Origin of the sequence: Terriglobus roseus, assembly GCF_900105625.1 — a bacterium.
In the GTDB taxonomy this organism is placed as follows: Bacteria; Acidobacteriota; Terriglobia; order Terriglobales; family Acidobacteriaceae; genus Terriglobus; species Terriglobus roseus_B.
In genome coordinates, this window is sequence record NZ_FNSD01000001.1 from 2,534,648 (window position 1) to 2,592,318 (window position 57,671).

Genomic DNA, 57,671 nt, shown 5'->3' on the forward strand with positions numbered 1-57,671 from the left:
CCTGAAAGATGAGCGGGAGAATGCCATCGGCACCCGCGGCGCCCACCAGGAAGGCTCGCTGTTCGACCGCCGTGGGGTTGACGTGATTCAGCAGGTTGAAGGCTTCGGCAGACAGGCGCAGGCTTGTACGATCGGACGCGGCGAGGGTCCGGGCCAGTCGCAGATCCACCGTGGCAGACCATGGCAGGCGAAGCGTGTTGCGGCCGACGCTGGGTAGGTAGGTCGCGCCGCCGGAGCCGTTGAGCGTCTCACGGCCACCGGCAAGTTCCGTGCCGCCGCTGAGGTTGTAGCTGTAAGGTCGGCCACTTTGCGCGACGAAGACCGGCGCCAGCGACCAGCCGTTGATCACGGCGCGCGCGATGTCAGATTGCGCATGCAGCAGCGGCTGCCACACCGCCGTGCTGACGACACGATGCGTGTGATTGAAGTTGGAGGCGGCGCGATCGTAGAGCGGTTGGACGGGATCGAACTGCGCGTCTTCATCGGGCGCGGCAGAGGTACTACGAAGGTTGTCGAGCGCTTTCGAATAGGTCCAGGAAGCGCGCAGGGTGACTCCCGCAGATGCGCGGCGGTCAAACTGCAGCGCCAGTGCGTTATAGCTGCCGTTGCCGTTGGAAAGCAGCGCCGTAACAGGACCGAAGGCATCTGTGACGCGTGCCGTATATCGAGGCACATTGAAGACATCGCCGTTGCGTGCACCGGGTTCTGCGCTGCCGGCACGCAGGATGCGGAAGGCAATTTTTGCAGTGGATGGGGCGATATTCAGGTCGGTGGTATTCGGCAGTTGCCGGCTGAACGACACGACATAGGTAGCGCTGATCGTTGTGCGTGCTGCCAGCTCACGTGTGATCGATAACTCGCCTCTCTGGATCGCGGGCAGCTGAAAGGTGCGGGAGATCATCATGGCTGCGCCCGCCGAAGCCAGCGGCCCAAAGGGCGAGCAGGTGAAGGTGGCGGGATAGCCGAAGTTGGTGCCGGCGCTGGCGCAGGCTGGATCGATGATGGTCCGTGGCGTCAGGCGCAACGAGGCCTGGCTGCCGGCCTGCGCGGTGTCTTCAAGCAGCCGCTGCAGCGTGCGGCCGGGCAGCGAACCGAAGTGAATCCCGTAGCTCACCCGCATCATCGTGCGCGTGCTGGCCGCGTAGGCGATGCCGAGATGGGGCGCGAGATCATTGGTGTCGGACGGCATGGTGGATGTTGTGGCGGCAACCCCAAATGCCGCGTCCAAAGCGGCATTCGGATGTTGTGCGGGAGGCAGGCGCAGGTACTCGTAGCGGACGCCTGCATCGATGCGCAGATGCGGGGTGACGCGCCAGCCGTCACCTGCAAAGACGCTCAGGGACGCGGTGTGGAAACGCGTCTCCGCAACCGCCCCGAAGGTCTGCGTGAAGCTGCGGAAGCAGAAGAGATGCACGGCTGCGTAGATCGACGGGCAGCCGCCGTTGGGGTAGCTGGTGGCCGAGTAGGTGTAGTCCGTGATGAAGTCCACAAGACCGCCCGCACGTCCGTTGGTAACTCCGCTGGTGTAGTCGTAAGCTCCACTACTGGCCTCGCGCGCGCCGATGCGTTCGTCGACGTCCTTGATGTTCGCGCCCAGTGTGATGGTTTGGGCGCGGCCGTTGAAGGTGCTGTGCGCGGCGAACTCGGTTGCACGCTCGTCCGGCAGGCGACGCGCGCCCAACGCGGCAGAACTACCGAAGGTGAATGCGTCCGCAATCGAGATTTGAGGAGCCGCATCACCGGGGCCGGTTCGCGGTTCGGCTGCGAGAGGCGGCGGCAGCTGCGCAAAGCTGGCGTCGCGGCTGTAGGCGGCATGCGCCTCCATGAGCCAACGTGTCGAAAGCGCCCATGTGGCGCGTAAGAGACCAGAGTCCGTATGGATAAGAACGTCGCCGGTGCTGGCTCGGCCACGGTCCAGTACCGGCTCCGATCGTTGTCCGGAAGGCGATCGAAAGCGGACGTGTGAGAAGTGCGCAGTCAGGGTGCTCCTTGAGCCCTGTTGCCAATCGAGCCGGGGCAGCAAAGCGAACTCGTCGGCGTGGCGAGGAACCGTGCCGGTCAGGCTGTCGAGGAAGGTGAGGGCACGGGCGGTTGCGGTAGCTCCGACACCGCGGTTTGCCAGCAGCGCCGTCTGGACTGCGCTGAGGCTGTAGAAGGCAGGATCGCTAGGCGATGCGATGGCTGGGAAGCTTCGTCGCTGCCCCTCCGCCGCGACGAAGCCGAACAGATGCCGTGGCAGGAGTGGGCCACCAACGGAGCCTCCAAACTGTTCTCGCTGGTCCCGTGGCTTGACCGCCGTGGTCGTCGGCTGGCCGCCGTTATAGCGCGTTGCCACTGCGAAGGGGTTCGCCGCACCTGTGCCGCTGTTTCGCAGCAGGAAGAAGATGGAGCCATGCGGGTCCGCCTCGCCACGGCGCGTGACCGTCGTGACCGAGCCTCCCGCGTCACGACCGAGCGTCGTACCCGTAACGGACGCGCGCACCTGAAACTCCTGCACAGCGTCCAGCGGCACGGTGAAGGGTAAGACGCGGCCGCCCCGTGGCTCGCCATCGAAGGCCCGGGTCAGGTCTTCGCCGTCCAGCACGTAGAGGTTCTGCGATGGTGCGATGCCACGAAAGCTGAGGCGAGCATTGTCGGCGTCGGCGGCGATGCCGCTAACGTCTGCGTCATCGGGAGTTGCGTCCTCGCTGCTGACCAGCGGTGTCAGCGAAGCGAACTGCTGAAAGCGCCGGCCATCGAGCGGCAGCAGTTGCAGATCAGCGGGGGATAGGCTCGCATCCACGGGTGAATCAAAGCCTGGAAGATCCTTGCCGTAGAAGACCTCAACGGTTTCGCTTACGATGCCGTTGGTCAATTCGGGATCGATCCGCAATGCCTGGCCAACCGCAATGTCAGCGCGGTCGATCTGCAGTAAGCCAAAGCCGTTCGCCGTGATCCGGATGCGGTAATGCCCCGGCGGAAGGGCGGGGAGGAAGAACTCCCCGAGGCGATCGCTGGTGGCATAACGCATGGTGCCGCTGCTGTCGGCCAGCGCGAGCGAGGCACCAACGATGACGGCACCCGAAGCGTCATGCACCACGCCACTCAAAGCACCCGTGACGGCGTCCTGCGGGCACGCTGCGCGTGCCCCAAGCGCTATCAGACTCAGCAGCATTACGGCGTGATAGCGAAACGGGCGCAAGTGCGCTCTCCTGATGGCCTGTACGGAGTAATCCACAGGAGGGTCTAGGAACAGGGAAATGAAGTCGAGCAGTACGTCCGCGCATGGGCGCTGGCTGGGCGAAGTCGTTTGTGTGGAGGCAGCGTACCAGAACGTTGCTTGCCAGTCCGTCCGGCGAAGAACCCAACCGCCTCTGTTCAACACACCATGCCCAATACGGGAGAGGCGGCAAAGAAAGGGCGGCAGCCGAAGCCACCGCCCTTCCTGTGTTGCAAGCGTAGCGCGTTAGAAGTGGAAGCGAGCTCCCACCTGTACCTGGCGCGGGCTATAGGACAGGTTGCTGTTGACCGACGTGCGTGTTCCAAAGGAAGGGCCGTAGGTCAACGTGTTGGCCGTCGCGCTGGTGGCCAGCGTGTACCCAGTGGTCGTGACAGCCGTGGTGTTGTAGTGGTTGGCAATGTTGAAGCTTTCGATCAGCAACTCGAAGTTCATGTTGTCGCGAAGATCGAAGCGCTTGGAGACACGCAGGTCCGCCACCATGGTGCGGGGCAGCTTGTACGTGTTGCGGCCGATGTTTGCGATGCGGAAGGCGCCGTTAGAGCCGTTGATGCCGCCGCCAATGGCGCTGAGGGTTGCGCCGTTGTCACCGAGCGCCGTGGTCGGCGTGCCGCTGGAGGCCAGCGAGTACGGCAGACCGCTCTGACCGGCAAAGCTGGGCGAGATCTCCCACGAGTTCAACGCATAACCCACGGGGCCATGGAAGTACTTGGGCGTCTGGTAGACAGCGTAGGCAACGATACGGTGCGGCACGTTGTTATCCGAGTTGCCGTAGTCAGCAGCCGGGTTCAACGGGTCCGTGTAGGCATTGGCGCTGGTGAACGTGGTGGCGTTCACACCGTTATCCAGTGCGTGAGCGTAGGTATAGTTCACGTTGAAGGACAGGCCGCTGGTGAACTGGTGCTTTGCTTCCACGATCACTGCGTTATAGCTGGAGCTGGCGTTGCTGACGATGGCTGTCACCGCACCAAAGACCGGGTTGGGTCGCTGGCTGGAGGCGTACGCGTTGGGTCCGTTGACGCCCGCAGCCACGGTCGCCGCAGCGCCTTTGGCGTAGAAGCGCGTCGTGACCTTGCTGCCGTTTGCGAGTGGTCCCTTCCCCGTTGAGTCCGCAACGGTGTAGGTCACGGTCGTGGAGGGTGTGGGGAGGTTCGCGTCGACAAAGTTCGGCATCTCGCGGCCAAGCGCGCCGATATAGCTGGCGCCCAGGGTCGTGTGCCAGCCGAGATCGCGCTGGATCGAGAGATCAAACTGCTGGCTGTAAGGGTTCTGGAAGCCAGGGTTGAAGTACGTCGAAGCTGGTGCGGCGCCTGCCGTTCCAACGCTGCCGATGACCGCCGGGAAGGACGGTGCGCCAGCCTGCGTGGAGGTGTAGTTGAACGTCAACTGCGACAGCGGAATGCCGGCGGCGTTCTGCACAGCGTTGCCCGTGCTGGTGAGCGCGCTGTAGATGGTGGAGTTGCTGGTGCGGCCGAAGAAGATGCCGTAACCACCACGAACCGACGTACGGCCATTGCCGAACGGATCCCAGGCAAACCCGACACGCGGTGCGATGTTGTTCTTATCCGAGGGCATCACGCCGGTTGCCGCAATGGCATTCGCGCCAAAGTTGCCGCCTGTAACCGGCAGACCGGGATACGTCGGCGGGAAGAGCTGCAACTCGTAACGCAGTCCATAGGTGATGCTGAGGTTGCGGGTCGCCTTCCACTCATCCTGCGCGAAGATGCCGATATCGTGCGTGACGAAGTCGAATGCCAGCGGACCGAAAGCCTGCTGGTAAGACGAGTAGTTCTTCGCCTTAGCGACCAGCGCGGGGTTTGCGCTGGAGCCGTTCAACAGATCGCCCAGGTATGCGCCGACGGTGGTGTAGCTGTAGCTGCCGTACTGGCTGCGCAGGTTCTGGCTCAGGTCGTAGGTATGGATGTAATCCATACCGAACTTCACGTTGTGCGAACCATGCGTCCAGTTCGCCGTTTCCGCTACCTGCCAGCGACGTTCATCGGGATACCTGGGACGCTGCAGGAACGTCTGCGTGCCGAAGTTAAAGCCGTTGGTGATGAAGACGTTGGGCGGCAGTCCGAACGGGTTGGTATACGTGCCGCCACGCGAGGTGAGGATGTTGCTCTGCTCGTATGGTGTGGCAGGTGTCTGGGCGAACTCGTACTCGAAGTCGTGACCGTACTGGTAACGGATCTGGTTGACGAGGTTGTTCGTGATGACGGTGTCGAGTTTGGCGATGCCGAAGGTCAGCTTGACGAAGTCGTCTCCGAACGAACGCGTGCCGTAGGTGTTGGTGGCCTGCGTCTGGATGCCGGCAGGCGATGCCCAGTTGAGGCGATTGACCTCGAACGCAACGTGGTTGCGACCGTTGATCTGCCAGTCGATCTTCGGGAACAGGATGTTCTGGTCACCCGTACGGGGCACGGCGCCCAGCATGCTGTTCAGACCGGTAAGGCCGCTGTTGTACAGGGGAACTGCCGCAGCGTATTGGCTGTAGCTCCCCAGGTAGTTAAACGCCAGGGTGCAATTGCTGGCGTCCACTGCGGATGGCGCTGCTGCGCCGGTGGATACGCCGCAGGTCTTGCCGGCGGGCAGTGCCGCGTCGGGCGTGGCGAAGAACGTTGCTGGACTGGACGCAACTCCGGTGCCCGGGAAGTTGCGCTTGAACTTATCGATGGCCAGGAAGAAGAACAGCTTGTCCTTGATGATGGGACCGCCAACGCCGCCGCCGTACTGCTTACGCCAATCCTTGGGCTTGATGACCTGTGTCGTCGGGCCTGCTGCGGTGATGGTGGTGAGCTGTGTGGTCGGGCTCTTGCTGCCCCATTCCGCGTCACGGTCACGGAAGTACAGGTCGCCGTGGAAGGCGTTGGTGCCGCTCTTCGTGATGGAGTTCACGACACCGCCGACTGCGCGGCCATATTCCACCGTGTAGTTCGAGGTGTTGACCTGGAATTCCTGGATGGAGCTCTGCGCGGTGGAGTAACCGGCGCGCGTACGTCCGCGCTCTTCCGAGAAGAAAGCCTGATTATCGTCAGCACCGTCGATGGTGATGTTGTTCTGCAGAACGCTCTGGCCGCGGAAGCTCAACAGGCCAAAGCCGTCCGAGTTCGCGACCACGCCGGGGGTAAGCGCGGCATAGCTGGACCAGCGGTAGTTGTTCACTGGCAGGTTGCCGAGAATCTGACTGTCGATAACCGTGTTGAAGTCCGGTGAGGTAGTGTTAATCGCCGGGATTTCGCTGGTGACCGTGACTTCCGTAGTCGTACCGGCAGCGGACAGGCTCGGGTCGACGTTAGTCAGCAAGCCGACCTGAACGACAACTGCCGTGGACTTGTAGGCGCCAAAACCGGGTGCACTGGTTTCAATGGTGTAGCTGCCCGGCTGCAGGTGCAGCGCGCGGAAATAGCCCTGGTCGTCGGTCTTGACCGTCTGGGAGGCGTTGGTGCCATTGTTGGTGACGGTGATCTGCGCGTTTGGCACGATGGCGCCGGTTGCGTCGTGAACCGTACCGCCGACTGCACCGTCTACGGCGCTCTGCGCCAGAGCGACTGTCGAAGCAGCACTGGCCAGGACGGCTGCCAGGGCGAGGCTTCGCATCATTTTGTTCTGCATCATGTAGGTCTCCTGAAGTTTCACTGCTCGTGCTCTGCGGCACTTCGAACTTTGCTTTGTATCCGGGGTATAGGGTGGTGCGCGATGCCTGCCGGTGCACTTCCAGCTTGGCATCCTTCCGTCAACGTCGCGTGAACGGAATCGGAACGGCTTACCAGCCTTTTGTAGGTATTGGCCGGATTATCTCAGGGCTCGACCACCCTTTGCAGGAAAGTTGCAGTTTTGCGAGCCATGAAGCAGTTGAAAACCTCAATTTGACCCTGCGACACCCCTTGCGGCGCTAAACTAGAGAAAGGGCCAAAATGTTCATCGACGAAGCACGAATCCGGATCAAGGCAGGCGACGGCGGCAACGGCTGCATGGCGTTCCGCCGCGAAAAGTTTGTCCCAAGGGGCGGACCGTCAGGCGGTGACGGCGGCCACGGCGGCGACATCCTGATGCGTTCGTCCGAAAAGCACAACACGCTGGTGCACTTCCGCTTTAACCCGGAGCATAAGGCGCAGCGCGGCATTCACGGCGAAGGCAGCAACATGAGCGGCGCCAGTGGCGAGCACACTATTCTGAGTGTGCCGCTGGGTACCGTCGTCTACGACGAAGACACCGGCGACATCGTCCATGACTTTCAGTACCCCGATGAGCAGATCGTGGTGGCACGCGGCGGCCGTGGCGGACGCGGCAACCAGCACTTTGCCACACCAACCCATCAGGCTCCGCGTGAGCATGAGCTGGGCCGGCCCGGCGAGGCACGCAACCTGCGCCTGGAGCTGAAGCTGCTCGCCGACGTGGGTCTGCTTGGCTACCCGAATGTGGGCAAATCCACGCTGATCTCTCGCCTGAGTGCGGCCAAGCCAAAGATTGCGAACTACGCGTTCACCACGCTGGAACCGAATCTTGGCGTTGTGAAAGTTGGCGACTTCCCGCACGAGCAGTCTTTCGTGATCGCGGACATGCCGGGACTCATCGAAGGCGCAAGCCAGGGCGCTGGCCTCGGTATCCAGTTTCTGCGGCACATTGAACGCACGTCAGTCCTCGCGCACCTTGTGGACGTCTCCGACGGCAGCGGTCGCGAAGATCCGGTGGAAGATTTCAAAATCATCGCGGGTGAACTGAAGGAATTTGGCCACGGGCTGGACAAGAAGCCTGTGCTGGTCGTCGCGGCAAAGATGGACGCGGTGAATCCGGACAAGCTGAAGAAGCTGCAGGCATTCGCAAAGCGTCGCAAGCTACCCTTCTTCGCGCTTTCCTCCGTAACCGGCGAAGGCATTGAAGCGCTGAAGTTTGCGCTGGGAAAGGCCGTGCAGGATTATCGCAGCGGCATCCCGGTCGCACCGCCACCGCCGCCACCCGCCAAGAAGCACAAGAGTCCCTATCCGGCACCGCTGGCCAGCAAGAAATCCTCGCGCTAGCTGCCGCGTCACCAGCAGGTCGCAGCGATTGAGAGAACCTCGGTTTCCCTCTTGCTGCGACAAAGCTGCACCAAACAAGGCAAGCGTGGTCCGACCTCTGGTACAAAGGTTGCCGTGATTCTTTTGGCTCCCAAATTGTTGTGGGTGGGGTTGGTCGCGACATGCCTGCCTGTTGCCATGCTGGCTCAGGAGAGTGCGCGAGCGACGCCTGCTGCTCTGCAAAAAGAGAACGTGGTGCGTGGGCAGGCGGTATTTGTGCAGAACTGCGCGGCCTGTCACGGTACCGGCGCCAATGGCGGCGTGGGCCCGAACCTGCTGACATCGGTCGTGGTGCGGCATGACACCGCCGGCGAAGAGATCGGCAAAGTGGTTCACGAGGGCCGTATGGATAAGGGCATGCCCGCCTTCCCGAAGATCACCGACGCCCAGGTGAGCGACATTGCTGCATTCCTGCACGCGAAGATACTGCTTGCGTCGCGCGGCTCTGCGCTGAGCGGGGCCACCATGAATGCCAGCGGCCTGATGGGCGGCAACGCTGCGGCGGGCAAACAATTTTTTGGGGCGAAATGCGCTGCATGCCATAGCGCAACGGGCGATCTTTCCGGAGTAGCGAAGAAGCACGATCCGGCCGAGCTGCAGACCGCAATGCTGATGCCGAAGGCCGGTCCGTTGACCGGATCTGTGACGGCAGAGGGCAAGACCTTCAACGGCACCTTTGTTCATCGGGACGAGTTCACCGTGACCCTGCGTACTGCCGACGGCACACCCCACACCTGGATGACGCACCGCGTCACCATCAAGGCAGACGATCCGCTCAAGGGCCACCGTGACCTGCTGCCGACTTACACCGACAAGGACATGCATGACGTCTTCGCGTACCTGGAAACGCTGCGCTAGCGTGGCGGCTGGAGTCTCCACCTTGGCTGGAAGAAGGCACGAAGCCGGGTTCCCCGCCTTCTCGAAGCTAAGGTGGGTTTGCGGCCTTATCGTTGTCGGGACGTCGGTTGCCCTCTCCGCACAGACAAAGGCCGCTACGCCGCAGAGCATTCCCAGCGTTGGCGATCAGTGGACGACCTACAACGGTGACGCGAGTGGCCGGCGCTTCAGTACGTTGTCGCAGATCAACAGCACGAACGTGAAGAATCTGGCGCTGGCTTGGGCCTTTCCTACGCGCGGACTTGTCATCAAGGGCACGCCACTGGTCATCGACGGGGTGATGTACCTGACCTCACCGGATAAGGCGTGGGCGATTGACGCGGCTACCGGTGTGCAGCTTTGGGCATGGAACCGGCCCAGCGAGGGAAATCACATTGCAAACCGCGGTGTGGCATATCTAAACGGCAAGGTGTACCTGGGCACACCGGACGCGCACCTGATCTGCCTGGATGCGAAGACGGGCAAACAGTTGTGGGATGTGGTCGTCGCCGATTCGAAATTCAGTTACTACACTGCCGTAGCGCCGCTTGCCGTGAACGGCAAGATCATCGTTGGCACCAGCGGCGACCAGGCCGATATTCCCCATTTCCTTGAGGCATTTGATCCGGACAACGGCAAAGTTGTGTGGCGGCTGGACACGATCCCCAAGGCAGGCGAACCCGGCGCAGAAACGTGGCCGGATGAGGCTTCGCGCAAGCAGGGCGGCGGTCCTCTGTGGGTGACGGGCACATACGATCCGGCGTTGAACCTGATGTACTGGGGCACGGGCAATCCGCACCCCGTGCTTGCGGGCGATGTGCGCAAAGGCGCTAACCTTTACACCTGCTCGATCCTTGCGATCGATCCGGACACCGGCAAGATCAAGTGGTTCTATCAGCCGAGTCCGCATGACACGCACGACTGGGATGCGGTGGAGACTCCGGTGCTCTTTGACGGAGTCTTCAACGGCAAACCGCGCAAGATGCTTGCGCACGCCAGCCGCAACGGCTATTTCTTCGTGCTGGACCGGGAGACGGGGGAGCATCTGCTCACCTCGCAGTTTGTTGCCACCGATTGGGCGAAGGGCCTGGATGCAAAGGGTCAGCCGATCAGCGATCCAGCGAAGGAGTCGCGACCATCCGGATCACTGGTGCACAGCGTGGGTAACGGCAGCACCAACTGGATGCCGCCAAGCTTCGATCCCCAGACAAGCCTGTTCTACGTGAACGGCGAAGAGGGTTGGAGCTTCTGGTACTCCGACCTGGACGCGCAGGGCAAGCCGGAGGATCACCAGGGTGGCGGTGCGACGTCTCTGCTGGAAAACACCGTTCTGCTGGCGATGGATTACAAGACGGGCAAGGAAGTCTGGCGCAGGCCCGCGGGCGATTCGCGAGTGCTGGCCGGCATCCTGACCACGGCCGGGCACTTGCTGTTCAGCGGTGACGCACTGGGGAATCTCTTCGCGCTGGATCCCGCGACAGGCAAGACACTTTGGCACACGCGGCCCGGAGCAAACCTGGGCAATGGGCCCATCACCTACTCGGTGGATGGCAAGCAGTATGTTGCGATGAGCGCTGCGGATACGCTGTATGTCTTCGCCCTGCCCGAGTGACCGCACTAGACTGAAGGCATGACGCCGGAGCCAAGATGGGTGCCGATCTACGATGCTGCCGCGCGACCTTCATCGTGGAACGAGCGCATGTCTGAGGGCGAGTATGCCGTTCACTTTTCGCAGTCTTTTGGTGACGTCGACGCTCGAAGCTGTGCCGTCCTACCGTCGCTGACAGAGGCAGAGAGCTTCGCGCGAAAGCAGGTGGCGTCTCATCCCACATTGTTGTCCCGGGTCTTTGATCATCAGGGGTTCATCGGCGCTCCGGCAGCGGAGTTTGCCGGCAAAGGATACAGGGGACACAACGACATCACGCCGCGCTTCCGCCGATGGGTCGGATCACTGCTCTTCTTTGGCGGATCGATCCTCTTCGTGACGGACTGGGTCGCGAACTTCCGCTTTGACTGGCCGTCCGTGCTGGGCAGCCGTCTGATGATTCCGGGCCTGATTCTTCTGGTGACCGAGGCGCTGGTGATGCTGCACAACCGGCGCAAGCTCGCCGGTCTGCAGTACGGCAGTACTGCGGCGGCGAAGCGCTAAATGCTGCTCGCAATGGCCATCGTTTTAGTTGTCACGCTGCTGTGCGGTCGCGTCGCGCAGCGGCTTGGACAAGCACGCGTCATTGGCGAGATGGCCGGTGGCATCCTGCTGGGCCCCTCGCTGCTGGGACGTCTTGCACCAGCGGTTGCGGCGTGCATCTTCACACCGTCAGTGCTGTCTTCCTTCGAAGTGCTGAGCAGCGTTGGACTGGTGCTGTACCTCTTCCTTATCGGCACGGAGATGGATCTGGGCCACCTGAGAAAGCAGCGCGCGACCGCGAGCATGACCAGCCTGTGCAGCATTGCGCTGCCGTTCGCGCTGGCGTTGCTGCTGGCCGCTCCGCTGCGCGTGCGTTTCCCTGCGGCCGATGTCAGCGGACTGGCGTTTGCACTGTTTCTTGGGGTCGCAATGAGCATCACGGCGTTCCCGGTGCTTGCGCGGATACTGGAAGAAAGGCGTCTGACCCGAACGCCGCTGGGTGCGACAGCGTTGCTCTCAGCCGCAGTGGACGATGTCGCCGCATGGACGCTGCTGGCCGTTGCGCTTGCACTTTTGCCCCATGCGTCCGCAGGGCTGGGCGTGGGCACCCGGCTGCTGTGGCTTGGCGCTTACTTGCTCGTGATGGCCTGCGGTGCCACGCTGACCCGTCGTCTGACAGGTGGGCGCGCCGCCCTCTCACTCTCCGTCACGGGACTGGGCATGGCCGTCGCAGTCGCACTGCTGTCCGCGTATGTCACGGACGCAATCGGCGTTCATCCACTCTTTGGAGCGTTCCTGGCGGGTGTCTGTTTCCCGAGAGTGGCACAGTGGCAGCAGGATCTGCGTGAACGGCTGGACATGACGGTCTCCACCGTTCTGCTGCCGTTCTTCTTCGCGCTGACTGGCATGCGGACACGGCTTGATCTGTTGAACTCTCCGCGTGTCTGGCTTTGGACTGCGGTGATTCTTGGCATTGCCGTTGCAGGAAAAGTGGGTGGCGCGGTGCTGGGTGCTCGCATCGGCGGCGGGCCGTGGCGCGCATCGCTGGCGCTGGGCGCGCTGCTGAACACGCGTGGGCTGGTGGAGCTGATTGTGCTGAATATCGCGCGGAACGCCGGTGTCTTCTCGCCTACGCTGTTCACGATGCTTGTTGTAATGGCGCTGGCGACGACGGCGATGACGACGCCGTTGCTCAATGCGCTCCGCGTGCGCGGAAAATAGCAGCGCCGGGCACGCCCCATTCATGCGCAAGGACGCGCATGAATGGGGTACCCGTCATTCGATAGAGAGGACTACTGTGGCGCGGGGCCACGTACGACCTGCACCAGGTCGTCAACGCGTAGCTGGCGATTGAAGGCCGCCTTCACGTCGTCGGCGGTCAACCGCAGATAGGTCTTGGCGGCGTTGTCCTGTTCATTCAGGGGCAGACCGAGCTGGGCCCGCGCGAGCAGCGCTCCAGCAACCGCCTCTTCACTGGACTCCTGCAGTTGCAGGCCGCGCAGGAGTAGCGACTTGGCCAGCGCCAGTTCAGCGGGTGTGACGTTGTCAGTGCGCATGCTGTTCAGGTCCCGTTCCACAAGCTGGCGCGCCTTGGAGACGTTAGCCGGCTCGGAGCCATAGTCCACGGTGTAGGTAGACCGCGTCTTGGTCGCGCGAAGGTTCACATCCACCGTGTAGACATAGCCCGCGACCTGGCGCAGGTCGTGGTAGAGCCGGCTCGCGTAGAAGCCACCACCCAGCACGTAGGTACCAAGCTGCATTGGGTAGTAGTCCGGGCTGAACCGGTTGATCTGCAACTCCTCCGAGAGCGTGACAGAGTCCTGCACGGCCTGCGGGTCGCCGACGTTGGCGGCGGTTGCCTTATTCGGCGGTACGGGCGGCAGGTCGACCGCCGGCTTCGGTCCAGAAGAAGTCCATCCGGCAAAAGCCTTTTCGATCTGGGCACGTGCTTCGGCAGGCGTGATGTCGCCCACGATGACGATGGTTGTCAGGTCAGGCCGGAAGGCTGCGGCGCGATAGGCCTTCACATCGTCCAGCGTTAGCCCCATGATGGTGGCGGGGGTCTGGTCGCGCAGCGATGGATCGTCCTTTGGCAGCAAAGCCTCGCTGAGAGCGCGATGTGTGCGATAGGCGGGCGACTTGAGCTGCCCCGCGGTCAGGTCGGCGGTCTGCTTCTGAACAACCGGGAAGGCATCTGCCGGCAGGCCGGGGTGAAGCTGGTTGTCCGCAAGCAACTCAATGCCACGTGCAAAGTGGTCTTTCAGTACTTTGAGGCTGAAGGTCAGTCCCGAACCTTCGGTGGCGCCGATGTCATCGAGCGCCTTCTGGAAGGCGACGCGATCCAGCGTGGTGGAACCGTAGCCGTAGAGCTCTTCAAGCACATCCGCCACACCTTCCTTCCCCTTCGGCGTATCGAGGTCCTCGTTGTGCTGAACGGAGCCGGTGAGCGTGACGGTGGGGCTGGTTCGGTCGGTTCTGACAATCAGTCGCAGGCCGTTGGGGAGCGTCTCATCGCTTGGCAACGTTGCGGGGCGGGGCAGGCGAAGCGCTTCCAGCGGCTTCGCGGCCCACTCGGGCAGCTCGACTGCCTTGGTGGGCGATGCGGTCAGCTTCTCACCGCCACCGAAGCCTTCTGCGGCTACCGCAGCGCCGCTGGGTACGGGCTTCAGCGTTGCCGTGATCGTGTTCACGCCGAGCAGATACTGTTTTGCAACGCGATTCACGTCCGCAACGGTGACCTTCTTGATCGCCTCGGAATCCTCGTCGGGCGACGTGCGTCCCTCCGCCGCGAGCGACTGCGACCATGCCGTTGCAAGCCCTGGAATTGAGTTACGACGGAAGGCGGCGTCGGTTAGTTCGCTGCGTTTGGAAGCCTCGACCAGGTCGGCAGGAATGCCCTTGTGCGCGTAGTTTTCGATGATGCCACGCAGTTCGTTCAAGGCCGGAGCGGCGTCTCCTTCGCTTGGCACCGCAACGAGACCGAAGCCGAGGCTGGCTTTTGCGTAACTGCCGGCCATGCCGAATTGTGCTCCCAGCGCCTTGCCTGCAGGCACCATCGCGTAGATGTCGCCGCGCTGGCTGCTGAGCACATCCGCAAGCACCTGCGATGCCGCGTAGTCCTTCGATTCAGTCCCCGGAAGGCGATAGCCAATGACCGCCAGCGTGTAAGGGAGATTGCTGTCAAGTGTGAAGGTATCGTTCTTTACCGGCCCTAGTTTGATTGCCGGACGAGCAGGCACGGGCCGCTTTGCAATGCTGCCGAAGTGTTGGCGTACCTGGGCCAGTGTGGCGGCAGGGTCCACGTCTCCAACAATGACAAGGATGCTATTCGCAGGCGAGTACCACTGGTCGTAAAACTTGCGGAGATCGGCGCCGGTGGTTTTATCAAAGCTGGGCTTGGATCCAAGCGCATCGTGCGCGTAGGGCGTACCGGCAAACATGCCCTCGTTAAGGCGCGTGATGAGCTTGTAAGTTGGCGAGGAGAGATCGCGCTGCACCTCCTGCTCGATGGCGCCGCGTTCCTGGTTCCACTCCGCATCGGAGTTGTCGATGCCCTGCATGCACGCAGCCTCGGCGCGCAACGCTACTTCAACATCGGTCGACGGCACCGTTGCATAGAACTGCGTCACATTGCCCTGTGTATCGGCATTGTTGTCGCCGCCCAACCGTGCATAGATGGCCGCGGTCTGATCAGCGGTCATGCCGGTGCAGCCGCGGAAGGCCATGTGTTCCAGCGCGTGCGCTGTGCCGGGGAAGCCCACAGGTGTCTCGTTGCCACCTGCCAGGATGTTGAGCTCGACTGTAGCGACAGGAGCCAGCGTGTTGCGGACGACCACGACCTTCAGGCCGTTGGGCAGTGTCTCACGCGTGACGTTGGCATCGGCAGCAGCAGATCCGCGCACAGGCGAGGGCTTCTGCGCGACGGCGTATGGGGCGGTGAACACAAGACTGGCGACAACGGCAGCAGAGGCAAGCGAACGCAACATGTGGCGAAGACTCCTGAAACTTAGACTGTAATCAATTGCGAATGCAGTTGACGGCCCACTCGAAGTTTTCCGCCGAATCTGGAGCTTCGCTTTGTATCCGGCGCAAAAAGGCCGACTGTTATAGTTTCCGCATGTCCACACCACGCATAGCCTTCCTTATCCTTGCGCATCAGGATCCGGAGCACCTGGAAAGGCTGTGCGGCAGGCTGGGCGGTCATGGCATTTTTGTCCACGTCGATGGCCGGGCAACGCAGTTTCCGTTAAAACGCATTGCGGCGTGTGCCAGGGTAACAATCGTGCCGCGCAGTAACGTGCACTGGGGCGATTTTTCCATGGTTGAAGCGACGCTGACGCTGCTGCATTCCGCGCGTGCGCAGGGTCCTTTCGATCGTTACGTCCTGCTTTCGGGTGCCTGCTATCCCATGCAACCCATCGAACGACTGGAAGCTGCACTCACAACGGACCCCCACAAAGAATGGATCTCACTGACTCCGATCGCGATTGGCTCCCATCTGCAGACGATGATCGGCCGACGCTGGCGCATGGCGCCGCTTCTGGCGAACAAGTCGCTGGACAAGAAGCTTCGCGCCGTATGGAACAAGTTGAGCAAGATGGCGGGCCGAAATCTCTCCTCAGAGTTGAACGCGAAACCGTACTTCGGCAACCAGTTCTGGGGGCTGAGCGACGCCTGCGTGCAGCACATACTCTCCGTGGCGGATAGTGACCCCGCATACCGTCGCGCCTATGCCAGCGTGTACGCGCCGGACGAACACTTCTTCCATACCATTGTCGGCAACTCCAAGTTTGCGGAAAACGGCATTGCCGTGCCGGACCAGGGAGCAGCAACCAATCTGCAGACGCCTTTGCACATCGTGGCGACTACTGGCGAACGGTACTTTGCTGCGGCTGACAACACCGCCGTCTCCGTTGCCGCCAGCGGAAAGTTTTTTCTCCGCAAGGTTTCAACGGAGCGAAGCGCTGCACTCTTAGACCGCATTGATTCTGAACTTCTGATGGTCTCTGCAACCCGATGAAACTCAAGAGACTCTTTCAAATTCTGCTCGCCACGTTCCTCAGCCAGGGCGTTACTGTAATTTCGCAGTTGCTGGTGCCACCGTTCTTTTTGCGCTATTACGGCGGCGTCTCCGTCTATGGCGAATGGCTTGCCCTGAGCGCCTCTGTGAACTACCTGGGGATGCTGAATTACGGCATCCAGACCTACGCGAATAATGAGATGACGATCCTGCACAGCGCCGGAGATACCAGCGGTGCGAAGGCTGTGCAGGCAAACGCTCTGCGGCTGTTGCTGGGAATCATCGCGTGTTTTGGAACGGTTGGTGCGCTGGTCTTTCTGATTCCCGTCACAAGCTGGCTGAAACTGCATCACGTGACGCCGGCTGGCGCACAGCTCGCGCTGTATCTGCTAATTCTGCAGATCGCGGTGAATATGCTGTTCTCGCTGCTGACGAACGGCTACATGATGGTGGGCCTGCCGCACGTGGGCAACCACATGGCCAGCGGGCAACGGCTGCTTTCCACCTTTGCCACGGCGTTTGCGATCTATCAACACGCGTCCTTCGCGGTACTCGCAGGCGTGCAGCTTGGTTCACTGCTGATCTTCTCGCTGGTGGTGCTGATCCATGTGAGAGTTGTTGTGCCTGTACTGATGCCGAACCTTCGCTATGGCAACTGGAAAGGCGTGACAGCTATCCTGCGGCCCAGCGGCCACTTTGGCCTCATCTCCATTGGTGGCTTCCTCACGTGGTCGATGCCTGTGCTGCTCATTCAGCGCACGCTCGGTGCAGAAGTGACGGGTATCTTCGGACTTGTCCGCACAGTCTTCCAGATGTCCCGGCAGATCCTGATGATCGCCAGTGGCACCATCTCCCAGGACATCACCGAGATGTGGGGACGCAAGGAATGGGTACAGTTGCGCAGACTCTACGACCTGTCGGAGCGCGTTGTCCTGTTTCTTATCCCGGTTGTTACGGTAGGCACACTGCTTCTGTCGCCGCTGCTGTTCACCGTGTGGCTGCATAAGCGCAGCATGTATCAGCCGGAGCTGTGCTTTCTGATGGCAGTCATCTCTGGTGTGCTTGGCATCAAGGAACACAAGACACAGTTCCAAAGCTCCTCAAACGAGCACGACAAGCTGAGCTGGATCATCGTGATTGGCTATTCTGTGATGCTGCTCGCAGCACTCGCTCCGATTCACTACTTCGGACTGGTTGGTTACCTGGTCACTTGGCTGATATGGGAGATCATTCAGACGGGCCTGGTCCTGCGACTCAACGAACGCCTGTTCCCGGAAGAGTACCGCGTGGAGACAAGGCCGCTGATCAAGCTGGCGATCTTCACCTTGGTAGCGTTTGCAGCGGCTGCTTATCCCGCCGTTCTGGAACAGCGGTTGTCACTGCCTGCTGGCATTGGACTGGCCGCCGCAGTGATGCTGGTGCTGGGCGCGGCGGCGTACAAAGTCTTTGGTTTGGACGATGTTGCGAACCTGCTGCGATCACGTATGAAGCCGCGCGCAGTCGCCGCTTAGATTTTTCCACTCGCAAGCGAGAAGGAGTTATCAGTTTGTAGACTAACGCTGCTCCCGCTGCCGTTGGCGCATCTTTCGCTCTTCCTGCTCTCGCTGGCGCTTCTTTTGTTCTTCTTCTCGCTGTTCTTGTTCTCGATCTTGCGGCACGCGTAGGTCCACGCGCAGCTGCTCTGGTTCTTTTCTTTGTTCCCGCGCTCTTGCCTGATCAGTCATCTCGGCAGTCTGATCCGACTTTTCTTCCGTCAGGGTATGAGGTCTCTTCTGTTCTTCCTGCGGCTGCTGTTGCCCATGTGCCACTACGGACATTCCACAGACAGCAGCACTGAGGGCAAACATTCTGATTAGGTGCATCATCTCTCTCCGCGTTTCAGGAAGTGCCTCAAGCGCTTCTTCGTGCGCCGCTTCAATCATCTCAAAACTTTGCTGCGCAAAGCGTCTTATTCCGGCGATAAAGGTTACACATTTGTTGGTGCTGACGAATTCTTTCGTCCTATTACCTGCAGCCGCTGAAAGCCATTGCGTTGTGCCAAACCGGCCAGCCTCTGCCCCGAAGTTGTAGGATGGTGCGGTTGGAGAGATACGTATGATCACACGCCGTAAGTTTCTTGAGAGTGCCGCAGCGACTGCGGCTGTTGCGAATTTACCCGCGAAAACACTGCTCGCGATGGCAGCGCCCGTGGCGAAGGACGATGTCCTGCAGTGGGCCGATCCGAAGATCGGCACGGGCGGCCACGGTCACACCTTCCCCGGCGCCAGCGTGCCATTCGGCGCCATGCAGCTAAGTCCTGACACCTTCAACGAAGGCTGGGACTGGTGCAGCGGCTACCACGTCAGCGATTCCTCCATCATGGGTTTCAGCCACACACACCTGAGCGGCACGGGCGCCAGCGATCTGCTGGACTTCCTGGTGATGCCGGGCGTGGGCGTGGCGAAACTGCAGCCCGGCACACGTGAGAATCCCGAGAGCGGCTATCGCTCGCGCTTCAGCCATGCGAATGAGGTCGCGACACCCGGTTATTACTCCGTCATGCTGGATACCTCGAAGGTGAAGGCAGAGTTGACGGCTACGGAGCGCGTCGGTGTACACCGTTACACCTTCCCCGCGAGTGACAGCGCCTACCTTATCGTCGATCTGCAGCACGCGCAGGCAAACAAGGGCAAGAGCCTGGTTGTCTCTGCGGAACTTGGGCAGACTGCGCCTGACAGCATCGCAGGCGGCCACGTCACCAACGCATGGGGCAGAGGCCGCCACGCGTTCTTCGCGCTAACTGTTTCCAAGAAGCCGAAGAAGGTCGTCTTCTTTAAGGATGATGCTGAGGTTCCGGTTGGTAAGTTGACCGGAGCAAATCTGAAGGCCGTCCTCTACTTCGATACGAAGGCGAACGAGACCATCCTGGTGAAGACCGGCATCAGTGCCGTTGGCCCTGATGGCGCCGCGAACAACATCAAGGCGGAGGTTCCGGCATGGGACTTCGACGCAGTCCGTCGTAGCGCTGAGGTCAAGTGGCGGCAGCAGCTAGGCAAGATCCATGCTGATTTTGCCGATGTGAATCACAAGAAGATCTTCTACTCCGCGCTGTACCACATGAGCCTTGGACCGACGCGCTTTGACGATGCGGACGGTCGCTACCGCGGTATGGACAACGAAGTCCACAAGCTGCCTGCCGGAGCGGAAAACTACACGACCTTCTCTCTGTGGGACACCTTCCGCGCGGCGCACCCTGCTTACACACTGCTGGAGCCGGAGCGTGTGCCACAGTTCATGAACACGCTGATCCGCATGGGCGAAGAGAGTCCAGCGGGCGCACCCGTGTGGCCGCTGCATGGTCGCGAGACAGAGTGCATGACCGGCTTTCACTCAGCTTCCGTCATTGCAGAGGCGTGTAACAAGGGCGTCACAGGCGTGGACTATGCGAAGGCATACGCCATGCTTGAGCGCGGTCGCAACGATGACAAGCTGGGCGAGCAGCAGCATCGCGATAAGGGCTACATCGCAGCGGATCAAGTCGAGGAGTCCGTCTCGAAGCACTTTGAGTATTGCTATAACGACTGGGCAATGGCGAACCTCGCCTCGAAGCTGAAGAACGACGCCGGATGCAAGCAGCACCTGGCGCTGGCGAAGGGCTACAAGAACAACTGGGATGCCAGTGTTGGCTTCATGCGACCGAAGCTGGCCGATGGCACGTGGGCTTCGCCATTCAGCCCGATTGAGATGGGCCACACGAAGAAATGGCGCGACTACACAGAGAGCAACGCATGGCAGACGACCTTTGCCGTGCAGTGCGATCCTGCGGGCCTGATCGATACGCTGGGCGGACAGAAGGCGTTTCTGGACAAGCTGAACCTCCTGTTCAACCAGCCCAGCACGCTGCCGGATGACGCTCCCCCGGATATCGCCGGCATGGTGGGTCAGTACGCGCACGGCAATGAGCCTTCGCATCACATCGCTTATCTGTACGTCTACGCAGGAGCGCCGCATCACACGCAGTCGCGCGTGCGTAGCCTGATGGAGACGATGTATAAGGCAGAGCCGGATGGCATGCAGGGTAATGAGGACGTCGGCCAGATGTCCGCATGGTTCCTGCTGAGTGCGCTGGGCTTCTATCCGGTTGATCCGGTCAGCACCATCTACGTCATCGGTTCGCCGCTGACGAACGGAGCCACGCTCAACATGGGCAAGGGTCGCGTGCTGAAGGTGGAAGTGGCCCGTAAGAATGCGAGCGATGCCTACGTGAGCGAGTTCTGGCTGAACGGCAAGAAGCAGGATCGTGCATGGTTCCATCACGCCGATATTGCGAACGGTGGCACCTTGAAGTTCGTGATGAGCGACAAGCCCAACATGACACTCGGAGCCGATGCCAAGTCGATCCCACCATCCCTGCAGATCGTGTAGCCGTTCTGCACCTCGTTCGAAAGGGCCCCGTCCATGAGGACGCGGCCCTTGTTTTTTGCCTTCAGACTTACGACTGCTTGCCGATGGTGCTTGAACTCTTTTTCGCTGCGGATGTTCTTACGAAGGCGGCCGCAGACAATGCCCCGACGAGGCACAGGCCGGATGCCGTCAGCATCACGCGGCGGAATCCTGAGACGAAGGCCTCAGCAATCACTCGCTGTGCTGTAGCGTCCGGCGTATTGATAGCCGCCTGATTGTTCCGCTGCGACAGGACTTGCTGGCGAATCTTCTCCGGGATGCGTGTGGACCCGTTCGTAAGTGCGGTGACGAAGCTGGCATGCAGGATGACGCCAAAGACCGCAAGTGCCAGCAGTGTTGCCGCGCGTGAGACAGCGTTGTTCACGCCAGAGGCTGCGCCTGCCCTTGGCTCTTCGACGGAGTTCATCACGACCGTCGTCAGCGGTGCCACACTGACGGCCATGCCAAAGCCAAGCACCATTCCCGGGATGAAGAAGGTCTTCCAGTACGACCCACCGATGCCGGGAATGGCCAGCATGGCGAAGCCAAGCGCCACGATGACAGGCCCGACGACCAGCGGCAGCACCGATCCATAGCGCGCGACAAGACCACCCGACCATTTCGATAGCGCAAAGATCAGCAGCACCACCGGCAGCAGCACAGCGCCGGCCTGGGTCGGCGTGTAGTGCTGCACCTGCATCAGGTTCAGCGGCAGGTAGTACATCAGGCCACTCAAGGCGCCGTAGAGGAAGAGCGTCATCAGGTTCGCGCCGAGAAAATTGCGCGAGCGGAAGAGATCCATAGGCGCCATCGCCTTTGGAGAGCGCGCCTCCACTACGCCAAAGAGTGCAAGCATAACGAGGCCCGCCGCACCGATCCACAGGACGCGTGCACCCGATGTTGAAAACTGCATCAGCGAGTAAGTGGTAGCGCCCAGTCCGCCAGACGCAAGAAGAGCCCCTAACCAGTCGAGACCCTGGTTGTCGTGAAGCTTTGTTTCCGGATAACCCTTCCAGGAGATCGCGATGATCGCAACCGCGATTGGAACGTTGATGAGAAAGATCCATCGCCACGTTGCGTGTTGAATCAGCCAGCCGCCCATGACGGGTCCCAGAGCGGAGGTAATGGCTGTGACGCCGGACCATATGCCGATCGCCTTGCCACGCTCGTCTTCGGGAAAGGCAGCCGTGATGAGGGAGAGGCTTCCGGGCACCACCATCGCAGCGCCGACGCCCTGCACAGCACGTGCGGCGAGCATGGCATGGATCGTCGTTGCCGCACCGCATCCGATCGAGGCTGCGGCAAAGGACCCGACGCCGATCAGGTAGACGCGCTTGCGGCCGTAACGATCCCCGATGGAACCGCCGACCAGGATGAGCGATGCGAGCGTGAGGGCAAACGCCTCCACAATCCACTGCAACTGTACGGCGCTGGCATGAAATGCCCCTTGCAACGCGGGCAGCGCGACGTTGACGACGGTGCTGTCAAGGAACGCCATGGCCGAGCCAAGGATGGAGCAAATGAGCACCCATCGCGCGGCCGCGGGAGCCATCGCAGAGGAGTTAACAGGTCTTTTGTCTGGTTGTGCTACGGTCACGCATCCTCAATGGCCTTAAGCTGGCATTCATTCGATGCACGATGTTCCCGAAATGCGGCGACGTGGCGTGTTGTAATTCCAGCGTGACAGGTTGCCGCAGTCTTTCCGCTGTGATGCGGCACAGCTTTCGTCGAGGTGAGTGTGATGCCGCAGTACATTCTTGCGCTGGATCAGGGTACGACCAGTTCCCGCGCCATTTTGTTCGATCGCGCCGGCGCCATGGTGGGTACGGCGCAGCATGAGTTCACGCAGATCTTTCCCCCGGGAAAACAGGGATGGGTAGAACACGACCCATTTGAAATCCTGACCAGCCAGATGTCCTCGGCCGTCGAGGTGCTGGGACGGGCCGGGGTTCGTCCGCGCGATGTGGCCGCAATCGGCATCACGAACCAGCGTGAGACAGTCATCGTGTGGGACCGCGAGACGGGCCGGCCGGTCTACAACGCCATCGTGTGGCAGGACCGACGCACGGCCACTGCGTGCGACGACCTGGTGAAGCGCGGTGCGGAAGACGAGGTGCGCCGTCGCAGTGGGCTGCGTCTGGATCCGTACTTCAGCGGCACCAAGGCCGCGTGGATTCTGGACAACGTTGCCGGTTCGCGGGAACGTGCCGAACGCGGCGAGCTGGCCTTCGGCACGGTCGACTCCTGGCTGATCTGGAATCTGACCAGCGGCAAGCGGCACATCACCGACCGCACCAACGCAAGCCGAACACTGCTGTACAACATTGTGGAAGACCGCTGGGACGATGAGCTTCTCCGACTCCTTCGCGTGCCGCGGTCGATGATGCCGGAGGTGGTCTGGTCCAGCGAGCAACTTGGACCGGTGAGCACTACGCTGGGGCTAGAGGGTGTCGAGATCGCAGGCATTGCAGGCGATCAGCAGTCTGCGCTCTTCGGGCAGATGTGTACGCGCCCCGGTGATGCGAAGAATACCTACGGCACGGGCTGCTTCCTGCTGCAGCACATTGGCAATACCTTCCGCCAGAGCGAACATCGTTTGCTGACGACGTTGGCATGCTCCGTCGATCGCAAGCTGGAGTACGCGCTGGAAGGCTCGGTCTTCATCGGTGGTGCCGTAGTGCAGTGGCTGCGCGATGGGCTCGGCATCATCGCATCGAGCAGTGACGTGGAAGCTCTGGCATTGAGTGTGCCGGACAGTGGCGGCGTCATATTCGTGCCGGCCTTCACTGGTATGGGCGCGCCACACTGGGATCCGTATGCGTCCGGCATGATGATCGGCATCGGTCGCGGCACCACGAAAGCGCACATCGCACGCGCCGCGGTCGACAGCATCGCCCTGCAGACTGCGGACCTGATGCGCGCGATGAATGCCGATACACCAGCGCCACTGCGCGAGTTGCGCGTGGATGGCGGCGCCGCGGCGAACAACCTGCTGATGCAGTTCCAGGCAGACCTGCTGGGTGTTCCGGTGCATCGGCCGGCATGTCTTGAGACCACCGCCATGGGCGCTGCTTTCCTTGCAGGTCTTGCGGTCGGATTCTGGCCTGATACCGACGAGATCCGTCGCGAGCAGGGTGCGGGCGATATCTTTCAACCACAGCATGATTACAGCGCGCTGGATGCACGGTGGCAGGATGCGGTCACGCGCGCAAAAGAATGGAACAGTCCGCGATGACGGTGTGGAGCGGGCATAGCTGGTTCCGTCGCGTTGCGATTGTTCTTGCGGGCGTGTGTGCATTGATCGAGACCGTGTTGTCCGTGCTGTTTGGCGGTTTCGGATACGACGATCCGCCTTCACCACGGTGGGCCGAAACAGCAGCACTGGTCGGCATGGCAACCATCCTGATCTACCTCGGCTGGTTCCTCTCGGAGAGGATCGCTTCCGGCGTTCTCTGCATCGCGTCGCTCTATCTGTATCTCTACTGGGCAACAGCCACGATGCGGTCCTGCTTGCGAAACAAATGTAGTGCACAGCAGGCGATTGGTTCGATGCTAGATCCTCTGAGAAACTTCTTCTTCTATCCGTTAGTTCTCTGTGCGGTCCTTTTGACCGTTGCAACAGATTGGAGTCGCTATGAATCGTGAAGCCATGATGGAAGCCGTTCGCACTCAAGGTGACACGCCGTGGGACATTGTCGTCATTGGCGGTGGAGCAACCGGCGCGGGAGTTGCGGTGGATGCTGCGACACGCGGCTACAGGACACTGCTGCTGGAGCGTGAAGACTTTGGCAAAGGCACAAGCAGCCGCAGTACCAAGCTGGTGCACGGCGGTGTGCGATACCTGGAGCAGGGCAACATTTCGCTTGTGATGGAGGCGCTGAAGGAGCGCGGCCTGTTGCGCGCCAACGCGCCACACCTGGTGCATGATCTGCCGTTCGTAGTGCCGAACTACGTGTGGTGGGAGGCACCTTTTTATGGCATCGGCATGAAGGTCTATGACCTGCTGGCGACTAAGTATTCCTTCGGCAAGTCGCACATCCTTTCTCGCGAGGAGACGTTGCAGCGGCTGCCAACCATTGCGCAGGAGGGTCTGCGTGGCGGCGTGGTCTATCACGATGGCCAGTTCGACGACACGCGTCTGCTGACCCACCTGGTGATGACGGCGGCGGACCATGGTGCGACAGTCTTGAACTACTGCTCGGCCGTGGAACTGTTGCGTGGAGACGACGGCTTTTTGAATGGCGTAATGCTCGAAGATCGTGAGGCCGGCGAGCGCATCCGCGTCCGGGCGAAGTGCGTTGTGAATGCCACCGGGATCTTCACCGATGAGACCCGTCGCATGGCCGAGCCCGCGGCGACGACAATGGTGTCGCCTTCGCAGGGCATCCACCTTGTCTTCGAGAAGAGCTTTCTGCGCGCGGAGACAGCCATCATGGTGCCGCGCACCAGCGATGGCCGCGTTCTTTTCGCAATCCCCTGGCATGGACACACCGTTGTCGGCACCACCGACACACCGATTGATGCGCCAAGCTACGAGCCGCGTCCGCTGGAAGAGGAAATCGCCTTCGTGCTCGACACCGCTGGCGAATATCTCAGTCGCAAGCCCACGCGCGAGGACATCCTGTCGATCTATGTGGGCATTCGTCCGTTGGTCAAGGCTGCGGGCGGCGATGGCAGCAAGACCAGTTCGCTTTCGCGCGACCATACGATCCACATCGACGGCAGCGGCCTCCTGACGATTGTGGGTGGCAAATGGACGACGTATCGCCACATGGCAGAAGACACGGTGAATCACGCGGCTACGCTGGGCCGTCTGCCGGATGCACCCTGCACGACGGCGGAACTCCATGTTCATGGATGGAGTAACGCATCCGACCTTGGTGAGCTGCTGGTCTACGGCTCTGATGCAGCAGGTGTGCGGGCACTTGCAGAGGAATCGCCCGAGCTGGCGCAGAAACTTCATCCTGCGCTGCCTTACATCGCCGCGGAGATTGTCTGGGCGGTACGCAACGAAATGTCCCGAACGCTGGACGATGCATTGTCGCGACGGACACGCGCCCTGCTGTTGAATGCACGCGCGGCAATTGCGATCGCTCCACATGTAGCGGATCTGATGGCGAAGGAACTTGGCCGCGATGAAGTGTGGAGGCGCGAACAGGTCGAAGCGTTCACTTTGCTGGCGCAGCAGTATCTTCCGGAATAAGTTGCTCTCGGAAGTGCGCGACTTCCAAGACGTGACTCCAAGGATGTTGCTACGACTGGTCTTCATCCCCTGAGGTATGCTTTCATCGCACGCGCGCAAGAGTTCTCGCATCGGCTCAAGCCGGACTGAGTCAGCAAAGGTCGGCATGGTGAGAGCCACGGCCCTCCGAGGGTGATTCCTTGAAGGGCTGCTTGCAGTTCGTGCATGTTTCATAAGGAGTGTCCGTTGATCTCACGCGGCCCGCTGCTGGGCGAATTCATGGGAACGTTTGTGCTGATGCTGCTGGGCAACGGTGTCTGCGCGGCCGTGACTCTGAAGCGCAGTAAGGCGCAAGGCAGCGGATGGATGGTAGTTGCTGCCGGATGGGCCTTTGCGGTGCTCTGCGGCATCTTTGTCTCGCTGCTGTGTGGCTCCCCGGATGCGCACATGAATCCCGCGTTCACCCTCGCCTTCGCCATCAAGGCGCAGAGTTTCACGAAGCTGCTGCCCTACACGCTGGCGCAGGTTGCCGGTGGTTTCTGTGGCGCAGCGGCAACGTGGCTGTTCTACCTGCCGCATTGGGCAGTGACGGAAGACCCGGCTGCGAAGCTTGGTGTCTTCGCCACGGGCCCCGCGATCCGTAACTATCCGCACAACCTGTTCTGCGAGTTCCTGGCGACGTTTGTGCTGGTGCTGGTGGCCGGTGGCATGAGCAGCAAACTCGTTCTGACGACCGGGGCGGCTGCAGGCCTGAGCCCACTGCTTGTCAGCTTTCTCATCTGGTCCATTGGACTGAGCCTAGGCGCGACCACTGGATATGCCATTAATCCAGCGCGCGATCTTGGACCGCGACTGGCTCATGCCTTGCTGCCGATTGCAGGCAAGGGCAGCAGCGACTGGGCCTATGCGTGGGTGCCGGTTATGGGTCCGATGCTGGGTGCCGGGCTTGCGGGATGGGTTCTGTTTCTGCTCGGTGCCTGACGCATAAGCGCCTCAGCAACGTTGGCCCATTCAAATCGTAGACACGCTCTTTTTGCGTAAGTTGCGTAGAAAACTTTTACTGCTGCAGAAAGTATGCAAGCGACAGGAACCCGCGTCTTTATTGAGCATTCGATGCATTTTCTCGTTGACTGAAATGCGAAATACACGGATGATCGGTGCACTTTCTTCTTTCATGACGAGCGTTCCGGGAGTGCACTTCCAGAAAACTCGGGCGGTCCTTCTCCGGGAGGATCCGTCTCACATCCGCGCAGCATCAGCCTGCTCCGTTTCCGGAGCGTCCCATCCCCCGGGGGTTCGCTTTGAAGTTTTCCTCTCTGCTTGCAACTGCACTCCTCGCGTTACCGCTGTCGGCCATGGCTGATCAGCTGGTACCCGCCGGCTCCATCATCAACTGCACCATCTCGGAAGGCAGCGTCTCGTCGAAGACCATGAATGTCGGCGATCCGGTACTGTGCACACTGGGCCACAGCGAAGCTTTTGGCCGCTCCTCTTTTCCCTACGGCAGCTACCTGATGGGGCACTTTGCGGAGTACAAGGACCCGGGCCACTTCGTTGGCAAGGGATGGATGGAACTGGACTTCGACAAGCTGATCGTCCAGCCCGACACCGTGGTGCCTCTGAATGCACGCGTCGTTGCGACGCCGAAGAACAAGGTCGACAAGGACGGAAAAATCCAGGGTACTGGCCATGCCACCAAGGACACCGTCATGTGGTTGATTCCAGTGCTGTGGCCGATCGACCTGATCAACCTGCCACGCCGCGGACCCACGCCCACGCTGAAGGCCGAGACGAAGCTGACACTGCGCGTCATGGATGACTTCGGCATTCCAACGCCCCAGGAAGACGCTGTGCGTAAGCCCGCGTTGATCGCGCGGCAGACGCCGGACGAAGTCACCTATGACACCTACCGTCAGCAAGCCGCAGCACCGGTAGAGCGCCAGCCCGCATACGCGCAGCAGCAGTACGCTCCACAGCCACAATACGCGCCGCAGTATCAGCAGCAGCCGCAGTCGTCCTCACCGGTCGTCGTCAACTTCGTCCAGCAGCCCGCAGCCCAACAGCAGCAACCCATCTACATCCAGCAACAGGCCCCGCAACAGCAACCCGTAATCGTCAACCAGGCGCCACCCGTCGTCTACAACCACTATCCGCCGCCACCACCGATGTATGGCCCCTACCGCTACTATTACCGCGGCTACTAAGACTCAACGCTTCGTGCGGTTCTCGACGCGCTTTGCGTGTCAGTAAAAGTGAAAAGTGCATGAAGGCCTGATCCCTGCTCCGGGCTGGCCCTATTGAATACCGTTGATCTGATCTCCCCGGAGGAGGCAACGGCCACCCTTGCGGGTGGCCGTTTGCATTTTTTTTGAGGTCCTAAACATCAGTTGCCAGATCAGGAGACAAAGGGAACCGCTCCCTCTAGTCCGGGCGGAACTGCTCCCATGACATCACCGCCGCAAACCTTTGCGGAACCCTGTCGCAGCCTTAAAAGAAATGTTTACATTGAGTGCCACTTTTCATTGCTTTGGCCGCTCTTGACAGGTACCCTTCAAGCCTCCATGAAACATTTCTTTGCTCGACCTGCTGCCTCTCTGTGCTTGATTGCCTTCGTTCTCCCCGTCTCGCTTCTTGGCTGCGCCAGCGGCAGCGGTGGGGGGTCGTCCAATACGACCACCACGACGACGACACCAACGACCACGACGCTGAGCGTTTCCGCCGTTTCTCCGACGGATGTTCCGGTCGGCTCGAATGACACGACTGTGGTGGTGACAGGCACGGGATTCACGACCAGCTCGGTCATCTCGTTGAACAACCTGGCTGAAACGACGACCTTTGTGAGTTCAACAGAGGTCCACGCCGTGGTGCCGTCTGCCCAGCTGAAGACGGGCGCAGTGTTGAGCGTTTCGGTAGCAAATGGAAGCACGGTTGCGAAGCTTGACCCTGCCGTGGCCGCCCTGTCCGTCGACAATCCCGTCCCGTCCCTCACGTTGGTAGCCCCTACGGCCGTACTGATGGGCTCGACTGCAGCGAGCATTACAGTGACCGGCACTAATTTTGTCCCGGGCGTAGCGCTGTCTGTGAACGGCAGCCCGCGAACCACGACCTTTGTCAGCGACACCCAGTTGACCGCCGCACTGACGGCGGACGACTTCGCCACGGCTAGGTCGCTGCCTCTGAATGTGATTAACCCGAAGCCGGGCGGTGGCACCAGCGGAACGAGCGCTCTGACGGTGACGAACCCACTGCCTTCCCTCACGTCTCTTTCACTGACAAGTATCGTGCAGGGGTCCGCTCCGCCCACGTTAACGTTGACGGGCAGCAACTTTGTCGCAACATCCACCGTGCTGGTAAACGGTGCTGTGCACTCTTCGACCTACGTCGGCCCGACGAAGCTGACGGTCACCCTCAGTTCCGCAGACCTCACGAACGCCACGACGTTACCGATCGCAGTCGCGAATCCCGTCCCGGGTGGCGGGACCTCGGCGTCGCTTCCGTTCGTCGTGATCGCTCGCCTGACTTCGCCTTCGATCTACTCCGTGGTTCCTGGCAGCTTCTACAGCGGAATGGGCGACACTACGATCAACGTCTTCGGAACGGGCCTTGCCGCGACCTCCACGTTGCAGTGGAATGGGGCGATCATCGCCTCGACGTACTCAACCGGGACCGTCTACGTGAACGGGTATGCCTATACGTCCGGTCCGCACCTGACCGGCGTGATCCCAGCGAACCTGCTGGCCACAGCGGGAAATGCAGCGGTGACGGTGACTACGTCGACGTACCCCACACCTACTTCCAACACGCTGACCGTAACCATCGCTGATCCGCCGGCGCCAACGATTACTTCGTTGTCGCCCAACTACGTCCCGATCAACACGAGTGCCACTGTAGCCATTTACGGAACGGGCTTTACAAGTCGTTCGACTGCGACATTCAACGGTCTGCCCCTGCCGGTGACCTACAACAGTTCGGGCTACCTCACGGCAACAATCCCGGCTGGCGCGATCGCGTTCCCAGGCAACGGCAGTATCCAGGTCAGCACGGCCGCTCCCGGCGGGGGTACCTCCGCGAGCTCCTTGCTCACGGCGTACGTGCCCGTCGTCAGCAACAACATGGTCTATAACGCGGTAAACGGCCTGTTGTATCTCTCGATTCCCAGTGCAGGCAGTACCGTTTCCGGAAACAGCATTGTGTCCATGGATCCTGCGACGGGCGCCCTAGGCACACCAATCTACGTGGGCAGCGAACCGGGTGCCATGACGATCAGCGATGATGGCAAGTCGCTTTGGGTCGCTCTGAACGGGACTAATGCCGTGCGTAAGGTGGACCTGCTTGCCGGGGTGGCCGGCGCACAGTTCTCGCTCTCCGCGCTCGGCAACTCCTCCACAAACCTGATCTCGGCGATGCTGGTCCTTCCCGGCACGACCGACTCCGTGGCCATTACGAACTCGTACCAGCTTGGCCTCTACGATGGCGGCGTGCTCCGTGGAACTGCGGTCGGAGTGAACTCCGCGTACGCCATTCAAGCGGACGGCTCGCGCAACGAGCTGTACCTGGGCGGCAGTACCCTGCAAACCTTCACCTACGCAAGTGGCGGCCTTACCAGCAAGTACAGCGGCAGCTACAACAGCAGCTATATCGCAACCTCGGGCTATGACGAGATGCAGCTTGCGACACCGAAGCTGTTCACGGACTATGGCCGTGTTCTGGATCCGGAGTCGGGGTCCTTGCTTGGGACTTTCATGAACGGCACGTACGCCGCAAGCGGACCGAGTCTGTATGACGCGGCCCTGTCGAAGTTCTATGTGCTCGATACGCCTTCCAGCTCCTGCTGCTCCTATAGCCAGATCCAGGTATTCAACCCGGCGAACTATACGGACCTGAATACACCGATCGCGATCAATGTGCCGAGCTCGATCTACAACGCGGCAAATCAGTACGTCTCGCTGAATCCTCATCGCCTGGTGCGTTGGGGTGTCAATGGTCTTGCCCTGCACACCAAGGCTGGAGTGTTCTCGCTGCAATCCAACTCCGTGAAGGATCTGTCTGCCACGTCGGCGGATCTTTCGGTCACGCTGTCTGCCAGTGGTGGCATCACCACCGGCAGCACGGCCACTTACATCGCAACGATCAAGAACACAGGGCCTTCAGCCGCGACGGATGTCGCTCTCGTTCTGCAAGCTCCGTCGACTGGCGTTCTGCAGTCTGCAGTTAGCTCCGTCGGTGCCTGCCCCTCGCTAAGCGGCTGCATCCTCGGCACACTGGCCAAGAATGGCACTGCAACCGTCACCATCACAGTGCTGCAGACCACCGCAGGAACCGCCAGCCTTGCGGCGCAGGTGCGCGGCTCTTCAACCGACCCTTCGACTAGTGACAACTCCGCCAGCGCGGCCATCACGGTCACGGGCACAACCTACAACCTCGCCCCCGCCCTCGTATCGCTTAGCCCGTCGACCATCCGGGTGGGCGGTGGCGACACCACGATCACCGTCACCGGTTCGAACTTCACCTCTGCATCCACGGTCAATCTCGGTGCCACACCGTTGACCACAACGTTCCTCAGCACCACGCAATTGACAGCTACTATCCCGTCCGCAAATCTGTCTTCCCTTGGCTGGGCGCCGGTATCAGTGACCTCCCCGGCTCCTGGCGGCGGATCGACCGCTTCGTTGCCACTGACGATCTACAACGTCCTTACGGTCGGCCTGAAGCACGTCGTATACGAGCCCTACACGCGCAAGCTGATCGCCAGCGTATCGTCGGGCTCCAGCACTGTTACAGGAAGCTCGCTGGTCACACTGGACCCTGCGACTGGAACCTTTGGCACACCGGTGACGCTCAGCAACGCACCGAATCAGCTCGCTCTATCCGACTCCGGGAAGACCCTGTGGGCTACCCTGGGAAGCACGAACACAAACACTCAGGCGCCCTCAACCCTGGAGCGGGTCGATCTCACCAAAACGACGTCGGACGCTTACACCACGGTCACGGTTCCAAATTCCATGTCTTATTCACCCTCCATCGTCCCCATGGTCGCAATCCAACCTGGAACGGAAGACACGCTGGCAATGGCGCCAACCTCGTATGGAAACATCGGGATCTACGACTACGCCGCATCGTCCAACACGCTGGCGGTCCGGGCGAATGCCAACTCGCTCTACAACTACAGCTCTTGCAACGTCTTCCTGGATCCTGCGAACCTGCTGACTGTTTACTACGGCTGGTATGACTTCCCGGTCAGCAGTGCCGGAATCGGTACCGTGAAGACGATTTCGACCAGCAGCTACGGATGCTTCCGGCTGTACGGGGCACAGGCCTATCTGTCGACAGGCCAGATCTACGCTGTGACCCCGACGAGCGCGACGCAGACCGGCGCCTTCACCCTGCCGAGCACTTCCTCTTATTCTTCCAACGGATTGCCCGCACTCTCCGTGGATGCCTCACTGAAGACGGCGTTCTACCCGGTGAATACCTTGCCGAATTCCTCGTTTGGGTATGTCGACGGATTGGGATCTTACGACACACAGAGCTATCTGCGAACCGGCTTATTGCCTCTCAACATCCCCGGGACAGAAGGGTCTGCCTACTACAACATCGCGATCAATGATGTTGTGCGGTGGGGGCAGGACGGCTTGGCAGTGGTGACCGACTCCGGTCACATCTACCTGCTACGCGGACCGTTTGTGGTGCCGCAGGAGTTGAACACCAACACGGCGGCCGTGCTGACCTCAAGCTCCATCACAACCGTTACGCATGGCGCCAGCAACACGTTGCTAACGCTGACCGGCAGCAACTTTGTGCCGGGCGTCGCAGTCACCTGGAACGGCAGCTATCGCACCACGACCATCGTGGATGCGACGCATGTCACGGTCGCCATTCCGGCTTCGGATCTGGCGGCAGCTGGCAGCGGCTCACTGGTTGCCACGAATCCGGGTGCAGGCGCATCGTCCTCACTGACCATCTCGATCCAATAGCCGGGCGCACACGTGTCGGAAGCGATGGGGGCCACTCAAACTGAGTGGCCCCCATCGCTGACTGGAGATGCTGACCAGAGTGGTGGGCACGACGGTGTGGATCGTTCAGACTTTAACGAATGGGTTTTGTTATGCGGATACTGTGTCGCTTTCTCGTGGTATCTCTGTGCCTAACTTCTCTTACTCCGGGCTGCTCGGCGGAGGTCAAGTCTGACCCGAAGGCAATGGCTGTGCTGCAGCAGGCACGGGAGCTTTCGAACCTGCATCAGCCCGGCACGGCTTCGTTCCGGTTGCAGGCTTCTTTCGAGACCTATGATTTCAACGGCGTTCCGGACGGCAAAGGCGTTCTGTCAGAGACGTATTTGCTGGATGGTCCTTGGCAGCGATCAATTCTCTACCGTGACAAGCGCTCCGTGGTGACGAGCGTAGATGGCAAAGTTCGCCAGATCACTGACAGGGGTTATCAGACGACGTTCGCAATGACACGCGTGCTGGACAAGCTGTTCACGCCGGTGCCTCCGGCGGCAGAGATGAGCAGCTACACCTACAGGATGACGTCGGAGAAAGCAGGCAAGCTCTCCCTGCGCTGCGTGGTGGCCTCGCTGCCTTATAGGGGCGTGACCGTCAGTGTGGCGCCAAATGCGGTCTACTGCGTTGACGCAGATCCGGCGATCATCCGCCTGGTTCAGGGACACAATGGGCTGGTCTTCGCCTTCAATCGCATCCTTCGTTTTGGATCTGTGTATCTTCCCGGCGACATCACGATGATGGAAAAGGGGAAGATGCGCGCGCACGTTCACGTGGACGGCATTGTGGCCGTGCCAACACTTAAGGCAGACGACATGAACCTGCCGGCGGCGGATACGGGCGGCCCTAAGCAGATCGAGGCTAACGTGATCGCCGGCAGTGTTCTTCGTAAAGTGCAGCCGAAGTATCCCGAAGAAGCGAAGCAGCGCCATATTCAAGGCAATGTGGTTCTCCACGCCATCATTAGCAAGGATGGTGCCATACGCGATCTGGAACTGATCTCCGCCCCGGACGATTCGCTAGCGGATGCGGCCATGGATGCGGTGCGGCAGTGGAAGTACTCGCCTTACCTGCTGGCAGGTGCTCCTGTGGAAGTCGACACCACGATTACGGTGAACTTCTTTTTTGGCTGACGATGTCGTTATGCCGTGAGCTGGACGAGCGCGTCGGCGGGCTTTTCTGGCTCGACGGTGCGCTTGAGCTGGCCGCAGGCGGCGTAGATGTCGCGGCCGCGCGGGCGGCGGATGTAGGTGGGCAGGCCATTGCGAATGAGCGTCTGCTGGAAGACGTCGACGTCTTCGGGCGTGGGCTGCGTGTAGGCGATGCCGGGGCCTGGGTTCCAGACGATCAGGTTCACCTTGGCGTGCATGCCCTTGAGCAGGGCGAGCACCTCGTGCGCGTGCACAGGCTGATCGTTGACGCCGCCGAGCATGACGTATTCGAAGGTGACCCAGTCGCGCTTCGTCATTGGAATCGTGCGGACGGCGTCGAGCAGCGCCTCGATCTTCCACTTGCGCGTGATGGGCATGATCTGCTCTCGAACCACGTCGTTGCTGGCGTTGAGCGAGAGTGCGAGGTTGGGGCGCACGGTCTCTGTGGCAAAGCGGCGAATGGCGGGTTCGATGCCGCTGGTGCTGACCGTCATGCGCGAGGCCGGAATACCGATGCCCTCAACAAGCAGCAGAACCGACTTCATGAAGTTGTCATAGTTCAGGAAGGGCTCGCCCATGCCCATGAACACCAGGTTGATGCGGTCCTTGCCGATCTGGACCTTGTGGCGATTGAGAACGGCGGCGACCTGCCCGGCGATCTCACCTGCGGTCAGGTCTCGACGTATGCCCAGTTTGGCAGTTAGGCAGAACTGGCAGTTGACCGCGCAGCCGACCTGGCTCGAAATACAGATGGTGGCGCGGCGATAACCAGCCTCGGCCAGCGCGCCCCAGTTGCGCTTGTCGACAGGCAGACCGTTTGCCTGGAGCTTCCTGGAGCTGAACGTGAGCTTGCCGTCTGCGCGGTGGTCTGCGGAGTCTTCCGCGTCATCGGTGTTTTCGACGCCGTCACCGTCCGGCATCCACACGGTCTCGACAGTTTCGCCGTCGGCCATCCGCATCAGGTAACGCTCGGTGCCGTCGACGGAGACGGCGGTCTGCACCATCTGCGGGAGTTCGATGGCGTGGTCCTCCGAGAGGTGGGCGCGGAGTTCTGCGGGCAAGGTGGTGATGGTGTCGATGGTATCGACACGCTGCCGGTAAAGGGCGTCCCATAGCTGCCGGGCGCGGTACGGCTTCTGCCCGAGTGCGGTTAGAAGCTCGGTCAGTTCCGGTAGCGACTTGCCAAAGAGTGCAGCCATCGTCTCTAGGATAAATGGCCCGCGGTTTTCGGCCGCAGGAAGTGATGGAGCTCAGGGGAAGGGCGCATTAAATTTCCGGCGAGTCCACTCAACACGGTGGAGCTTTCATGGAATGGCCCGATCGGGTCCCTCTGCTCCTTCGCGCAGCGGGATCCGCGCAAAGAAAAGCGGCCCCCGCTTAGGGAGGCCGCCGTTTCCATCAAGTTTGAGCCCTGGCGCTTACTGCGCCGTGACCTGGCCCTTGGTAGCCTTTTCTTCCTTCTTCTGCTCGTTGATCTTGCGAGCGCCCATCGCGTCCTGTGTCGCCTTGTCAGCGTTCGCGAGATCCGCCTTCTGGGCTGCGGGATCGCCACAGTCCAAGTCAGCCTTGCGGCGCCAGACAAGGTTCAGGTACTGGAAAGCCTCGTCGTAGTTCGGATTGATCTGGATCGCCTGCTGCAAGTGGCTCAGGGCGTCGGTCACCAGGGGCGTGTTCTGCTCCTTCAGCTTTGCGCAGGTGGCCTTGCTCATCTTGGGATTGCCTTCGCCGTTATCGGTCAGGCCATCCAGAGCGAGTGCCTTGCGAGCATTGTCATACGCCTCGACCCAGTCCACGAAGCCAATGGTGTAATGTGCTTCAGCGTCCTTCGGGTCAACAGCGATCACCTGCTGCTCGTATTCCTTCGCTTCAGCGTACTTCTTAACGTTGCGATAGATGGAAGCGAGCTGCTGCAGGGAAACCTTGTCACCGGGGTGGGATACGAGATAGTCCTTGAAGCCAGCGATGGCCTTGTCGGCGAGCTTCAGATTGCCGGCATCTTCGAGGTTTGGAACAACCTCATACGAGTACGCGGTTGCCAGGTACAGCTTCGCCGTATCGTAGTTCGGGTCGTACTCGATCGCCTTCTGGAAGGCATTCGTCGCCTGCTCATATTGCGCATTCTTGAACGCCGCAACGCCCTTGGTGAGCTGGTCGCGTGCTTTCAGCTTGGCGCAGCCAGTCAGCATTCCAAGCGACAGCAGAAGAGCGACCGTGGCGGATACACGTGCGTTAGCTTTCATTGAGCGAATGATCTCCTTCAAATGCCGCATACGAGCAGGGTAATTCGGTAGAGACGCAATGACCTGGGAGAGGCCACGCGTGAGAGTGATTGTAACCGCAGACGAACGCGGCTGACTAGCGGTAGAGCTACAAAACGCGGCATACTGAAGTGGTTATGCCGTCAGCATCTTGTAACGTCTCAACGCCATGTTGCCGGATCGACGGGAGCGTAGAAAAAGAACTTCAGAAACACACCGGCAGGGCAGAAAACCCCTCACAGAGGCGGCCGGTAAATGGCATTACATTTGGAGCGGTACTAAGAGGTATATCAGTGAAAACGAAAGAAGGGCGATGAAAGTCTCATCGCCCCTCTTTCGTTTTGAAATTACTTACCTGCTTCGACCGCAGGGGTGATGATGCCGATGTTATCGACGCCGGCAGCATGGCCGTCATTGATGACCGGCAGAACCGCACCGAAGTCTACGTCTTTGTCACCCTTGACGAACATCACCTTGTCGTTGCGACGGGCAAAGATGTCCGTCAGCTTTGCGGTGAGTGTATCGAGCGTAACCTGATCTTCGTTGATTTTGTACGTGGGCGCGCCATTGGCGGCACCCTGAACCTGGACAACGACTGTACGCTGATCCGGTTCCTTCTGCGCGTCTTCCTTCTTCGGCGGCTGGGGCACCAGTGTATCCAGGCCGCGTACGGTATTGGGCTGGATGACCATGAAGATGATCAGCAGCACCAGAAGAACGTCGATGAGCGGGGTCACGTTAATGTCACTCCGTTGCCCTTTACCGCCTCCGCCTCCCATGCCCATGGTGAATCTCCTGTGTGACCGCAATGCGGTCCGTTCAAAATTGGTTCCGTGCCTGCGAGAGGCCGTTGAGAAAGGTTAGATCAGCGGCTTGTCGGCGATCATGCCCAGTTGGCTGACGCCTGCTGTGCGGATGCCGTCAATGGCTTCCATGACCTTGCCGTAGTTCGCGCGCTGGTCGCCGCGGAAGTAGACACGCTTATCGGTCTTGTTTTCAAGCTTTTCCGAGATCTTAGGGCCAAGAGTGTCTGCCGTGATCTGATCGCCACCGAGGAAGGTCTTGCCATCGCGTGTAACTGCCACGACGATCGAGTCTTCCTTGTTTGCGTCTTCCATCACGACTGCTGCAGCTGCCTGCGGCAGTTCGACGTTGACCTTATTGTTCAGCATGGGGGTGACGACCATGAAGATGATCAGGAGCACCAGCATCACGTCCACCATCGGAGTGACATTGATGTCTGAATTTACCTTCTTACCTTCGTCACGAGTTGCCTGTGCCATAGAAGCGACTCCGTCCTGAGATGTTCCTGGTTTGGATCAAGAAGGGAACGTGAGACAGAGAGTGTTGGTCTGCGGACATTGCCAGGCGATGCCCGCAGACCCATCTCGTGTTTGTTCTCGCGTAGCTTCCGTTTCAGCTCTTAGCGGCTCGACTGCTTGATGAAGTAGTCGACCAGCTCGGAGGAGCTGTTGTCCATCTCAACGTCGAAGGACTCAACCTTGTTCGTGAAGTAGTTGAAGCACATAACGGCAGGGATGGCGACGAGCAGACCGAACGCGGTCGTGACCAGAGCTTCCGAGATACCGCCGGCGACTGCGCCGATACCCGAAGACTTGCTCTTCGCGATTTCCTGGAAGGCGTGGAGAATACCGATAACCGTACCGAAGAGGCCGATGAAGGGAGCCGTGGAACCGATCGTTGCGAGCGAACCCAGGCCGCGCTTCAGCTTGGCGTGAACGATAGCTTCCGAGCGCTCAAGAGCGCGCTTGGAGGACTCGATCTGCTCGTCGGAGATTGCGCCACCCGAACCGTAGGAGCGGAACTCCTGCAGGCCAGCCGTAACAACTTCAGCGAGGTGCGACTTCTTCGAACGGTCTGCCACCTTGATTGCTTCGTCGAGACGGCCATCCTTCAGAGCGCCTGCAACCTTCGGAGCGAACTCGCGGGACTGCTTGCGGGCTGCCGAGAAGTACAGGGCGCGATCGATCATGACTGCGAGCGACCAGATCGACATGATGAACAGGATGCCGACGACGGCGAGATCGATCCAGCCCATGTTCTTGAGCATGCCCAAGATGGAGAAGCCTGAGGAGGCTGCGCCGCCCTCTGCTTCCTGGAAGAACATGCCGAGAGTGGCGGGTACATGGGCGAAGCTTGCTGCTGCGTGAGCGAGAATCACGAGAATCAGTCCTCCTGGTTATAAGTTCGTAGAAGAAGTGGGCAGGACCCGACTTTGATATGCAAGGCCCTGCGAATCGAAGCGTTTCCCTTCAGACGTTCCGGCAGTGGTGCCCGATTACGTCCCGTAGCCCTTAGCTACCGAAGGAGAAATTCACGGTGATGGTCGTGTCGACTTCCGTCGGCTCGCCGTTCAACATATAAGGCTTGTACTTCCAGGTCTGCACAGCGGCGATTGCGTTGGCGCGGAGCATCTCCGGACCGGACACAACCGACAGCTGCTCGACAGCGCCGGTCTTGGAGATGATCGCGTGCAGGATCACCGAACCAGAGACGTGTGCTGCCTTTGCAATCGGAGGATAAACAGGCTGCGTCTTGGTGATGACCTGTCCTGCCATAACACCGCTGGAAATCTTTGCCGGACCGGCGGGCTTCGGCGGTGCAGCCTTGACCACAGGAGCGGGAGCAGCACCCAGACCCAGGCCGCCCATGATGCCGCCAGCGGATCCGCCTGCAGCGCCCATGCCAGCTCCAGCGACTCCGGCGACGTTGGCCGGCGGTGGCGGATCTTCATGGGTCATGTCGATCTTCTTGGGGATCTTGGTGGGAGCGGTGAACGCATCCATCACTGCCACGGCCTTAACGACCTTCACAACCTGTGCAGGTGGTGGAGGCGGGGGCGGCGGAGGTGGAGGCGGCGGCGCGGACAACATCGCCGTCATAGCCGTCTTGGGAAGCGCATCCGGGTACAGCAGAGGGATAAGAATCATCACCCCAACAATCGCGAGGTTGAAGGCGCCCGTAAGCCACATATAACGGGTCGACTTCGACTTCAACTTTCCGGAGGACTCCACCAACGAATCTTCGAACATATGCAACCCCAATCTGCGAGAGGTAAAGCTGCGACTGTAGACACCGCGTGTTTCTAATTTGTTCCCGGCGGCAGAAAGAAAGTTTCCCGGAGCACCGAACGGCCGACGCGTTTGCGTAAGTACCGATGAGCTTGACGAGAAGCCGATACTATCGCGAGCAAAAGAGTTCTGGCAAATGACTCTGTTCGATTGCCGACGCGATACGCAAAAACGACGGTATTCATTGGAGAAACAGCGTCGCAACGATGCGAAGAGCACGTTCCGGTCGGTGCTGATTACACATCGTTTGCAGTGTGAAACGTTGCGTCGATTACGGCGCGATACGTTGCAACATTGCCGCAGTAGAGCGGATGCGCGTCGAGTCGCGTGGACGCCTCCGCGATAGGTGACAGGCCCATGCGCCGAAGCAAACCTGCCCCCGCAGACGACGCAGCGATGGCGTAGGTGTTGCCAAGCTGATCGATGGGACATAGGTGCGCGAGCGTGTGAAGGTATGTCCGCAGGAAGAGCGTGACCATCGGGCGTCGCTCGCGTGCATAACCGGGATCGACCACAATGCTCTCCCAGTGCAGATCGCGGATGGCGTGAGATTCAGCAGGGGTGAAGATGTCCTTGGACTCGATTTCTCGTTCCAGCAGCTCCCCTGCAACGAAGCGCTGCATGACCAATGGCCGCAATGGCAGGATGTCGAAGTTGCCGATGCGCTGGTCATCATGCCAGAAGGTGAAAAACGCATTGGGATTCGCGGCAAACCAGTCGAGCATGGTTGCTTCCGGGATCACGTCGAGGCCCTGGTAGACGCGCCGTCCTAGCTGCGCAGCCCAGCGAATGTCTTCTTCGCGCGCTGGTCGGACCTGGTAAGGGTTCGATTGGCTGTCCTGGGTCATGCCCTGATGTTCTCACTTGGGAAGGTCCGAGCTGGGACAACACCTTGCAGAAGTGCGCGCGGGACTGACAGCATATAAAAAGGGGCGCCCGTGGGCGCCCCTTTCGTGATGGATGGCGAAGCGTTAGACCGTCGCTTTACGACCTGCCGTCAGCTGCGTGCTCTTGCCCTTGCTGGCGCGCCAGTCCTGATAGGCGACGAGCATGGGAGCGGCGACGGCGATGGACGAGTACGTACCGATCAGGATGCCGACAACGAGGGCGAAGGAGAAGCCGTGCAGCACTTCACCACCGAAGATGAACAGCGCCAGAACGGTTAGGAACGTCAGGCCCGAGGCGATGACCGTCCGGCTCAGCGTGTCATTGATGCTGCGGTTCACGATCTCAGAGAGTGTGGACCGGCGCATGGTCTGCAGGTTCTCGCGGATACGGTCGAAGACGACGATGGTGTCGTTCATGGAGTAGCCCACCAGCGTCAGGATGGCGGCGACGACGGTCAGCGTGATCTCAATGTTGAACAACGAGAAGAAGCCGATGGTGATGAGCGTGTCATGGAAGACGGCGATGACAGCGGCCGCGCCATAGATGAACTCAAACCGGAACCACAGGTAGACAAGCATGCCTGCCAGCGACCACAGAACGGCCCAGCCGGCCTGCCGCGTCAACTGCTTACCCGCCGTGGGACCGACGGTGTAGGCGTCTTCGATCTTGTAGGAGGAATCCTTGTAGTTGTTTGCCAGCGCGCCAACCACGGCAGTTCGCGCTGAGTCGGCGTTGCTGTCATTTGCCTGCGGCAGCGTAATGACCGCTTCGTTACCGGTCGACCCGCCGGTCAGGCGCTGAATGCTGGCATCGTGAATGCCGGCGCGATCCATCGCCTGGCGCAGGTGGTCTTCGTTGGGCGCGGTCGGGAAGGAGACACGCACCTGCGTGCCGCCCTTGAAGTCGATGCCCACCGGAACGTGATGCCAGAAGAGCATGCTGAGCACGCCGGCCACGGAGAAGATCAAGCTGAAGCCAAGAAAGAACCACTTCTTGCTCAGCCAATCGATTTTTACGTCGCGAAACAGTTCCACGTTTTGAACCTCATGGGCCGCGCGTTGGCGGCGGCCTTCGAACTTAGATCGACAGGGCTTCGCCGCGCGTCTTGCGCTGCAGGACGCTGTCAAAGATCACGCGCGAAACGAACACCGCGGTAAACAGGTTGGCAAGCAGACCGAACATCAGCGTGACGGCGAAGCCGCGGACCGGGCCCGTGCCGACGAAGAACAGGATCAGCGCCGAGACGATGGTCGTCACGTGCGTGTCGAGGATCGTCGTCCACGCATGATCGAAGCCGTTCTTGACGGCTGCTGCGGCGGGCTTGCCCAGATTGATCTCCTCACGGATGCGCTCGAAGATCAGCACGTTGGAGTCGACGCCCATACCGATGGTCAGGATGACGCCGGCGATGCCGGGCAGCGTGAGCGTGGATCCGGTGAAGCCCATGAAACCAAGCAGGATCACAAGGTTCAGGATCAAAGCGAGATCCGCGTTGATGCCGGCGCCGCGGTAGTAGACCAGCATGAAGACCATGACGGCCAGCATGCCGACGATCGACGCGATAACGCCCTGGCGGATGCTTGCGGCGCCCAGCGAAGGTCCGACCGAGTGTGTCTCAAGGAATGTGATCGACGCGGGTAGCGAGCCAGTGCGGAGCATCAGCGAAAGGTCGGCTGCGGTCTGCTTGTTGAAGCCACCGCCGCTGATCTGTCCCTGGTCGCGAATGGCGCCGTTGATGGTCGCGACTTCTTTCACGCGGTTATCGAGCACGATTGCCATCTGCTTGCCGATGGAGGTGCTGGTGTACTGGTAGAAGCGGTCGCCGGCGCCGGTGGTCAGGTTGAACGAGACATCCGGGCGGCCGGCCTCATCCTGCGAGGCTCGTGCATCGCGGAAGTCGGGGCCCTGCACGATGGCGATACGCTTCAGTGCGTAGTACTCCTGCGCGTCGGCCGTATTGCCACCCTGAACGATGACGGCATCCGGCTGCACGGCGGTCTGCGCGTCCTGCAGGCTGGTGTAGGGTCCGCCTTCGACCTCGTGGATCTCGAGGCGCGCAGTCGACTGGATCACGTCGCGGACGCGATCGGGATTGTCGATGCCGGGCAGCTCGACGAGGATCTGATCTTCTCCGAGACCATACTTCTGGATGACGGGCTCGGCCACGCCGAGGGAATCGACACGGCTGCGGATCGTCTCAATCGACGTATCCAGCGTGCGCTCGCGCATGTCCTTGATCTCAGCCAGCTTCATCGAGAGCTTGTAGCCGTCGGCCGTGGAGCTGATGTCGTAAGCGCTATACTCTGTGCCGCTTAGCACGGTTTTTACGGCCTGCATGCTCGCCGAGGGAACGCCGCTGACAAGGATGACGGGCTGTGCCGCGTCGGGCTTCGCGGCCTTGGCAGTTGGAGCAACCTTGGTAACGGCAGCCTGCGTGCGGACCAGGTCATTGTCACTGTTGGCAGCAACCGCTTCGGCCGTGTGTACCTGCAGCACCAGGTGGGTGCCACCACGGAGATCGAGACCCAGGTGGATGCGGTCCGTTAGTGTCTGCTTCAGCGAGCCGTGGGGAATGCCAAAGATCCCGTACAGGAAGACCAGGAGGATGGCGATAATGGCGATGATCTTGCCGTTCAGATTCTTCTGCATGTCTCTCTTGACTCAAGCGGAGGGTGTCGCCGCATCTGCGGGTGATCCATGCATGACAGTTCAAGTCAAGCATGGGAGCGGGCGACTAAGCCTTTTCCGTCTCGTCGTCCTCCGTGGTTACGGACGCAATGGCGCTCTTCAAAACTTCCAGCTTGACGCCGTCCGGCAGCGTCCGCACGATGACCGCATCGTCCTTCAGGTTCAGGATGGTGCCGCGCAGACCTCCGGTGGTGACCACGCGATCGCCCGACTTCAGGCTGGCCAGCATCTGGTTCCACTTTTTCTGCTTGCGCTGGTTGGGGATCGCCGTCATCAGCACCATGCCGACGAGCAGCACGGGCAGTAACAGGCCAAGATTGCCGAATCCACCGGCCTGTAAATAGAAGAGGGCAAATGCTGCGTGCACTGGGAACTTCCTTGCTCTAGCGTCCGCCACGCAGGCGAAAGACACACCGGCCCAGCGGACAAATTGATGGCACCAGATGTTCGGGATTTGCGCGGCACGGAATAGCCGCCAGCAGGGCGACAAAAAACACCGGCCGGCAAATAGACAAAGGGGTGCTAGTCCAATATCGTCGCGGAATCCGCTCAGAGTGTCAAGGTTTTAAGCCCGCTGAGTTACTCCCCCTGCCGTTGCAGCCCGAACGCGAGATCGGTCACTTTCGCCATCTACTTGCGCATTGCTATGCTTCTTCCGACCCAAAAGGAGTTCTTGATGCATCTGCGAAAGTCCGCCCTGCCGCTTGCCCTGCTATTCACCACACTGGCGAACGCGCAGTCTGATCGTCGTCCCCCGGCTACTCCGCTGATTGCGCACGACCCGTACTTCTCCGTCTGGAGCTTCACGGACAAGCTGACGGACGAGTCCACTAAGCACTGGACCGGCCACTCGCAGCCGTTGGACAGTCTGGTACGGGTGGACGGTAAATCCTTTCGCATCATGGGCAACAGTCCCCGCGAGGTCCCGGCGATGGAGCAGACCGGCACCGAGCTGACGCCGACACACACTCGCTATCACTTCGCCGGCGGCGGCGTCGCAATTGACCTCACATTTTTCACGCCGGCGTTTCTGGACGATCTGGATCTGCTCTCTCGTCCGGCCACCTATCTGACATGGACCGCGCACAGTACGGATGGGCAGCCTCACCAGGTCTCGGCCTTCCTGAATGCGAATGCCGAGATGGCGACCAGCTTCAGCGGCCAGCCTGTGACGTACGCTCGGCAGCAGACCGGCAACATGACTGTTCTGTCGGTCGGCACCCAGAGTCAGAATGTCCTGAACCGCTCGGGCGATGACCTGAAGATCGACTGGGGCTACTTCCACATCGCCGTGCCGACCGCAGCAGGCGCAAAGACGACTTTGAGCGGACGCACCGCACAGGGATTTGCCAAGGACGGCATGCTCGCGGGCGCAGACGATATTGACGGTCCGGCGCCAAACACCAAGGCTGCGACGGAGATGGCTGTCGCGATTCCATTCGGCAGCGTCAGTGTGCAGCCTGTGTCAAAAACCGTGATCGTCAGCTACACCGAAACCTTCAGCATGGAGGTGTTGAACACGCGCGTCCGCCCGTGGTGGCAGCGTGATGGCAAGCCTGTCAGCGACATGCTGGAAGAGGCGCTGCGCGACTACGACAAGCTCGACGCACGCGGCAACGCCTTCGACGCCAAGTTGGTCGCTGACCTGACGAAGACCGCCGGCGAACACTATGCGTGGCTCTGCACGCTGTCGTACCGGCAGTCGATCGCAGCGCACAAGCTGGTCGCTGGACCGGACGGACAGCCAATGCTCTTCGCCAAGGAGAACTTCTCCAACGGCGACACGGCAACGGTCGACGTCTTCTACCCGAGCGCGCCGATCTTCCTCTTCTTCAACCCGCGGCTGCTGCACGCGCAGGTGCTACCCATCCTGGAATACGCTGCCATGCCAAACCGCTGGCGCTTTCCGTTCGCACCGCATGACCTGGGCCGCTACCCGCTGGCGAACGGACAGGACTACGGCGGTGGCGAGAAGACCGAAGAGGATCAGATGCCCGTGGAAGAGAGCGGCAACATGATCCTGCTGGTCGACGCGCTCGCTCGTCTGGAGCCGAACGGCGATGGTGTCAAGCTGGCCGAGAAGTATTGGCCGCAGCTGACACAGTGGGCGCAGTACCTGCACGAGCACGGCCTGGATCCCGAAAAGCAGCTGACGACCGACGACTTCGCGGGGCACGTGACGCACAACGCGAACCTGTCGCTGAAGGCCATTGATGCACTCGCTGCTTACGCCGACCTGAGCAAGCTGCTGCACCATGACGCCGAGGCCAAGAAGTACAACACCGACGCACACGAGTACGCGAAGAAGTGGATGGAGATGGACCGCGAGGGCGACCACTACAAGCTGGCCTTCGACAGCCCAAACACGTGGAGCCAGAAGTACAACCTGGTCTGGGACAAACTGCTGGGCTACGACCTGTTCCCGAAGTCCGTGCGCGACAGCGAACTCACCTTCTACAAGACCAAGCTGAACATCTACGGCTTGCCGCTCGACAGCCGGAAGGACTATACCAAGCTGGACTGGGAGCTATGGACCGCGACACTTGCGGATGACAGCGCAACCTTCAACACGCTGGTCGACCCGCTGTATAAGTGGTCCAACGAGACCACGAGCCGCGTGCCTATGACCGACTGGTACGACACCAAAACCGGCAAGCAGAGCGGCTTCCAGGCGCGCAGTGTTGTCGGTGGCCTGTTCATCAAGGCGCTTGCCGACAAGCCACTTGCAGACAAGTATCGAAGCTTGGCGAAATAAAGTAGGTCGTGTTTCGGCTCGCAGCAAACGTCATGACTCATAGGTATCAGTGAGAGGTAAAACATCGATGCCCATTAAGGATCTGGAAGCTTGTCAAACATTCGTCTACGCGAACCGTCTGATTGCCAGCCGCTTCAAGGCCAAGGCTGAAGAGGTCCTGGAGGTGGTGCAGACCATCGAAGATATTGACAGTCGCCTGCTGCTCGCGGACCTGAGCCACGCAGTCGAGCGGCGAGCCAGGCAGTACGAATCCATCGCGACCCTGCAGGAGCGCGACATGGGCGTGCGCTGCCACTGCCCAGCGACAGGCGCCGACTGATAGCTTTTCCTGATAGCCTGCGGTTCGGAGTTGTGCAGCCGGTTTGTCGTCCGTGTGCCCGCCCCATAGACTTGTGTTGTGCAGGTCAAACCGCCTACGGGCGGTTTGTTAAACGGGAAGCTGGTGTAAATCCAGCGCTGTCCCGCAGCGGTGATGGGAACGAAATGTTGCAGGGCGCAAGCCAAGCACTGTCTCTTCGGAGATGGGAAGCGGCAACAGAGTAGGACGCCCAGAGTCCGAATACCGAGCCTGCCGCCACCACCATGGAAGCGCCGATGCGCTCACCGTGGGTGCGTTTGAGGCTACCGTTCTCGTGGATTGGACCGGTGACCAATGCAAATCTCCGTGCGCAAGCACGGCGGATAGGCCTGCGCATGGGTGGTTCTTTCAAGTTGCAGGAGAGAACCGAGCTATGGCTGTACCCACTGTTACAACATCCCACCCCAACAAATTAAAAACAGCGAACCTGGGCTTCCCACGCATGGGGCAGCAGCGCGAACTGAAGTTTGCCCTTGAAGGTTTTTGGAGCGGCAAACGCAGCGCAGAAGATCTTGCACTGACCGCGAAGACACTGCGTGCGGAGCACTGGCTGCTTCAACGGGCAGCAGGTATCGACTTTATCCCGTCGAACGACTTCTCGCTCTATGACCAGGTGCTGGACGCGCTCGTCCTGATTGGCGCTACACCCGAGCGATTTGGAGCAGGCCCCGTGACGCTGGACCGCTACTTCGCGATGGCCCGCAACAGCCAGGAACAAACCGCAATGGAAATGACCAAGTGGTTCGATACCAACTACCACTACCTGGTGCCGGAGTGGTCTGCGGGCATCACGTTCCAAGTCGACACCACCAAGATCCTTTGTGAGGTGCGAGAGGCTCGCGCGCTTGGCATCGAAACACGGCCTGTACTGATTGGACCGCTCACACTGCTGCTGCTTGGCAAGGGTGTGGACGGTCTCGATCGCCTGACACTTCTGCCGAAAGCCATCACGGCCTATCGTGAGGTCCTGGCTCAGTTGAATGCAGAGTGTGTGGATTGGGTGCAGATCGATGAGCCCATCCTTGCGACTGATCTGCCGGACGGCGCAGCCGATGCTTTCCGGACGGCGTATGCAGCGTTGACGAAGTCACCCGTGAAGCTGATGCTGACGACGTATTTCGATGCGATTGGTGACAACCTGCCGCTTGCCGTTTCGCTCGGCACTGCCGGTATCCACGTGGACACAGTGCGGGCGCCCGAACAGTTGACCCCGGTTGTTGCCGCGCTGAACGCCACGCAGGTACTAAGCGTGGGCTGCGTTGAAGGGCGGAACATCTGGCTGACGAATTTCTCGCATGCATCCTCATTACTGTCCGCAGCGGTCGCTGCACTTGGAGCACATCGCGTGATCGTTGCGCCTTCGTCTTCGTTGTTGCATGTGCCTCAAAATCTTCGCGGCGAAAGTAAGCTACCCGCGCGGCTTCGCGGATGGTTGCGATTCGCGGAGGAGAAGATCGCCGAGGTGGTTGCACTGGCGAGTTTCGACAGCGATGCTGGCGCTGCGAATGCCGTAGCCATCGCAGATCGTGAAGCGGCGGAGACGACAGTGAATCCCGCGGTGCGTTCGCAACTCGCGGCACTGGTGGCAAGTGACTTTTCGCGGGCGATACCGTATGCCGATCGAACAGCGATCCAACGTGCGGAGCTGGGTCTTCCGCTGTTTCCGACCACTACGATCGGTTCGTTTCCGCAGACGGCTAATGTGCGAAAGCATCGCGCAGCGCACAAGCACGGCCACGAAACCACCGAGGAATACGAGGCATTCCTTCGCTCTGCCATTGAAGACTGCGTACGTCAGCAGGAGAGCATTGGTCTTGACGTCCTGGTGCACGGCGAGTTCGAACGCAATGACATGGTCGAGTATTTTGCGGCATTCCTCGACGGTTTTACGTTTACGGAAAACGGCTGGGTGCAGAGTTACGGTTCGCGCTGCGTCAAGCCTCCAATCATCTACGGAGACGTGGCGCGGCCAGAACCCATGACGGTGAAATGGACGGAGTACGCGCGGTCTCTTACGAGCCGTCCCATGAAGGGCATGCTCACCGGTCCGATCACGATCCTGCAATGGTCGTTTGTGCGTAACGATATCCCACGTCAGCAGACTGCGTGGCAGATTGCGCTGGCTTTGCGGGATGAGGTTCGCGATCTGGAAGCAGCCGGCATTCGGATCATCCAGGTGGATGAGCCTGCGCTGCGCGAAGGCCTGCCGTTACGCCGCGCCGACTGGGATCGTTATCTCGGCTGGGCCGTGGATGCATTCAAGCTCGCGACCAGCGGCGTGGACAACGCGACGCAGATCCATACGCACATGTGTTACTGCGAGTTCGACGACATCCTGCCTTCGATCGCCGCGCTGGATGCAGACGTGATCTCAATGGAGACGGCACGCTCACAGATGGAACTGCTGGAGGCGTTCAGGGCCTATGGCTACCCGAACGAGATCGGTCCCGGCGTGTATGACATCCACTCGCCACGCGTGCCCGGCACTGCGGAGATGACAAGGTTGCTTGACCTTGCACTCCAGGTACTCAAGCCGGAACAGATCTGGGTAAATCCAGATTGCGGCTTGAAAACCCGAGGCTGGGACGAAACCATGCACGCGCTGCGCAACATGTGCCAGGCTGCCTTGCACCTGCGTTCATCCAGCCAGGTCATGTAACGCACTTCATGGTCAGCGGCTATGGGTAGCCGCTGACCATGGGAGACTAGGCGAGTCGTTCGCGCTGCAGGAGTTCAGCCACGCGGGTCTTGATGTCATCGCGTATCGCGCGGACCTCATGCAGCGCCAGACCTTTCGGATCACGCAGCGGCCAGTCTTCGTGACGCAGTCCAGAAACATGTGGGCATTGGTCGCCACAGCCCATAGTGATGAGCAGACGCGCATCACTGGCCAGTTCATCGTTCAGCTTCTGCGGCTTTGCATTGCTGAGATCGATCCCGACCTCCTTCATGACGGTCTGTACCTCTGCATGGACACGTTCTCCCGGATCGGTGCCTGCAGAGACAGCCTGCGACTGCTGCGGATCGGATAGTTGATTGAAGAACGCCGCAGCCATCTGGGAACGTCCGGCGTTGTGCACGCACGCGAAGATCACTCGAAACATCACGTCTCCCTTTACGAACAGCAGCCGGAGGCGCAGCATGGCTCTTTGTGATCGATGTCTGCGGACGTCGGTTTGATGGCGTATACCTTCACGCTGGCAGCCGCCGCATTCACGTCGTACGTCCTCAGCAGGTCTGAGAGTTCTGCGTGCAGCGTGGTCGCATTGGCCGCTGTTGCAGACGAACAACATGAATCGCCCGACATCGCTGGAGAGCAGCAGCCCGACTGATTTTCAACCTTGGCGTAGGCATTCAGATCTGTGCCACTGTCGACAATCTCAACATGCTGGAAACCGGCGGTGAGCAGGCCCTTGCGATAGTCGTCGATGCGGATAGCGCCGGCGATACATCCGACGTAGGCCGCCATGCTTTGCGCTATGGCCTCGGGCAGCTCGCCTTTGAGAGCGATGTCACTGACGGCAAGCCGGCCACCGGGCTTGAGAACTCGCGCGATCTCGCGAAAGACAGAAGGCTTGTCCGGCGCAAGATTCAAGACGCAGTTTGAGATGACACAGTCGACGGAGGCGTCGGGCAAGGGAATGCGATCGATGGTGGATTGATAGAACTCCACGTTGGTATAACCGCCGGATGCAGCACTCGCGCGAGCGCGTTCGATCATGGCTGGTGTCATGTCGATGCCGATTGCCCGGCCCGATGGACCCACCAGCTTCGCCGCGAGAAACACATCCAGGCCGCCACCGGACCCAAGGTCGACGACCACTTCACCCCTGCGCAGGTTGGCAGTCGCCGTAGGATTGCCACAGGAAAGCCCCATGTTGGCTTCGGCAGGAATGGAGGTGAGTTCTTCGGCGGAGTAGCCAAAAGCCTCCGCAACGGCCTTCACGCCGGCGTTGTTACTCGAGAGCGTGCTCTCTGCGACAGCGCCGTACTTTGATCGAACGGAATCCAGAATCTCTGCCATGCGTCACCCTTACATATACGTCTTGCTGAATATATGAGTGGCAAACACATTCGTCAAGGCATATACATATACCTATGGCTCGGACACAGCAATTTGATCTCCCACGGTTTTTCCAGGCACTTGGTGATGCGACTCGGCTTCGGCTGCTGAACCTGATGGGGGAGCAGGAGGTTTGCGTCTGCTATTTCGTCGAGATTCTTGGTGCCCCGCAGCCGAAAATCTCGCGGCACCTTGCCTACCTACGGAATGCTGGTATGGTCTCCGCACGGCGCGAGGGCAAATGGATGCACTATCGCATTGAGGCGCCGCCGCATCCCGGGGCGGCACAGGTTTTGCAACAGACGCTGCACTCGCTGAAGGACGACAGGACGATGCAGGCGGATCGAGCGCGACTGACCAAAGCCTGCTGCTCTCCTTCCAGGTATGCGCTCGATGGCGCCCCGATGCCCACGGATGTCGCAACTTCATGCTGCGAGGCCGGACGATGACGCCGGTGGCGACGCAGGGCCGCATGTGCTCGCCTGCGGCACGGAAGCAGCTCTCGTTCCTGGATCGCTTCCTTACGCTTTGGATTTTTCTTGCGATGGCAATCGGCGTGGGCATCGGGCACTTTGTGCCGGACTCTGCCGCCTTCGTCAATCGCTTCCAGTCCGGCACAACCAACATTCCGATCGCCATCGGGCTTATCGTCATGATGTTTCCGCCACTGGCGAAAGTGCGCTACGAGAAGCTGGGCGAGGTCTTCCGGAACAAGCGCATTCTTGGGCTGTCGCTGGTGCAGAACTGGATCATCGGGCCCGTGCTGATGTTCGCGCTGGCACTAATCTTCCTGCGTGGCGAGCCGGCTTACATGCGCGGGCTGATCCTGATCGGCATTGCGCGCTGCATTGCGATGGTGCTGGTGTGGAATGAGCTTGCCGAAGGCGACACGGATTATGTTGCCGGGCTGGTGGCGATCAACAGCCTCTTCCAGGTGCTGTTCTATAGCCTGTACGCGTGGGCGTTTTTAACCGTACTGCCGAGGTGGTTTGGGCTTGCGGGCAGTGTGGTGCCGATTGGCATTGGGCAGATTGCGAAGAGCGTTGGGCTGTACCTGGGTGTGCCGTTTGCCGCCGGATTTGTGACGCGCTACGTGCTGATCCGCGCGAAGGGTGAGGAGTGGTATCGGCTGCAATTCCTTCCGCGCATCAGCCCGTTGACGCTGGTAGCGCTGCTGTTCACAATCCTGGTCATGTTCTCGCTGAAGGGCGATCTGATCGTGCGTTTACCACTGGATGTGGTGCGGCTTGCGGTGCCGCTGGTGATCTACTTCCTCATCATGTTCCTGGTGAGCTTCTGGATGGGTAAGCGGCTGGGCGCGGACTATGCGCAGTCGGCCACGCTTTCGTTCACGGCTGCGGGAAACAATTTTGAGCTGGCGATTGCGGTGGCCGTGGCGGTGTTTGGACTGAATTCCGGCGAAGCCTTTGTTGGCGTGGTCGGGCCGTTGATCGAGGTGCCGGCCCTGATCGGGCTGGTAAACGTCGCGTTCTGGCTGCGGCGTCGATGGTATCCAGTGACTTCAGCGGGCGATGCGTAGCGTATCGATCAGCGCCGCGAGTGCCGCGGGCTGGTGGCGGCGGCTAGGATAGTAGAGGAAGTAGCCCGGGAAGGTTGGGCACCAGTCACGAAGAACCTCGATGAGGCTGCCGTCAGCGATCCTGCCGCGAAGACTTTCTTCCAGCGAGGTGCCAATGCCTACCCCATGCAAAACGGTCTGGATGACGAGGTCCGGATCGTCAAAGGTGGCGGGCCCCTGCGGACTTACCGTGAGGACCTTGCGCCCCTTTTCGAACTCCCAGCGATAGAGGCCATTGCTGAAGCGGAAGCCGATGCAGGCGTGGTCCTTCAGATCCTGCGGCGTGCGCGGCGGCTTGTGGCGACGGAAGTATTCGGGCGTGCCGACGACAGCGAGACGCATCTGCTTCGTAACCGGCACGGCGATCATGTCGCGCTGGATGAATTCGCCGATCTGCACGCCTGCGTCGAACTCGCCGGCGACGAGGTCGACGGGGTCGTTCGAGGACGTCACTTCCAGGACGATTTCCGGATAGGTGCGGGCGAAGTGCGCAAGTTTGGGCAACAGTACAAGCTGCGTTGCGGTGCGCGGAATAATAAGGCGGATGCGACCGGCCGGACGCTCGCGCTGTTTGCTTGTCTCCGCGACGGCGCGCTCGATGCGCTCGAGTGCCGGCGACAGTTCCTGCAACAAGGCTGCGCCAGCGGCGGTCGGCGAGACGCTGCGCGTCGTTCGCGCAAGCAGTTGCAGGCCAAGCCGCTTCTCAAGGCCGCGCATGGAGTGACTTAGCGCGGATTGCGAGACACCGAGCCGAACGGCGGCGCGGGTGAAGCTGCGCTCTTCCGCGACGATCGCAAAGGTCGCCAGTTCCCCCAGATCGTTCCGCATGATTCATGAATAGTATTCATAGCTCCTTGCGAGTGCAACCTACTTGTGTCATGAACGCGACGGGCCTAGCCTTGGAGTTGCGCGTGGCTAACCGCCACTGCCGAGGAGATGTCGCGATGCAGAAACGGCAATTGGGTAAGAGCGGTCTTGAGGTATCGGCACTGGGTCTGGGCTGCATGGGTATGAGCTTCGGCTTTGGACCGCCAAAGGATACGGCAGAGATGACGAAGGTGATCCATGCCGCTGTGGACGCGGGTGTGACCTTCTTCGATACGGCTGAGGTCTACGGGCCTTACATCAACGAGGAGCTCGTGGGCGCGGCGCTGGAACCGTTCAAGGGGAAGGTCGTGATTGCCACCAAGTTCGGCTTTGAGGCGAATCCTGAGGACGGGAAGTGGTCGAAGCTGAACAGCCGGCCGGAGCATATTCGTGCTGTAGCAGAAGCTTCGCTGAAGCGGCTGCGGATTGATGCGATCGACCTGTTCTATCAACATCGCGTGGATCTGGAGGTGCCGATTGAGGATGTTGCGGGTGCGGTGAAGGAGCTGATTGCAGAGGGTAAGGTAAAGCATTTCGGTATGTCGGAGGCTTCGGCGAAGACGATCCGTCGTGCGCATGCGGTGCAACCTGTGACCGCGCTGCAGAGCGAGTATTCACTGTTCTTCCGGGAACCGGAGGAGACGGTGATGCCGACGCTGGAGGAGCTGGGCATTGGCTTTGTGCCGTTCAGCCCGCTGGGTAAGGGTTTCCTGACAGGCAAGATGTCTGCGGAGACCACGTTTGAGAAGACGGACTTCCGAAGCACCGTGCCCCGGTTCAACCCGGAGAACTTGAAGGCGAATCTTGCGCTGGTGGATCTGCTCACGGCCTTCGCGGAGCGTAAGAACGCGACGACTGCACAGGTTGCCCTGGCTTGGCTGCTGGCGAGAAAGCCCTGGATGGTGCCGATCCCCGGAACGACGAAGCTGGACCGACTGGCGGAAAACCTGGGCGGAGCAACCGTGGAGTTGACGGCGGCAGAGTTCACCGAACTGGAAGAGAGCTCGTCCCGTATCAAGCTGCAAGGGGAGCGTTATTCTCCCATGCAGCAGCAGATGGTTGGTCGTTAAGAGAGTGGTTGCGAACGTAGAAAGGGTGAGGCCGAGGCCTCACCCTTTCTACTTTTGGTTCCGCTTTGTTTGTTAGAAGCCCTTTGCCTTGGGGTCGGGTGCGGGTGTTTCGAGGCGCGGCAGCATGTCGGGGCGGGTGGCTGCGTTGTAGGCGAACCAGGCTTCGATCATGGAGCCCTGCATTACGTCACCCTTCTGCACGCGGTCGTAGAGGTCCATGTTGCTGTGGTGAGTGCGCGTGCCGTACTCCAGCGGATCCTGCATGAAGCCGACGCCGTTAAGGCCGATCCAAGAGAAGGATGTGGAGTCGGTGCCGCCGGGTGCGGTGGTCGGGCCGGCCGTGACGCCGGTGACCGTGGTGATCTGCAGATCCTTGATAGGCGCGATCCAGGAGCGGAAAATGGCGGCGAGCTGATCGTTTCCGAGCGCGGAGACGCCACGGAAGCGGCCGCTGCCACTGTCGTCGTTGAAGTAGACATCGAGCTTGTCGTACTCCGGCGTTTTGACCATGGTGGTACGGGGTGCATAGTGCTTCTGCACGTAGGCCAGCGAGCCGTAGAGACCCTCTTCTTCGCCGCCCCACAGTGCGACGCGGACGGTGCGTGCCATGGGCTTCTTCAGTGTGGCGAGGATGCGCATGGCCTCCATGGCTACGGCTGAGCCCGTACCGTTGTCGGTGGCGCCGGTGCCGCCCTGCCAGCTGTCGAAGTGGCCGCCAACCATCACGACTTCCTCGGGCTTGGTGGTGCCGGGGATTTCGCCGATGACATTGAAGCCGTTTTGGTCGTCCTTCTGATATTCGACTTCGATGTCGAAGGTGAGCTTCGGCTTTTCGCCATGGTCGAGTAGACGTACAACGCGGTTGTACTGTTCGGGTGTGATGGCGACCATGGGCGGGCCGACCGGATCCTTGGGGTTCTGCGATCCACCGTAGGAGCCGAAGACCGTGCCGCCGTCGCCGTTGTAGCCAGGGGTAACGGCTACGAGGACGCCCTCTTCCTTGAAGAAGGCGTTGATCTTGTTGCGCAGCACCATGCCGCTGCCTGCCGCGGTGGAGAAGGTAGAAGGCGTGATGTCGCCGGGCCGTGGTGCCGCTGCGCCTGCGCCGCCGCCGAAGCCGGTGCGGGATGGGTCCTGCGTCTGTGCGCGTGCCTCAACTTCCGCGTCGGTTAGCCGGCGCGCCTCGACCTCAATGTGCATCGGGAGAGTACGTGGCTCGAAGAACAGGACCACCTTGCCCTTCAGCTTGCCCTTGTACTTGGCGAAATCTGCCTCGGTGTGCAGCGGAGCGAAGACTGCCTCAGCGGTGACGGGGCCGTTGGTGCCGGGAGTCCATGCGAGCGGGAAGCCGATGAGTGCGGCGTACGAGGGGTTATCGAGAGCGCCGTAGTACTTCTTGATCTGCCAGCCGTAGCCGAAGGGCCCCCAGCTTTCGAGGTGAACGTTCTGCAGCCCCCACTCCTTCATCTGCTTCATGGCCCATTCGGCAGCAGCGCGATGGTTGCGGCTATTGTTGACGCGCGGTCCGTAGACCTCGCTGAGGTAGTAGAGATTCTCCATGACCTGCGAGTGCTGGAAGGCCTGGTTCTTGATGGCGTTCAGCGCGATGAGATCGATCTTGTCGCCACCGTCCTGCGCCTGCGCGGCGGTACCGAAGGCCAATGCAGCCGCGCATGCGACCGCCGAGAGCTTGCTGGCAAAACGAATCACGGGATAGCTCACTTTCAAACGAGAACTTGGTACGAAAAGAGAGAAAGGCCCGCTGCACCCTGCAGATGAGTGCAGACGACAGCGGGCCGATCGTTGATTAGGCGGCTTCTGAGTTAAAAGCTGACCTTGAATGCGAACTGGATGTTGAAAGGTTCGCCAAAACCGATGCCAGGCGCAGCGCTGTTGTTACGCGTGGCTGTCGTCTGTCCCCACGAAGCGCTGGTTGTTGTCGGGCCAATGCCTGTGATCGTCGGATTCGCAAAGTTGTTGAAGTTGAAGACGTTGAAAAGCTCAGCACGGAGTTCGGTGTTGATCTTTTCTGAGATACGCGTGTGCTTGAAGATCGAAACGTCCACCGTTCGGAAGTTTGGACCGACGATGGCGTCGCGCCTCAGATTGCCGTAGGTGCCTAGAGCGGATGCCGCGAAAAACTGATTCGTGGTGTTCGCGTTCAGGAAACGATAGGTGCGCGAGGTGGCTGTGGTGGCGAGCAGGTTGGTGCCGCCGACATACAGGCCCCGTGTGCTGACAACATTCGGACGATCTTTCAACTGGCGTGTCAGGCTGCGATCACCGCTCGACAGCGGGTTGATGGGCTGGCCGCTGGAATAGGTGAACAATGCGTTCGCCTGCCATCCCTTGGTCAGCTTTGGAGCGAAGTGGCCCAGCTGCGGAACGTCATAGAAGACCGTGCCGGTTACCGTGTTGCGGTTGTCGAACGTGCTTGGGCCGTAGTCCTGGTGGATGTTGTAGCTGTTCATCGGCGTCGTGGGCGACGAAACATCATCCAGAGACTTACTCCACGTGTAGTTCACATTGAAGTTGACCCCCTTCCACACGCTCTGCCGAATCGACGCCTGCAGCGAGTTGTAGTTGGAGGAGCCGCTGGAGTTGAGCTGATTGATGCCCAGGAACTGCTGTCCGGTCAGGATGGACTGGTTCGGCAGTACCGTCTGCGTGTACGGGCTCGACGATTGCGTGGCGGTGCCATTGGCGAGCGGCTGATTGAGGTCAAACAGCGTTAGCAGATGACGGCCGGATGATCCAACGTAGCTGATGGTTGCAAGCGTCTTGTTGGACAACTGCTGTTCCACACCGAGGCTGTAGACCTCGCCATATTCCATGCCAATGTCTTTGTTGACTCCGGCAATGCCAAGCTGGGGCGCATTCGCACCGACAAACGGATTGACACCAGTAGCCCACCGAACGTTCGTCGCGTTGTAGATGACAGCCGCGTCCGGACCGGCCGGGTTGTTCTGCAGGTAGTTGGCGCCGCCGTTGCCAGTGGAACCGGAGACCATCGAAACCATACCGGGAACGTCGTAGAAGATGCCGAACGAACCACGAAGCACTGTCGTGTCGTTTGCCAGCGGCGAATAGGAGAAGCCTACGCGTGGCGCGATGGCCTTTTTGTAGTTGTTGTAGGTGCCCAATTGGAAGCTGGGTGTTGTACCAGGGACAAAGTTGTACACGTCGTTCTTCTCTGCGTTAACAACGCCGGGCAGCGTGTAGCGCAAGCCGAAGCTAACGTTCAGCTTCTTCGAAGCCTGAAAGTTATCCGAGATCCAGAAATCTTCTGTATTGATTGTCCACACACGCTGCGCATTGCCCTGCAGAAGACGTGCGCCTGAGCTGCCGGTATTCGTTGGTGCACCGTAAAGGAAGTCAGCGATTTCCGTCATACGGCCGCAATCTACGACGCCGAGCGCAGTGCAGGTGGCAGTAGCCTTTGCACTTGGTGCCTGCGCGCCGGTAGACCAGCCAAGGGCCGCTGCCGATCCGCGCTGACCGTCAAAGGTGAAGGTTCCACGCGCGCTGGAGAAGTACAACTGGTTGACATTGCCGCGGCGATACTCGCCACCGAGCTTCAGCGAGTGCTTACCCACGGTCCAGTGGAAGGAATCCGAGATGTCACCCGTTACGTCCGTACGACCGGAGGGCTGCGTTGCGCCAACCTGATCGAAACCCGAGCCCGTGCCGCCGCCCGTAAAGATGATGGAAGGAGCGCCCTGCGCCACAATCGGGTTCGTGATGCCGAGGTTCAACCCGGCGTTTGTCTGCGGATTGAAGCCCTGGTTTGCATCATTGAACGTCTGCAGGAAGTAGTTCATACCCAACGTAACCTGGTTGAGCATGCGGCTGTTGATGGTGTACGTATCGATGACAGATGCGTTATGGATGTGCATGGGCGCCGTTTGGAAATAGTCGGCGTACAACGATGCCGTCGGCGCTGTCTGCTTGCCCGTGGTGCCAAGGTAACGCAGCGACAGCTTGTGCTTATCCGTA

At 60.4% G+C, this 57,671-nt stretch carries 41 protein-coding genes and 1 riboswitch (2 of these 42 running past the window's edge); of the genes, 21 read left to right on the forward strand and 20 right to left on the reverse strand.

Annotated elements, in window-relative coordinates; all coding sequences use genetic code 11:
• A protein-coding gene (locus BLW03_RS10490) for a TonB-dependent receptor (RefSeq protein ID WP_139285170.1) crosses the window boundary here: on the reverse strand, positions 1 to 3,181 show its 5' portion. Its footprint begins 119 nt before the window's first position; the window shows 3,181 of its 3,300 coding nt (coding positions 1–3,181); its start codon is at positions 3,179 to 3,181; its stop codon lies beyond the left edge, outside the window.
• A gap of 264 nt (positions 3,182 to 3,445) precedes the next feature.
• Positions 3,446 to 6,835 (reverse strand): TonB-dependent receptor, encoded by a 3,390-nt coding sequence (locus tag BLW03_RS10495; protein WP_074655930.1) that lies wholly within the window; start codon positions 6,833 to 6,835, stop codon positions 3,446 to 3,448.
• A gap of 299 nt (positions 6,836 to 7,134) precedes the next feature.
• Here BLW03_RS10495 and obgE point away from each other — a divergent pair, with 299 nt between their 5' ends.
• From obgE to BLW03_RS10520, 5 genes are all read left to right on the forward strand, one after another.
• Positions 7,135 to 8,238, forward strand: a complete 1,104-nt coding sequence (gene obgE / locus BLW03_RS10500) for a GTPase ObgE (RefSeq protein ID WP_074653890.1) — start codon at positions 7,135 to 7,137, stop codon at positions 8,236 to 8,238.
• A 114-nt stretch (positions 8,239 to 8,352) separates the two neighbouring features.
• The gene (locus tag BLW03_RS10505) at positions 8,353 to 9,135 is read left to right on the forward strand and encodes a c-type cytochrome (RefSeq protein ID WP_212733177.1); all 783 of its coding nucleotides are present in this window, start codon (positions 8,353 to 8,355) and stop codon (positions 9,133 to 9,135) included.
• Positions 9,136 to 9,157: 22 nt separating this feature from the next.
• On the forward strand, positions 9,158 to 10,765 hold the full coding sequence (locus BLW03_RS10510) for an acido-empty-quinoprotein group A (RefSeq protein WP_244502040.1): 1,608 nt from the start codon (positions 9,158 to 9,160) through the stop codon (positions 10,763 to 10,765).
• 18 nt (positions 10,766 to 10,783) lie between these two features.
• Complete coding sequence (locus BLW03_RS10515) at positions 10,784 to 11,302, forward strand: hypothetical protein (protein ID WP_074653894.1); 519 nt, start codon at positions 10,784 to 10,786, stop codon at positions 11,300 to 11,302.
• 12 nt (positions 11,303 to 11,314) lie between these two features.
• Entirely contained in the window at positions 11,315 to 12,502 is a 1,188-nt protein-coding gene (locus tag BLW03_RS10520) for a cation:proton antiporter (protein WP_244502041.1), read from the forward strand.
• 71 nt (positions 12,503 to 12,573) lie between these two features.
• Here the strand turns inward: BLW03_RS10520 and BLW03_RS10525 are convergent, their stop codons facing one another.
• Positions 12,574 to 15,267: a M16 family metallopeptidase gene (locus tag BLW03_RS10525; protein WP_083350464.1), complete on the reverse strand. Its 2,694-nt coding sequence runs from the start codon at positions 15,265 to 15,267 to the stop codon at positions 12,574 to 12,576.
• A gap of 131 nt (positions 15,268 to 15,398) precedes the next feature.
• On the opposite strand from BLW03_RS10525, the gene BLW03_RS10530 reads away from it, so the two are divergent.
• Together BLW03_RS10530 and BLW03_RS10535 are read left to right on the forward strand one after the other, a co-directional pair.
• Complete coding sequence (locus BLW03_RS10530) at positions 15,399 to 16,301, forward strand: beta-1,6-N-acetylglucosaminyltransferase (protein ID WP_074653897.1); 903 nt, start codon at positions 15,399 to 15,401, stop codon at positions 16,299 to 16,301.
• A complete protein-coding gene (locus BLW03_RS10535; RefSeq protein ID WP_074653899.1) occupies positions 16,298 to 17,812 on the forward strand; it encodes a lipopolysaccharide biosynthesis protein in 1,515 nt (504 codons plus the stop codon). Before BLW03_RS10530 ends, BLW03_RS10535 begins: the two co-directional genes overlap by 4 nt.
• A 42-nt stretch (positions 17,813 to 17,854) precedes the next feature.
• Here BLW03_RS10535 and BLW03_RS10540 read toward each other — a convergent pair whose 3' ends face one another.
• Positions 17,855 to 18,403 (reverse strand): hypothetical protein, encoded by a 549-nt coding sequence (locus BLW03_RS10540; protein ID WP_139285172.1) that lies wholly within the window; start codon positions 18,401 to 18,403, stop codon positions 17,855 to 17,857.
• Here BLW03_RS10540 and BLW03_RS10545 point away from each other — a divergent pair.
• A complete protein-coding gene (locus tag BLW03_RS10545) occupies positions 18,396 to 20,705 on the forward strand; it encodes a GH92 family glycosyl hydrolase (RefSeq protein WP_074653902.1) in 2,310 nt (769 codons plus the stop codon). The genes BLW03_RS10540 and BLW03_RS10545 overlap by 8 nt on opposite strands.
• A gap of 67 nt (positions 20,706 to 20,772) precedes the next feature.
• On the opposite strand, the gene BLW03_RS10550 is transcribed toward BLW03_RS10545, so the two are convergent.
• Entirely contained in the window at positions 20,773 to 22,275 is a 1,503-nt protein-coding gene (locus tag BLW03_RS10550) for an MFS transporter (RefSeq protein ID WP_074653904.1), read from the reverse strand.
• A 189-nt stretch (positions 22,276 to 22,464) separates the two neighbouring features.
• On the opposite strand from BLW03_RS10550, the gene glpK reads away from it, so the two are divergent.
• The 7 genes from glpK (at position 22,465) to BLW03_RS10585 (ending at position 34,039) form a co-directional block, all read left to right on the forward strand.
• A complete protein-coding gene (gene glpK / locus BLW03_RS10555; protein ID WP_074653905.1) occupies positions 22,465 to 23,958 on the forward strand; it encodes a glycerol kinase GlpK in 1,494 nt (497 codons plus the stop codon).
• Complete coding sequence (locus BLW03_RS10560) at positions 23,955 to 24,368, forward strand: hypothetical protein (RefSeq protein ID WP_212733178.1); 414 nt, start codon at positions 23,955 to 23,957, stop codon at positions 24,366 to 24,368. The genes glpK and BLW03_RS10560 overlap by 4 nt, the downstream gene beginning before the upstream one ends.
• Entirely contained in the window at positions 24,358 to 25,926 is a 1,569-nt protein-coding gene (locus BLW03_RS10565) for a glycerol-3-phosphate dehydrogenase/oxidase (RefSeq protein ID WP_074653909.1), read from the forward strand. Before BLW03_RS10560 ends, BLW03_RS10565 begins: the two co-directional genes overlap by 11 nt.
• Positions 25,927 to 26,151: 225 nt before the next feature.
• Positions 26,152 to 26,886 (forward strand): MIP/aquaporin family protein, encoded by a 735-nt coding sequence (locus BLW03_RS10570; protein ID WP_083350720.1) that lies wholly within the window; start codon positions 26,152 to 26,154, stop codon positions 26,884 to 26,886.
• Between the two features lie 374 nt (positions 26,887 to 27,260).
• Positions 27,261 to 28,109 (forward strand): hypothetical protein, encoded by an 849-nt coding sequence (locus BLW03_RS10575; protein ID WP_074655934.1) that lies wholly within the window; start codon positions 27,261 to 27,263, stop codon positions 28,107 to 28,109.
• A 357-nt stretch (positions 28,110 to 28,466) separates the two neighbouring features.
• Entirely contained in the window at positions 28,467 to 32,879 is a 4,413-nt protein-coding gene (locus tag BLW03_RS10580; RefSeq protein WP_170835017.1) for a beta strand repeat-containing protein, read from the forward strand.
• Between the two features lie 230 nt (positions 32,880 to 33,109).
• On the forward strand, positions 33,110 to 34,039 hold the full coding sequence (locus BLW03_RS10585; RefSeq protein WP_212733179.1) for an energy transducer TonB: 930 nt from the start codon (positions 33,110 to 33,112) through the stop codon (positions 34,037 to 34,039).
• Positions 34,040 to 34,047: 8 nt separating this feature from the next.
• Here the strand turns inward: BLW03_RS10585 and rlmN are convergent, their stop codons facing one another.
• From rlmN to yajC, 10 genes are all read right to left on the reverse strand, one after another.
• Complete coding sequence (gene rlmN / locus BLW03_RS10590) at positions 34,048 to 35,256, reverse strand: dual-specificity RNA methyltransferase RlmN (RefSeq protein ID WP_074653913.1); 1,209 nt, start codon at positions 35,254 to 35,256, stop codon at positions 34,048 to 34,050.
• A 219-nt stretch (positions 35,257 to 35,475) separates the two neighbouring features.
• The gene (locus tag BLW03_RS10595) at positions 35,476 to 36,297 is read right to left on the reverse strand and encodes a tetratricopeptide repeat protein (protein ID WP_074653915.1); all 822 of its coding nucleotides are present in this window, start codon (positions 36,295 to 36,297) and stop codon (positions 35,476 to 35,478) included.
• A gap of 365 nt (positions 36,298 to 36,662) precedes the next feature.
• Complete coding sequence (locus BLW03_RS10600; protein ID WP_074653917.1) at positions 36,663 to 37,100, reverse strand: biopolymer transporter ExbD; 438 nt, start codon at positions 37,098 to 37,100, stop codon at positions 36,663 to 36,665.
• Between the two features lie 75 nt (positions 37,101 to 37,175).
• Positions 37,176 to 37,598: an ExbD/TolR family protein gene (locus BLW03_RS10605; RefSeq protein WP_074653918.1), complete on the reverse strand. Its 423-nt coding sequence runs from the start codon at positions 37,596 to 37,598 to the stop codon at positions 37,176 to 37,178.
• A 140-nt stretch (positions 37,599 to 37,738) separates the two neighbouring features.
• Entirely contained in the window at positions 37,739 to 38,497 is a 759-nt protein-coding gene (locus tag BLW03_RS10610; protein WP_074653920.1) for a MotA/TolQ/ExbB proton channel family protein, read from the reverse strand.
• Between the two features lie 133 nt (positions 38,498 to 38,630).
• Positions 38,631 to 39,368: an energy transducer TonB gene (locus BLW03_RS10615; RefSeq protein ID WP_074653922.1), complete on the reverse strand. Its 738-nt coding sequence runs from the start codon at positions 39,366 to 39,368 to the stop codon at positions 38,631 to 38,633.
• Between the two features lie 275 nt (positions 39,369 to 39,643).
• The gene (locus tag BLW03_RS10620) at positions 39,644 to 40,255 is read right to left on the reverse strand and encodes a hypothetical protein (RefSeq protein ID WP_074653924.1); all 612 of its coding nucleotides are present in this window, start codon (positions 40,253 to 40,255) and stop codon (positions 39,644 to 39,646) included.
• Positions 40,256 to 40,378: 123 nt separating this feature from the next.
• On the reverse strand, positions 40,379 to 41,329 hold the full coding sequence (gene secF / locus BLW03_RS10625) for a protein translocase subunit SecF (RefSeq protein WP_074653925.1): 951 nt from the start codon (positions 41,327 to 41,329) through the stop codon (positions 40,379 to 40,381).
• Positions 41,330 to 41,372: 43 nt separating this feature from the next.
• Complete coding sequence (gene secD, locus BLW03_RS10630) at positions 41,373 to 42,944, reverse strand: protein translocase subunit SecD (protein WP_074653927.1); 1,572 nt, start codon at positions 42,942 to 42,944, stop codon at positions 41,373 to 41,375.
• Between the two features lie 85 nt (positions 42,945 to 43,029).
• On the reverse strand, positions 43,030 to 43,350 hold the full coding sequence (yajC, locus tag BLW03_RS10635) for a preprotein translocase subunit YajC (RefSeq protein ID WP_074653929.1): 321 nt from the start codon (positions 43,348 to 43,350) through the stop codon (positions 43,030 to 43,032).
• Between the two features lie 309 nt (positions 43,351 to 43,659).
• Between yajC and BLW03_RS10640 the strand changes: the two genes are divergently transcribed.
• The 3 genes from BLW03_RS10640 (at position 43,660) to metE (ending at position 48,755) form a co-directional block, all read left to right on the forward strand.
• Positions 43,660 to 45,738, forward strand: coding sequence for a glutaminase family protein (locus tag BLW03_RS10640; protein WP_074655935.1), 2,079 nt, complete (start codon positions 43,660 to 43,662; stop codon positions 45,736 to 45,738).
• Between the two features lie 67 nt (positions 45,739 to 45,805).
• Entirely contained in the window at positions 45,806 to 46,057 is a 252-nt protein-coding gene (locus tag BLW03_RS10645; protein ID WP_074653930.1) for a hypothetical protein, read from the forward strand.
• A 65-nt stretch (positions 46,058 to 46,122) separates the two neighbouring features.
• Positions 46,123 to 46,323: riboswitch (cobalamin riboswitch) on the forward strand.
• A 146-nt stretch (positions 46,324 to 46,469) separates the two neighbouring features.
• Positions 46,470 to 48,755: a 5-methyltetrahydropteroyltriglutamate--homocysteine S-methyltransferase gene (gene metE, locus BLW03_RS10650; protein ID WP_074653932.1), complete on the forward strand. Its 2,286-nt coding sequence runs from the start codon at positions 46,470 to 46,472 to the stop codon at positions 48,753 to 48,755.
• A 46-nt stretch (positions 48,756 to 48,801) separates the two neighbouring features.
• On the opposite strand, the gene BLW03_RS10655 is transcribed toward metE, so the two are convergent.
• Together BLW03_RS10655 and arsM are read right to left on the reverse strand one after the other, a co-directional pair.
• A complete protein-coding gene (locus BLW03_RS10655; RefSeq protein WP_244502043.1) occupies positions 48,802 to 49,239 on the reverse strand; it encodes an arsenate reductase/protein-tyrosine-phosphatase family protein in 438 nt (145 codons plus the stop codon).
• Positions 49,212 to 50,120, reverse strand: a complete 909-nt coding sequence (gene arsM / locus BLW03_RS10660) for an arsenite methyltransferase (protein ID WP_074653934.1) — start codon at positions 50,118 to 50,120, stop codon at positions 49,212 to 49,214. The genes BLW03_RS10655 and arsM overlap by 28 nt, the downstream gene beginning before the upstream one ends.
• Positions 50,121 to 50,194: 74 nt before the next feature.
• Here arsM and BLW03_RS10665 point away from each other — a divergent pair, with 74 nt between their 5' ends.
• Entirely contained in the window at positions 50,195 to 50,608 is a 414-nt protein-coding gene (locus BLW03_RS10665; protein ID WP_074653935.1) for an ArsR/SmtB family transcription factor, read from the forward strand.
• Complete coding sequence (gene arsB / locus BLW03_RS10670) at positions 50,587 to 51,699, forward strand: ACR3 family arsenite efflux transporter (protein WP_280138029.1); 1,113 nt, start codon at positions 50,587 to 50,589, stop codon at positions 51,697 to 51,699. Before BLW03_RS10665 ends, arsB begins: the two co-directional genes overlap by 22 nt.
• Here arsB and BLW03_RS10675 read toward each other — a convergent pair.
• Entirely contained in the window at positions 51,682 to 52,566 is an 885-nt protein-coding gene (locus BLW03_RS10675) for a LysR family transcriptional regulator (RefSeq protein ID WP_083350468.1), read from the reverse strand. The genes arsB and BLW03_RS10675 overlap by 18 nt on opposite strands.
• Before the next feature lie 116 nt (positions 52,567 to 52,682).
• Between BLW03_RS10675 and BLW03_RS10680 the strand changes: the two genes are divergently transcribed.
• On the forward strand, positions 52,683 to 53,675 hold the full coding sequence (locus BLW03_RS10680; protein ID WP_074653940.1) for an aldo/keto reductase: 993 nt from the start codon (positions 52,683 to 52,685) through the stop codon (positions 53,673 to 53,675).
• A gap of 72 nt (positions 53,676 to 53,747) precedes the next feature.
• Here the strand turns inward: BLW03_RS10680 and BLW03_RS10685 are convergent, their stop codons facing one another.
• The gene (locus BLW03_RS10685) at positions 53,748 to 55,385 is read right to left on the reverse strand and encodes a M28 family peptidase (RefSeq protein WP_074655937.1); all 1,638 of its coding nucleotides are present in this window, start codon (positions 55,383 to 55,385) and stop codon (positions 53,748 to 53,750) included.
• Between the two features lie 113 nt (positions 55,386 to 55,498).
• Positions 55,499 to 57,671: the 3' portion of a TonB-dependent receptor gene (locus BLW03_RS10690; protein ID WP_074653942.1), read on the reverse strand. 1,154 nt of this gene lie beyond the right edge of the window; the window shows 2,173 of its 3,327 coding nt (coding positions 1,155–3,327); its start codon lies off the right edge, out of view; its stop codon occupies positions 55,499 to 55,501.

What these genes read in the sequence shown, in the direction of transcription:
- BLW03_RS10495 (WP_074655930.1), bottom strand. Translation starts at nt 6,835, where the DNA reads ATGATGCAGAACAAAATGATGCGAAGCCTCGCCCTGGCAGCCGTCCTG.
- obgE (WP_074653890.1), top strand. Translation starts at nt 7,135, where the DNA reads ATGTTCATCGACGAAGCACGAATCCGGATCAAGGCAGGCGACGGCGGC.
- BLW03_RS10515 (WP_074653894.1), top strand. Translation starts at nt 10,784, where the DNA reads ATGACGCCGGAGCCAAGATGGGTGCCGATCTACGATGCTGCCGCGCGA.
- BLW03_RS10520 (WP_244502041.1), top strand. Translation starts at nt 11,315, where the DNA reads ATGGCCATCGTTTTAGTTGTCACGCTGCTGTGCGGTCGCGTCGCGCAG.
- BLW03_RS10525 (WP_083350464.1), bottom strand. Translation starts at nt 15,267, where the DNA reads ATGTTGCGTTCGCTTGCCTCTGCTGCCGTTGTCGCCAGTCTTGTGTTC.
- BLW03_RS10530 (WP_074653897.1), top strand. Translation starts at nt 15,399, where the DNA reads ATGTCCACACCACGCATAGCCTTCCTTATCCTTGCGCATCAGGATCCG.
- BLW03_RS10535 (WP_074653899.1), top strand. Translation starts at nt 16,298, where the DNA reads ATGAAACTCAAGAGACTCTTTCAAATTCTGCTCGCCACGTTCCTCAGC.
- BLW03_RS10545 (WP_074653902.1), top strand. Translation starts at nt 18,396, where the DNA reads ATGATCACACGCCGTAAGTTTCTTGAGAGTGCCGCAGCGACTGCGGCT.
- BLW03_RS10550 (WP_074653904.1), bottom strand. Translation starts at nt 22,275, where the DNA reads ATGGCTCCCGCGGCCGCGCGATGGGTGCTCATTTGCTCCATCCTTGGC.
- glpK (WP_074653905.1), top strand. Translation starts at nt 22,465, where the DNA reads ATGCCGCAGTACATTCTTGCGCTGGATCAGGGTACGACCAGTTCCCGC.
- BLW03_RS10560 (WP_212733178.1), top strand. Translation starts at nt 23,955, where the DNA reads ATGACGGTGTGGAGCGGGCATAGCTGGTTCCGTCGCGTTGCGATTGTT.
- BLW03_RS10565 (WP_074653909.1), top strand. Translation starts at nt 24,358, where the DNA reads ATGAATCGTGAAGCCATGATGGAAGCCGTTCGCACTCAAGGTGACACG.
- BLW03_RS10575 (WP_074655934.1), top strand. Translation starts at nt 27,261, where the DNA reads ATGGCTGATCAGCTGGTACCCGCCGGCTCCATCATCAACTGCACCATC.
- BLW03_RS10580 (WP_170835017.1), top strand. Translation starts at nt 28,467, where the DNA reads ATGAAACATTTCTTTGCTCGACCTGCTGCCTCTCTGTGCTTGATTGCC.
- rlmN (WP_074653913.1), bottom strand. Translation starts at nt 35,256, where the DNA reads ATGGCTGCACTCTTTGGCAAGTCGCTACCGGAACTGACCGAGCTTCTA.
- BLW03_RS10595 (WP_074653915.1), bottom strand. Translation starts at nt 36,297, where the DNA reads ATGAAAGCTAACGCACGTGTATCCGCCACGGTCGCTCTTCTGCTGTCG.
- BLW03_RS10600 (WP_074653917.1), bottom strand. Translation starts at nt 37,100, where the DNA reads ATGGGCATGGGAGGCGGAGGCGGTAAAGGGCAACGGAGTGACATTAAC.
- BLW03_RS10605 (WP_074653918.1), bottom strand. Translation starts at nt 37,598, where the DNA reads ATGGCACAGGCAACTCGTGACGAAGGTAAGAAGGTAAATTCAGACATC.
- BLW03_RS10615 (WP_074653922.1), bottom strand. Translation starts at nt 39,368, where the DNA reads ATGTTCGAAGATTCGTTGGTGGAGTCCTCCGGAAAGTTGAAGTCGAAG.
- BLW03_RS10620 (WP_074653924.1), bottom strand. Translation starts at nt 40,255, where the DNA reads ATGACCCAGGACAGCCAATCGAACCCTTACCAGGTCCGACCAGCGCGC.
- secD (WP_074653927.1), bottom strand. Translation starts at nt 42,944, where the DNA reads ATGCAGAAGAATCTGAACGGCAAGATCATCGCCATTATCGCCATCCTC.
- BLW03_RS10640 (WP_074655935.1), top strand. Translation starts at nt 43,660, where the DNA reads ATGCATCTGCGAAAGTCCGCCCTGCCGCTTGCCCTGCTATTCACCACA.
- BLW03_RS10645 (WP_074653930.1), top strand. Translation starts at nt 45,806, where the DNA reads ATGCCCATTAAGGATCTGGAAGCTTGTCAAACATTCGTCTACGCGAAC.
- metE (WP_074653932.1), top strand. Translation starts at nt 46,470, where the DNA reads ATGGCTGTACCCACTGTTACAACATCCCACCCCAACAAATTAAAAACA.
- BLW03_RS10655 (WP_244502043.1), bottom strand. Translation starts at nt 49,239, where the DNA reads ATGCTGCGCCTCCGGCTGCTGTTCGTAAAGGGAGACGTGATGTTTCGA.
- arsM (WP_074653934.1), bottom strand. Translation starts at nt 50,120, where the DNA reads ATGGCAGAGATTCTGGATTCCGTTCGATCAAAGTACGGCGCTGTCGCA.
- BLW03_RS10665 (WP_074653935.1), top strand. Translation starts at nt 50,195, where the DNA reads ATGGCTCGGACACAGCAATTTGATCTCCCACGGTTTTTCCAGGCACTT.
- arsB (WP_280138029.1), top strand. Translation starts at nt 50,587, where the DNA reads ATGCTGCGAGGCCGGACGATGACGCCGGTGGCGACGCAGGGCCGCATG.
- BLW03_RS10675 (WP_083350468.1), bottom strand. Translation starts at nt 52,566, where the DNA reads ATGCGGAACGATCTGGGGGAACTGGCGACCTTTGCGATCGTCGCGGAA.
- BLW03_RS10680 (WP_074653940.1), top strand. Translation starts at nt 52,683, where the DNA reads ATGCAGAAACGGCAATTGGGTAAGAGCGGTCTTGAGGTATCGGCACTG.